Raw genomic sequence first — 54587 nt, 5'->3', positions numbered from 1 at the left:
AGCGCACCAGCATCATGACGAAGCGGGCGTCGTCCACCTGCGCGTCGTAGTACTCGAGTGCGCCGACGGCCTTCTCGCCGTCGAGAGCCGGGAACACCTCGAGCATCTTCTGGTGCAGGAGGTGGCGGTGGAAGGGGACAGCGCGCTTGCGGCCCACGGACTGCATGGCGTCGTAGAGCATCACGCCGGAGCCGATGAAGCCGCGGTCGATGACCTTCTTGAAGAAGGGGAAGACGAACTTGATGGGCCTGACCAGGTGCGGGGCGGTGTGCTCGAGCAGCAGGTCGCGCTCGCGCAGCGCTTCGGCGACGAGCTTGAAGTCGAGCATCTGCAGGTAGCGCAGGCCGCCGTGCATGAGCTTCGAGGAGCGGGAGGAGGTGCCGGAGGCCCAGTCGTGGGACTCCACGAGGCCGACGGAGAGGCCGCGGGTCGCGGCGTCGAAGGCGGCGCCCGCCCCGTTCACGCCGCCGCCGACGACGAGCACGTCGAGGGGGCTGTCCGCGGTCGCGCCGCGGAGGCGGTCGAGATGGGCTGCGCGGCCCTCGGGGGTGAGGGCGGATCGCTGCTGATCGGGCACGGGCTGCTCCTTCGCATCGGCTCCTGACGTCCCCGCCGGCTGGGCGGGGACCCGTCGCACGCTCCACGGCGGGGTCTGGGCCATCCTGGGACGGGCGTGCAGAGCGACGCAAGCTGGCTGCACGAACGTGCAACACTGGCAGCATGTCGCGCGATTCCCGGCTCGAGGAGCTCTTCACCGCTGCACGGATGTACTACGACCAGGGCCGCACGATGGAGGCGATCGCTGGGGAGCTCGATGTGTCGCGCTCGACGGTCTCGCGCATGCTCCGCGATGCCCGCGCCGAGGGGCTCGTGGACATCACGCTGCGACCGCCGGAGGCGCACCGGGTCGGCGAGCTCGCCCGACGCATCACCCGCCAGCACGGGGTGCGGGTCCGTGTGGTGCCTGGACCGCCCGACGGCGACCAGCGCGACCGCCTCGCCTCCGTCGTCGGCACCGCCGCGGAGCTGCTCGACGACATGCTCGAGCCGGGCGGCACCCTCGGCGTCGCCTGGGGCACGACCGTCGCCGCACTGCTCGGGGCGGTACGCCCGCGTCCGGTGCCCGGGCTGCGCATCGTCCAGCTGAACGGCGCGATCAACGTCGAGGGCACGGGACTGACCTACATCTCCACCGTGCTGGCCCGCGCCGCCGAGCGCTGGGACGCCACCGTGCACCAGTTCCCGGTCCCGGCCTTCTTCGACTACCCCGCGACCCGGGAGGCGATGTGGCGCGAGCGCTCCGTGCAGCGCGTGCTCGAGACGCAGGCGCAGGCCACGGTCGCGGTGTTCAGCGTGGGCGCCTTCGACGCCGAGGTCCCGAGCCACGTCTACACCCACAACTACCTCACCGCCGCCGACCTGCGCTCGCTGCGGGCCGACGGCGCGGTAGGCGACGTGTGCACCGTCTTCCTGCGGTCCGACGGCACCTTCCGGGACATCGCCATGAACGCCCGCGGCTCGGGCACCGCCCCGGACCGTCTCGCGCGCATCCCGCGCCGGCTGCTGGTCGCCTCCGGCTCCCGCAAGGCCCTCCCGCTGCGCGCCGCCCTGCGCGCGGGCGTGGCCACCGACCTGGTCCTCGACGAGGTCACCGCCGCAGCCCTCCTCGCGCTCGGCTGAGCCGGGCGGGGGCGGCAGCCTCGCGCCCCAGCCCGCCCCGCCGGCCACCCGCCGGCAATGGCCCGTTTCTCAGCCACTTCTGGCCCTGATCTGGTTGAGAATCAGGCCATCGTCGACGACACCGCTGCGCATGCGGCGCTCGGGCCGTCCATGCCGCGCCGGTCACCCGTGCCGGCGGGCGATCCTCGTCGAGAGCCCCAGCTCGCCGACCTCCGCGACCGCCCGCCGCACGGCCGACTCCTCGGGCACGTCCACGCCTCGCTCGGCCATGGTGCGCCGCAGCCGCAGCAGGATGCGGATCGGGCGATACAGGTCGCGACCGTTGGCCCGACTGAGCGTCCACCCGCGAGACGCGAGCTCGTCGCGGCGCTGCTCGTCGTCACCCCATGCATCCTTGGTCAGACGATGCTGGTCCCCGTCGTATTCGAGGCCGAGACCGATGTCTTCCCAGGCCAGGTCGATCTCCCTCATGCTTCCGGTCAGCGGATCCAGCACGGGGAGGTTCACGGCGGGTTCGGGGAGACCGGCCCGCTCCAGCAGCAGACGGAAGATCGTCTCGCCCGGCGACCGCACCCTCTCACGGGCGAGGGACAGCGCCTCCGCAACCCGGGCCGAGCCCCGTTGGCCCTTCGCGTCAGCCACGGCGGTAGCAAGGGAGGAGGGCGTCTCACCCAGGCCGCGCAGCGCCGGTCCGAGCACTCCGTCCACGGCGGCGACGAGGTCCCAGAGGGGGATCAGGAGGGCGACCTCGCGCAATACCTCGGCCGGTGCGGATATCGTGAGCCGGCCATGGGTCACCGTCGGGCCGACCTGCATCCGATGCACCATCGCTCCCCGTGCGACGGCCGAGCTCCCGCCCCGCTCGACCCGTGCACGGATGATCGGAAGCTGGGCCCCGTTGCCGAGAGACGCTCCCGGGCGCAGCGACGGTATCCGCTCCACGCCGTCGGGGCCTAGGAACGCTCCGGTGCGGAGCGCGTCGACGCCGCCATCGAGTGCGAGGGGCATCGGGACGCCGAGCAGCAGGGCCGCGGTCGAGTGGCTGATCACGGCGCCGGGGATCACCATGTTCTGGAGCACCCAGCACATGGCGTTGACCAGCGCCGGATGCTCCGTCGGGGTCTGGTACCCGGGGAAGACCGTGGTGAAGCTCGGGGATGCCAGGTCCCGCGAGTGGAAACCCAGAGCGGCCCAGCTGCTGTGATGCAGCAGGTGCCTGGCGTACTCCTCGATCGGCTTCCTCATGACGCCGACGGTAGGCACCGGACGTGGGCCCCACGCGGCCAGAGCCTCTGATGTGGATGGACGGCGTTGGGGAGGACTCGTCGCGACGCCGGGCCCCGACGCGGCAGGGCTGGGTGAGCTGGGTCGAGCTGGGCTGGGCTGGGCTGGGCCATATCTGCTGCCCCGAGCTGGGCTGGGCGCTCGTGGCCCGTTTCTCAACCAGTTTCGACGCAGAACTGGTTGAGAAACAGGCCATCCGGGGGCGGGAGGGGAGCAGCACCGAGGGACGGGCGCAGCACGGCGGGAGGGGAGCAGCACCGGGGGACGGGCGCCAGCCGGGTCCGCGGCCCTACCGCCAGGCCCGATCAGCCCTCCGCGGCCGCGAGGTCGAGGCGGTGCTCGCCGGTGTAGACGTTCATCCGGCCGTCGCCGTCCTCACCGGCGCGGGTGAAGCCCACCAAGGTCATGCCGACCTCGGCGGCGGTGTCGACGGCGAGGGAGCTCGCGGCGGAGACGCAGGCCAGGAGCGGGATCCCGGCCATGTACGCCTTCTGCGCGATCTCGAAGCTGGCGCGCGAGGAGACGAGCAGGAACACGTCCCGCAACGGCAGGCGGTCCTCGAGCAGCGCCCAGCCGATCACCTTGTCGACGGCGTTGTGCCGGCCCACGTCCTCGCGGACCACCAGCAGGTTCCCCTCGAGGTCCACGAGCGCCGCGGCATGCACCCCGCCGGTGCGGGCGAAGACGGCCTGCTGGTCATCGAGGGAGCGGGCGGCGGCGAGGATCGTGCGCGGGTCGACCTGCCACTCGTCGGACAGCTCGAAGCGACCCTTCCGGCGCACCGCCTCGATGCTCTCCGCCCCGCACACCCCGCATGCGGACGTGGTCGTGAAGTTCTTCGTGACCAGGGGCAGGAGCTGTGGCCGGGTCGTGGTGAAGTCCATGACGTTGTAGGTGTTCTGCGCGAACCCGCTCGCGTCGTCGACCACCGCGCCGTCGCAGTAGCGGGCCTCGGCCACGTCCTCGCAGGAGCGGATCAGGCCCTCGGCGTGCAGGAAGCCGTGGATCAGCTCGACATCGTGGCCGGGGGTGCGCATGGTCAGCGACAGCTGTTGCCCGTTGAGCCGGATGTCCAGGGGCTCCTCGACGGCGACGTGGTCGCCCTTGCGCCCGGCGTACAGCCTGCCGTCGCGCACCCGGACGGTGCGGATCCGCGCGGTATCGGTGACCCTGCCCATGGTCCGAGGGTAGTCGGCCGACGGCGCTGCTACCGCGCGCTGCGGCGCCGCTCCGCGCGCTGCACCGCCGCTACCGCCCGCCCTCGGCGAGCCGCTTGGCGAGGTCGAGCTCCTCCTGCCAGCCGCTCAGGTTCTCCTCGTAGTTGCGCCGGCGCAGCGCTTCGTCCACCCCGAGCGCCGCGAACCCGCGCTCGCGCACGGTGAGCACCACTCCCTCGGCCCCCGGGCCCGGCGCCGTGGTGATGCGGAACTCGACGGTGTTGTGCGGGGCGTCGGCCAGCTCGCCGAGACCTCCGCCGAGCCAGCGGAAGACCACGCGGTCCGGCGGCTCGAGCGCGTCGATCGCGATCTGGAAGGCGCCGTGGACGGGGTCGATGACGCGCACCACGTCCCGGTCCCCGCTGATCTCATGCTCCCGGTACTCGCCGTCGTTGATGAACCAGCCGGGTTCGCGCACGATGCCGTACACCCTCTCGGCGCTCGCCCGGATGGGGACGCTGTGCATGATCTCGTCGGGCACCGGGGCGTCGGCGGGGAGGGTGGGCTGTTCGGAGGTCATGGCGCTCCTCGGGTCACGGCGGCCTCGTCGCCGCCTGTTGGGAAGCCTGGCAGAGATCAGCGTCGGGCGCGAGTGCCTCGGCCGACGGCGGCAGGTCCGCCGACGCCGGTTCGCCCGCCGACGCCGGTGCCCCCACCGACATGGGTCGGCCCACCCGCGGGCGGACCCCGCTCGTCGGACGCGCACGGACCGCCCCTACAGCGGGTCCGCGACCGCCTCTCCGATCGGGCGCGGCGCCCGGCCCAGCACCTCGCGCACCCCGTCGCCGACCACGTCGAGCTCCCCGTCCCGGATCGCCGTATAGGTGCTGATCCACGCCTCGACCTGCCAGTCCGGCGCGCCGTACGGCGCGCGGGAGGCGCGGGCCTCCGCCATCGTCTCGTCGACGTACTCGTACTCCTCGCCGCGGGCGCGGGTGAGCAGCAGCGCCGCCTCGCCGAGGCTGACGGCCGTCGGCCCCGTCAGGTCGAGCGTGCGCCCGGCCCACGGGGCGGGGTCGCGGAGGATCGCGGCGGCGACCTCGGCGACGTCCCGCCTCGCGACGAAGGCGCAGCGCCCGGTGCCGCCCGGGCCGCGTATCACCCGCTCCTCGCCGGCGAAGTCGAGCAGGACGTCGGCGTAGAAGCTGTCCCGCAGGAACGTCCAGTTCAGGCCCGACTCCCGCAGCATCCGCTCGGTCGCCCCGTGATCGCGGGCGAGCGTGAAGCCGGCCGACTCCGACGCGCCGAGGAAGGACGTGTACACCACGTGACGCACCCCGGCGGCGACGGCCGCGTCGATCGCGGTGCGGTGCTGGTCCAGGCGGTCCGCGGCCTCCCCGGCGGAGACGAGCAGCAGCGCGTCGGCCCCGGTGAAGGCGGCGCGGCAGGCCTCGACGTCGGCGAAGGAGGCGAGGGCCCGCTCGGCCCCGGCGAGCTCCGGGAGCCGGCGCATGGTCCGACCGACGAGGCGCAACTCCACCCCGGGCCGGCCGTGCAGCAGGCGGGCGACCTCGCCGCCCACCTTCCCGCTCGCGCCGGTGACGACGATCCGCATCAGACCAGGCCCTTCTCGGCCAGCCAGTCCCCGGCGATGGTGGCCGAGTCGAGCTGCTCGTCGACGCTGCGGGTGTTCAGCGCGATCAGCTCCTCGGTGGTCAGCGCCTCGGTGACGGGGGCGAGGGCCGCCGCGGCGGCCTCGTCGATCTTGGCGGAGACCAGCGGGGCGACGTTCTGCGGGAGGATCATCGCCTCCGGGTCCTCCAGGGTGACCAGGTCGTTCGCGGCGATCGCGGGGTCGGCGGTGTAGATGTCGGCGAGCTGGGTGGTGCCGTCGAGCAGGGCCTGGAGGGTGAGCGGGCCGCCCGAGTCGGAGACGGGCAGCACCGTGACGGTCACGCCGTAGATCTCCTGCGCGCCGGCGGGGCCGTAGGGGCGATCCTCGAACTCGGGGTTCGCGGCGATCTGCAGACCGTCGATCCCGGCGAGGTCCGCGATCGAGGCCAGCGAGTTCTCGGAGGCGAAGGCGGCGGTGGTCGTGTAGGAGTCCTGGTCGGTCGCCTCGGCGTGGTCGAGGACCCGCAGCCCCTCGGGCAGGGCCTCGCCGAGCGCGGTGGAGAGCTCGTCGGCGGTGCCGCCGGCGGCCTCGGGGTCGACGTACTGGAGCAGGTTGCCGAGGTACTCGGGCAGCAGGTCGATCGCGCCGGACTCGAGCTCGGGCATGTACACCTCGCGCGGGCCGATCTGGTACTGACGGTCGACGGTGAGCCCGGCCGCCTCGAGGACCTGCGCGTACAGCTCGGCGATGATCTCGTTCGAGTAGTACTGCTGGGAGCCGACGACGATGGTCCCGCCGGCGCCGCCGCCGTCGGAGGCCTCGCCGTCCGGCGCGGCGGTGTCCTCGGCGAGGGGGTCGGCGTTCGAGCAGGCGGCGGCGGTCGCGGCGACCAGGCCGGTGCCGGCGAGGGCGACGGCGCTGCGGCGGCCGACGACGGGAGTGCGGGGGCGGCGTGCGGTCATGGTGTCCTCCTGGGACGGGCTCGAGCGGTCTGATGGGTGGTGCGGTGGTCGGTCGGCGGGGATCTTGCGGTGGTGCGGCGGGGTCCGGCGGTGGGTCGGCGGATGGTCGGGGCTGACGACGGGGCGGGGGCGACGGGTCGGGGGCCGACGGGCGCCGCCACCCTCAGGCGCGGGCGGCGCCGCGCGGGGCGGTGAGCCGTTCGACGAGGCGGAGCGTGAGGTCCAGGACGAGGGCGAGGGCGACGACGAGCAGGCTGCCGGCGAGCATCTGCGGGTAGTCGCGCAGGTTCAGGCCGAGGAAGATGAAGCGCCCCAGCCCGCCGTTGCCGATGTACGAGGCGAGCATGACCGTCGCGACGACCTGCACCGCGGCGAGGCGCACCCCGCCGATGAGGAGCGGCAACCCGATCGGCACCTCGACCCGGGTGAGGATCTGCCACTCGGTCATGCCCTGGGCCCGGGCGGCGTCGACGGCGCGGGGGTCGACGGCCTCGCAGGCCGAGTAGGCCCCCGCGAGCAGGGACGGGATCGCGAGGATGACGAAGGCGAGCATCGGCGCGGTGAGCCCCACCCCGAGCCACAGGCCGAACAGGGTCACGAGACCGAGGGTCGGCAGCGCGCGGGCGGCACCGCTGAGCGCCACGGCGAGACCGCGGCCGCGACGGGTGTGCCCCACGTACAGGCCGATCGGGAGGGCGATGAGCGCGGCGATGCCGACGCCCAGCAGCGTGTAGAGCAGATGCTCGCCCAGCCGGACGAGGATGCCCGAGGGACCGGGCCAGCGCGCGGGGTCGGCGATCCAGGCGAGGGCCTCGAGCAGCTGGATCATGCGGCACCTCCCGTCGTACGGCGGCGCACGGGCCGCTGGTGCGCCCAGGGCAGCGCGATCCGGGCGAGGACCACGATGAGCGCGTCGAGCAGCAGGGCGAGGGCGGCGGTGAGCACCACCCCGGCGAGGATCTCGGCGATGATGCCGCGCTGGAACCCGTCGATGAACAGCATGCCGAGGCTGGGCACGCCGAGCACCCCGCCGACGGTCACGAGGGAGACAGTGCTGACCGCGACCACCCGCAGCCCGGCCACGAGGGCGGGACCCGCGAGAGGGAGCTCGACGGTCAGGAAGCGGGCGAGCGGCGCGTACCCCTGTGCGGTCGCGGAGCGAAGGGTCTCCCCCGGCACGGCGCGCAGGGCCTCGGAGGCGCTCGGCACCATGAGGGCGAGGCCGTAGATCGTCAGCGCGATGACCACGTTCCCCTGGCTGCGGATCGAGGTGCCGAGCACGAGCGGCAGCACGATGAACAACGGCAACGAGGGCACCGCGTAGAGCAGACCCGCCCCCGCGGTGAGCGGAGTGCGCAGCCAGCCGCGCACGGCGATTAGCTTCGCGATCGGCACCGCGAGCAGGAAGGACAGCACGATCGCGGGGAGCGCCTGGGCGAGGTGCGCGAGCAGCTGCTCGCCGATGAGGCCGAGGTTCGCCCCGATCCAGGTCATGCGCCGGGCCCGTCGGCCGTGAGCACCCCGGCGGCCCGCCCGTCGGCGTCCACCACGATCCGCCGCCCCTCGACCTCCTCGACGTGGAGGGTGCGCGTCCCGCGGTCGGCGCCGACGAAGCTGCGCACGAAGTCGTCGGCCGGGGCGGCGAGGATCTCCTGCGGTGTGCCCACCTGAGCGATCACCCCGCCGGGGCGGAGGATGACGACGCGGTCGCCGAGCAGGAAGGCCTCGTCGATGTCGTGGGTGACGAAGACGGTGGTCTTGCGCAGGTCTTGCTGCAGGCGCCGCATCTCGTGCTGCAGCTCGGCGCGCACGATCGGGTCGACGGCGCCGAAGGGCTCGTCCATGAGCAGGATGTTCGGGTCCGCGGCGAGCGCCCGGGCGACGCCGACGCGCTGCTGCTGCCCGCCGGAGAGCTGCGAGGGGTAGCGGACGGCGAGCGCGGGGTCGAGGCCGACCGTTTCCATCAGCTCGAGCGCCCGCGGGCGGGCGGCCCGGCGGCTGGACCCGGTGAGGACCGGGACCGTGGTGATGTTGTCGAGCACGCTGCGGTGCGGGAGCAGTCCGCTCGCCTGCATGACGTACCCGATCGAGCGGCGCAGGCGCACGGGATCGAGGCCCGCGACGTCGTCCCCGTCGATCGCGACCCGGCCGCGCGAGGGGTCGACCATGCGGTTGACCATGCGCAGCAGCGTCGTCTTGCCGGAGCCCGAGGTGCCCACCAGCACGATCGTCTCGTGGGAGGCGATCTCGAGGCTGAACTCCTCGACGGCGGTGGTGCCGTCGGGGTACGTCTTGCCGACCTTCTCGAAAGCGATCACGGGGCCTCCCCACTCGGGGTTCGTCGTACAGGTGTTCGAGAGCGTGCCCAATCGACACTACTGCATGCACGGGGCCGACGGGAGCATCCCGGTCCGGCGGGTGCCGACGGGTCAGTCCGTCCCGCCCACGGCCGACGGGTCAGCCCGCGAGCGGCGGATGCTCCTCGACCCGGAGACTGCCGCGGTGCACGGTGAGGGCCGCCCCCTGCGCGAGGGTCGCGAAGCCGGGCTGCGGGTATCCGGTCGAGGAGATCAGCACCCGGTCGTGATCGGCCCGCCATCGCAGGTCGTACACCTCGGTCGGCTGGTCCGTCGGCGCCTGCGCGGGATCGTGCTGGGCGTAGGCGAGGAGAGTGCCGGGCGTGGTGAGCAGGCAGTTCAGCGACTCCGGCGGCCGGCCGAACAGCTCCGTCGTCAGCGCCGTGAGCTCCCGCGCGGCGTGCTGGAGCGCGAGCGCCCAGTCGGGCCGTCCGTCATGCCGCGGACGCTCCGCGGCCCACGCCGTGATCAGGGAGAACAGCAGCTCGGAATCGGTGGTGCCCTGCGGCGGCCGTCCCCCACGGGCGAGGATCCGCTCCCGCAGCTCCCGGGACAGGTCGAACTGCCCGTTGTGGCAGAAGGTCACCTCCCCCTCGACGAAGGGGTGCGTGTTCGCGAGCTCGAGGGCGAGGCCCACGCTCGCCCGCCGCAGATGGGCGACGACCACCTCGCCGTGCGCGGCCTGCACGGCGTCCCCGTAGCCGGTGGACTCCCGCGCGGTGTCGGTGCCGCGGCGCACCACGGGCCGCAGCGGAGCGGGATCGTCGGCCCCGTCGGCCCCGGCTCCCCCGGCGTACCAGGCCACGCCCCAGCCGTCCTTGTGCCGCTCGGACAGCGCCGTGAACAGCGGCAGCTCCTCCGGGACGACCTCGTGGAGACTCCGCCCGCCGTGGGCGACGACGCCGAGCAGTCGGCACATGACGCTCTCCTCCCCGACGGTTCAGGACGCCGCCGCGCGGGCCTTCATCCGGGCGTCCAGCAGCAGGGCGATCCGGGTGAGAACGAAGTTGATGACGATGTAGATCGCGGAGACCACCACGTAGGTCTGCACCAGGTAGCGGGTGATGGAGACCATGGTCTTGCCCTGGAACTGCAGCTCGTTGACGGAGACGACGTACCCGAGCGTGGAGTCCTTGAGCAGGGAGACGAGGGCCAGGATCAGGCTCGGCAGCACGAGGCGCACCGCCTGCGGCAGCACCACCGAGCGCATCGCCTGGCCGTGGTCCAGGCCGATCGCCGCGGCCGCCTCGTGCTGGCCGCGGTCCACGGCCTGGATGCCGGCGCGAAACACCTCGGCGGTGCTCGCGGAGGACACCAGGATCATCGGGATGACCAGCATCCAGAAGCGCGGGAAGGTCACCCCGAAGGCGGGCAGCGCGAGCAGGAAGGCGTAGACCACGAGCAGCATCGGGATCCCGCGGAAGAACTCGATCCACGCCGTCGCGGCCCCGCTCAGCAGGCGGCTCCGGGAGAGCCGCGCGAGGGCGAGCAGCAGGCCGAGCGGGAAGGCGACCACGGCGCCGACGGCGGTGGCCTGCAGCGTGCCGACGAGTCCGCGTCCGAGGAAGGCCAGGTAGTCCACGCGCAGGTAGACGATCCACTTGCCCGGGTCGAGCTCACCGTTGCGCTGGAACTGCCACAGACCCAGCCCGATCAGGGTCGCGAAGACGGCGATGCTGAGGATCGACAGCAGCAGGATGCGGCGGCGGCCGCGGGGACCGGGGGCGTCGAAGAGGACCCGGGTCGAGGCGGCGTTGCCGGCGCTCATGCCTGCGCTCCCGCGGTCACGTCGAGGGTGCGCCGGGCCCGGTCGGTGCGCCCCCGGCCACCGGGGGCGACCGCCCGCTGCAGCGCCCCGCCGAGCGCCGCGCCGCCGAGCGACATGCCGAGGTACACGGCACCCGCCACGAGGAACATGACGACCGCCTGGCCGGAGCGGATGTTGAGAGTCTGGGTGACCCAGGTGATCTCCTGGACCGCGATCGCCGAGCACAGCGCCGAGCCGATCACGGTGCCGATGAACACGTTGACCAGCGGCTGGATCATGGCGCGGAAGGCCTGCGGCAGCACCACGAAGCGGAGGGTGCCGAAGAAGCCGAGGCCGATCGAGCGGGCCGCTTCGGCGTGGCCGACGGGCACCGTGTTGATCCCGGAGCGGACGTTCTCGGCGACGAACGCCGCGGAGGAGAGGGTCAGCCCCAGCACGCCGCACCAGAAGTACGGCAAGCGGAGCCCGACGTCAGGCAGGCCGAAGGCGATCAGGATCAGCAGGCTCAGCAGCGGGATGTTGCGGAAGATCTCGACGTACACCGCCCCGGCCCAGCGCAGCGGCGGCACAGGGCTGACCCGGCACACGGCCACGACCGTGCCGAGCACGAGCGCGAAGGCGTACCCGAGCAGGGTCAGGGCGATGGTGAACCCCACGCCCTGCAGCAGCAGGGGCAGGTTCTCGAGGATCACTCTCATCGGCGGGGGCCTCTCGCGGGGACGGGACGGCCGACGGGACACCGCGCAGGGCGCCCCGTCGGCGGCGGATCAAGCGGGGAGATCGCCGGGGGTGGGCGGCTCGGGAGCCTCACCGTCGATGACCTGGCCGACCGTCGCGGTCCACAGCTGCTCCCACACGCCGGCGTCGATGATCTCCTGCAGGAAGCCGTTGACGAGGTCGAGCGCGCCCTCGGCGTCCTGGGCGAGGCCGATGCCGTAGGGGTCGTCGACGAAGGGCTCGCCCACCACGGTGACCTCGGGGTCGGCGGCGGAGTTGCCGAGCAGCACGCCCTGGTCGAGCACGTAGGCGTCGGAGCGGCCCTGCTTGAGCGCCGCGACGCAGGACTCGTTGTCGGGGAGGGTCTGCACCTCGCCCGGGTCGGTCACGAACTCCTCGATGGCCTGCACGCCGGTGGAGTTGGACTGGGTGACCAGGTTCAGGCCGGTGAGGTCCTCCGGGCCGGAGATGGTCTCGGCGTCCTCGGTGCGGACCTGGATCGCGGTGCCGGAGAGGTAGTAGGGGCCGGCGAAGTCGATGACCTCGAGGCGCTCCGGGGTGATGGAGTAGGTCGCGACCACGCAGTCGACGGTGCCGTTCTGCACCATGGTCTCGCGGGTCTCGACCGTGGTGTCGAGATACTCGACCTTCTCCTCGCCGCCCTCGCCGAGGAGGTAACGGGCCAGAAGCTGGGTCACCCCGGCGTCGAAGCCGGTGGGCTGGCCGCCCGTGGTGCTGGCGAGGGAGAAGACCTGGTTGGCGAGGGTGCCGCCGCGGATCAGCTGGCCCCGCTCGCGGATGGCGGTGGCCCAGGGGCTCGCGGCGATCACGTCGTCGGAGGCGACGGGGCCGGAGGCGATCACGTCGGCGAAGGCGTCGCCGCCCGCGCCGCCGCCGTCGGAGGCGCCGCCCTCGCCGCCTCCGCCGAGGGAGGGGCCGTCGCCGGTGTCCGTGCTGCAGGCGGCGAGGCCGAGGAGGGGCAGGGCGGTCGCGGCGGCGACCACGGCGCGGCGGCCGGGTCGGAAGCTGGTGCTGGTCATGGGACTCTCCGGTCTGTCGGGTCGGCCCGGGCGGGTCGACGGTGGGGTGGCTGGGTCGGGACTCCGGCTGGGGCTTCGGCTCGGAGGGGTCGGGCGTCGAGGGAGGGGATCTCAGTGGGCGAGGATCTTGGACAGGAAGGCCTTCGCCCGGTCGGTGCGCGGGGCGTTGAAGAACTCCTCGGGATCGCCCTCCTCCACGATCTCGCCCTGGTCCATGTAGACCACGCGATCACAGACGTGCCGGGCGAAGCCCATCTCATGGGTGACCACGAGCATGGTCATCCCCGCCTCGGCGAGCTCGGTCATCACGTCGAGGACCTCGTTGATCACCTCGGGGTCGAGGGCGGAGGTCGGCTCGTCGAAGAGCATCGCCTTGGGCTTCATGGCCAGGGCACGGGCGATCGCCACGCGCTGCTGCTGGCCACCGGAGAGCGCCGTGGGCAGGGAGTGCGCCTTGTCGGCGAGGCCCACCCGCTCGAGCAGCTCGAGCGCCTGGGCGTCCGCCTCCGTCTTGGACACGCCGCGGACCTTGCGCGGGCCCAGGGTCACGTTGTCGATCGCCTTGAGGTGGGGGAAGAGGTTGAAGCTCTGGAACACCATGCCGACGTCGGCGCGCAGCCGCGTGAGCTCCTTGCCCTCCTCGGGCAGCAGCTCGCCGTCGATGCGGATCTCCCCCGCGGAGAGGGTCTCGAGCCGGTTCAGGCAGCGGCACAGCGTGGACTTCCCGGAGCCGGAGGCCCCGATAAGCGCGACCACTTCGCCGCGGTGGATGTCCAGGTCGATGCCGTTCAGCGCCTGGAAGTCGCCGAAGAACTTGTCGACGCCGCGCACGGAGATCAGGGGCTCGGCGGGCGACGCGGCGGAGGGCGCGGCGGAGAGCGCCGAGGGGTGCACGGAGGCGTCGGGGCGGGCGGGGTCCATGCCCTGATCCTTCGGAGTTCCCGGCCTCCTGTCCACTTACGTGACGGCGATGTCGCGATTCGGGACGGTTCCGTGACCTGCGGCCGGCGTTGCGAGGCGGGGCGGGGGACGGCTGGCGGGGCGGCGGGCGCTGCGGGGCGCCGACCCTGCCACGATCACCGAGTGCTGCATTCGGACCGCCACCCGGTCCCCTTAGCGGTCCAGACGCAACACTCGGCGCCGTCCGGTGGGACCAGCCCGGCCGGCTCAGCCCTGGTATGCGCCCTGGTAGACGGCCTCGAAGGGCGCATGACCGCCCTGGCGGTGCTCGATCGAGCTGGTGACCACGTCCTTCGCGACCCGGGCGGCCTCGAGCTCGGTCGCGCCCTTGGCGAGCTCCGCGGTGACCGCGGCGGCGAGAGTGCAGCCGGCGCCGGAAACCCGCTCCTGGCCGATCTTGGGGCTGCGCAGCTCGACGACCTGCTCGCCGCCATAGAAGACGTCCACGGCGTCCTCGCCCGGGAGCACCACGCCGCCCTTGGCCAGCACGGTCACGTCGTACGTGTCGTGGATGCGCTTCGCGGCCTCGGTGAGCTCCTCGACGGTCTCGATCGAGTCCATGCCGGACAGCGAGAGGGTCTCGAAGTGGTTGGGGGTCACGAAGGTCGCGAGCGGGAGGATCTTCTCCTTGAGCGCGTTGTCGGTGTCGAGCGCGGCGCCGGGCTCCTGGCCCTTGCAGATCAGCACCGGGTCGAGCACGACGTGCCGGAACGCGCGCTCGGAGACGGAGGCAGCGACGGCGTCGATGGTCGCGGGGGTGCCGAGCATGCCGATCTTGACCGTGTCGATGTCGTGGACGGCGGTGGTCGCCTCGATCTGGTCGCGGATCACCTGCGGGTCCACCGGCACGAAGCGATGCGCCCAGTCATTCTGCGGATCGAAAGAGACGATGCAGGTCAGCGCCGCGGTGCCGAAGGTGCCGAGCTGGTGGAACGTCTTCAGGTCGGTCTGGGCACCGGCTCCGCCGGTGGTCTCGGAGCCGGCGATGGCGAGGGCGACGTGGGTCATGGGGGCCTTCCTGGGGTCGTTCGGGCGGGGCCGCGCAGGGCGGCCGACGGGGGCGGCCGCGCGCTCCCAGGGTCGACATGCACCGTCGGACCCGTCGCAGCGGCCCGGCCGTGCGCTCCCAGGGCCCCGATCCCGCCGGGGCACGAGGTGCCCTGCGTGACCGGCCCGTCACAACGGCCGAGGATCCAGGGTAGACCCTCCGGTACAGTGCCTGCGTGCTGACCCCTGACCGCCCCGCCGGGCGCACCCGCGCGCGCGTCCGGGCGGGCGGGCCCGCCGACGCCCCGCCGGCGGAGGCCCGGTCCGCCGGAACCCCGTTCGCCGGCACCCCGTCGGCCGACTCCGCAGCGGCCCACGCCGCGTCGGCCCCCGAGGCCCCCGCCGCCGCACCTCGCGGCCGGCTCGCCGCCCTCGTCGACGGGCATCTCACCTCGACGATGCGCTTCCTGCTGGTGGGCGGGGTGGTGTTCCTGCTGGACGCCGCGATGTACAACCTGCTGGTGTTCTGGAGCCCCTCCGAGGGCTGGGGTCACGGGATCATGCACGGCAGCCCGCTCGTGGCGAAGGTGCTCACGATCGCCGCCGCCTCCTGCCTCACCTATCTCGGCAACCGGCTGTGGACCTTCGGGGACCGCCCGCGCCCGGACACGGCCCGCTCGATCCTGCTGTTCGTGCTGATCAACCTGATCGCGAGCGGACTGCAGCTCTCCTGCCTGGGCATCTCCCGCTACGTGCTGGGCCTGGACTCCCCGCTCGCGGACAACATCTCCGGCACCTTCATCGGGCAGATCGTCTCCACCTCCTTCCGCTACGTCACCTACGGCCGGTACGTCTTCCCGCGCCGCTGACCGTTCCCGCGCCGGGCACTGCCGAGGACGCCCCGGAACCTCCCCGCACGTCTCTGACAGACTTCCGGCCATGGACTTCTCCGGCCCCTGGACCCGTGCCTCCTCCGCCGCCGGCCTGCTCGTGGACGGTCAGGCGCGCCCCACCGTGTTCGCCCGCATGTCGGCCCGTGCCGCCGAGCTCGGTGCGCTGAACCTCGGGCAGGGCTTCCCCGACGACCAGCCCCCTTCGGTGGTCGCCGAGGCGGCGGTCTCCGCGATCCGCGCGGGCCGCAACCAATACCCGCCCGGTGCGGGCGAGGCCGAGCTTCGCGAGGCGATCACCCGCCACCAGGCCGACTGGTACGGCCTGCACTGGGACCCCGCGCACGAGGTGCTCGTGACCACCGGCGCCACCGAGGCGCTCGCCGCGACCCTGCTGGCGCTGGTCCGCCCGGGCGACGAGGTGATCACCCTCGAGCCCTTCTACGACCAGTACGCGGCCCTGATCGCGCTGGCCGGCGGCGTGCACCGCACGGTCCCCGTCACCTCCCGCACCGACGATCGGGGCGATCTGGTCCTCGACGTCGACGAGGCGGAGCTGCGCGGTGCCTTCTCCGAGCGCACCCGGATGGTGCTCGTGAACTCCCCGCACAACCCCACCGGGCTCATGCTGTGGGTGGGCGCGCTGCAGGCCATCCTCGAGGAGGCGGAGCGGCACGACGCGCTCATCGTCACCGACGAGGTGTACGAGCACCTCACCTTCGGCCCCGCGCACCTGCCGATCGCGACGCTGCCCGGGGCGCAGGAGCGCACCGTGTCGATCTCCTCGGCGGGCAAGACCTTCTCCGTCACCGGTTGGAAGATCGGCTGGATCACCGCGCGCCGCGAGCTGATCACGGCGATCACCGGGGCGAAGCAGTGGCTCACCTACACCTCGGGCGCTCCCTTCCAGCCCGCCGTCGCGGCGGGCCTCGCCCTGCCCCCCTCGGCCTTCCACGACATCGCCTCGGACCTCCGCGAGCGGCGTGACCTGCTCACGAAAGGACTGCGCGAGATCGGGTTCCGGGTGAGCGTGCCCGAGGCCGGGTACTTCGCGGTCGCCGATGCGGCACCCTTCGGGGAGGCCGACGCGGCGGCGCTCTGCGAGCGGCTGCCCGAGGAGGCGGGGGTCGTGGCGATCCCGCTGTCCGCTTTCTACCGGGGCGGGCGCGCGGGCGACGCCGCCTCCTACCTGCGGCTCGCGTTCTGCAAGAGCCGGGACACGATCGAGCAGTCCCTCGAGCGGCTCGAGGCCTGGGCGGCGCCGCGGCGCTGACGGCCGCGCCGTGCGCTCAGACGGCGCTGACGGTCGCGGGCTCGGCGAGGAAGTCGGCGAAGGTCACGAAGGTGAACTGGCCCGAGTTGGCGTCAGCGTCGGGGATCTCGAAGACGACCTCGAAGGAGACCGTGTCACCGTCGTTGACGGTGGCGATGTAGCCCTCGTAGTCGGGCGCGATCGCGGTGGCGGTCTGGATCTCCGCGCCGCCACCGGTGACGTAGGTGGGGAGCACCAGCAGGCCGCCGATCGTCTCCTCGGCGCCGTGATAGGTCAGGGTCAGCGGCACGGTGATGTACCGGTTGCCCGCGGCGGGCTCGGGGTTCTCCATGTAGGGCACGGTGAGGACCGCCTCGGTCGCGTCCCAGTTCACCTCGCCGACGGTGACGTCGACCGTGGTGCCGTCGCTGCCGACGGTGAAGGTCTCGCCGATCGCGTACTGCCCGCCGGAGGACGCCGCGGAGGTCGCCTCCTCGGTCGTCGCCTCCTCGGAGGTGGCCTCCTCCGTCGTCGGCTCCTCCTCGGTGACCGGGTCCTCGGCGGTCCCCTCCTGGGTGGTCTCCTCGGCGCTCGTCTCCTCCGCGGAGGTGGTCTCCGCGGCCTCGTCATCGCCCCGGCCGGAGAACCAGAAGATGCCGCCGCCGACGACCACCAGCAGCAGCGCGAGCACCGCGCAGCCGGCGCAGACGAAGATCGCGATCCTGCCGCCGCCCCCGGACTTCTGGGGCGCCGGGGCCGCGGCCGTCTGACCGTCGCCGAAGGAGGGGGCGAAGGAGGGGCTCTGCCCGAAGGAACCGTCGGCCCCCGAGCCGCCCGGCTGCTGGCCGTAGCCACCCTGCTGGTCGTAGGAGCCCTGCTGGCCGTACCCGCCCTGCTGGTCGAACGAGTTCTGCTGGTCGTATCCCGGCTGCTGGCCGTACCCGCTCTGCTGGTCGTACGCACCCTGCTGGCCGTAGGGCTCGTTGCCGGAGGGCTGGCCCCATCCGTTCTGCGGCGGCTGTGACATCTCTCGTCCGGCGCTCGGTGCGCGCCGACCCCTCTCTCCCGGACACCCCGATCGACGCCGGTCCTCGGTGAGCCGACGCACACATCGTGCGGTGCCGGGGGCGGCATCCCGCCCCCGGCTCCGTCCCGATCAGGTCACGCCGTCAGCGTGGCTCCCCGTCCGGTGCGCGCCTCCGCGGCCTCACTCGGCCGTGCGCGCGAACCGCTCGCCGTGGAAGCTGCCTCCTGCGGCCCGATGGGAGGCACCGCTCGCATCGAGGTACGGGGTGATGCCGCCGCGATGGCGGGGGAAGCCCGCGCCGAGGATCAGCGCCAGGTCGATCTGCTCGGGTCGCTCGACCACGCCCTCCTCGAGCATCAGCCCGATCTCCTCGGCGAGGCCGTCGCGGACCCGCTCGAGCAGCGCCTCCCCGACCAGCGGCTCATCGGCCGGCCTGCTCTCCGCGGAGGTCTGCCCGAAGACCTCGGCGACGGTCGGCGAGACGGGCGGGTGGACCTGGGTGCGGCTGCGCTCGGTGAAGTGCGCGCCGCCCTGGGCCATGAGGCTCAGCCCTGCCGAGGCATGGAAGCGGTCGCCGAGCTGCTCGCGGAGCACCTGGCCGACGTGGTCGGCGACGCCGAGGCCCACGAGGTCCAGCAGCGCGAAGGTTCGCATCGGCAGGCCCAGCGGGTCGAGGGAGGCGTCGACATCGGCCGGGTCGGCGCCCGCGTCGAGCGAGGCGAGCACCCCGCCGAGCACCCGGAACAGGAGCCGGTTGACGATGAAGCCGGGGGCGTCGGCGCTGCGCACCGCGAACTTCCGCAGCCGGCGCACCACCTCGAGCCCGGTGGCGAGGGTCGCGGCGTCGGTGGCCTCGGTGTGGATCACCTCGACCAGCGGCATCTTCGCGACGGGGTTGAAGAAGTGCAGGCCCACCACGCGCTCCGGGTGGGCGAGGCCCTCGGCCATCGCCGCGACGGAGAGCGAGGAGGTGTTCGTGACGAGCAGGGCGTCCGGGGAGAGCACGCCCTCGAGCTCGGCGAAGACGGAGCGCTTGATGGCGAGCACCTCGGGCACCGCCTCGAGCACGAGGTCGCAGCCGGCGAGCTCCTGCAGGTCGGTGGTGGCCGAGAGCCCGGCGGAGACGGCCTCGGCGGTCGCCGCGTCGATCCGGCCGTGCGCGGCGGTCTGGGCGACGACCTTGCGGGCGGCGGCGAGGCCCTTCTCCGCGATCGCCTCGTCGAGGTCGCGCATCACGACCGGGACCTGCAGGCCGAGGGCGAGCTGGGCGGCGATCTGCGAGGCCATCAGGCCCGCCCCGGCCACGCCCACGCGGCGCAGCTCGCGGGCGCCCTCGACGGGGGTGCGGCCGGGCTTGCCGCGGCGCAGCAGCTCGGCGGCGTAGAGCGAGGCGGAGGCGGCGTCGGAGCGGACCAGCTCGGCGAGCGCCTCGGCCTCGCGGTCGAGGGCCTCGCGGAGGGTGCTGCCGGGCAGGGTCTGGAGGAGGGCGAGGGCGCGGCCGACGGCGGGGGCGCCCTGCGCCTCGAGCCGGGCGGCCCGGGCGCGGCGCGATTCGACCGGCGAGTGCGCAGCGTCGAGGGCGTCGAGCAGGGCCTCGGCCTCGGGGCTGCCGGTCGCGGGCAGCGGCGCGGTGCGGCCGGGCCAGGCGCCCCGGGCGGCGGGGCCCGCCGAGCCGTCGGCGGCGGGACCCGGCTCGTCGGCCGTCTCCTCGTCCCGGTGCGCGGCGGCGAGGGCGGCGAACTGCTCGAGCGCCTCGTCGAGATCGGCGGCGAGCGCGTCGACCAGTCCGATCTCGAGGGCCGCCGGCGCGCTCAGCTGCAGGTCGCGCGCGGGATCCTCGAGGATCATGCGGACCGCGATCTCGGGGTCGACGACGCTCTGCAGGAGGGTGGTGCCGCCCCAGCCGGGCAGGATCCCGAGGCCCGTCTCGGGCAGGCCGAGGGCGCGCACGCCGGGGGCGGCGGTGCGCACGTCGGCCATCAGCGCGACCTCGAGGCCGCCGCCGAGCGCGGTGCCGTTGAGGTGCGCGAGGATCGGGACGGGGCTCTGCCGCACGCGGATCTGGAGGTCGTGCGCGGCGCGGGTCATCGTCTCGACGTTCGCGGCCGCGGTGGGGTCGGCGAACATCGACAGGTCGGCACCGGCGAGGAAGGTGCGGCCGGTGCCGGTGAGGGCGATCGCGGCGATCTCACCGGCCTCCGCCCGGTCCAGCGCCTCGGAGATCGCGCCGGTCACGGCCTCGATGGAGCGGGGGCCGAGAGTCGCCGGGCGCGACTCCTCCCCCTCCGGCGGGGCGATGGTGAGGACGGCGACGGTGCCCAGCCCGGGATGGTCGCGGTCCTCGCGCAGGACGCGGGTGACGTGCTCGGTGTAGCTGCTCATGCGGGAAGCCTTTCGCGGACTCGTCGTCGAGATCTCGGGCGTCGCGGACAGTGTCTGGTACCGCGAGTTGCAGATAGATCATGCCTCAGTCCGCGGCGGGGTGTCCACCGGGCGCCGGGCGCCGCGCGGCGCTCCCCCGCTCAGGGGGCGGCGTAGTAGAGCATCTCCCCGTCGAAGGTCTGGGCGCCGAGACGGAGTTCCTCCAGCTCGTCCTCGGCGACGATGAACAGACTGGTGAAGCGGGCACTCTCGCCGTCGCGCAGCTTGGGGGCGGAGCGCATCGGATCGGCGACGAGTCCCACCGCGACGTCCTGGTAATAGGTGCGGTCGGTCTCCGCGGTCAGCCACAGCTCCTCGACCGGGGCGAAGGCGCCCGGGCCCTCATAGTGCGCCTCGTAGGTGACCGAGACGAGGCGGTAGCCCTCCTGGATCACGTCCTCGCCGGCGGCCGCGGGGAGGGTCGCCTCGGGGTCCACCTCGAGCGCGGTCACGGAGAGCGTGCCATCGGTCCAGGTGGGCCAGCTGAAGGTGTGCTCGCCGACCTCGCCCGGGGAGTCGTACCCCCCGGTGCCGTCGGTGAGCTCGCGCTCCTGCGCATCGGTCACCGTCCCCGCGTCAGGGGGTCCGGCCTGGCCCGTGGGGGTGGCGGGGGTCGTGCGGGGCGCGGCGGGGCCTGTGGGCGCGGCACCCGGATCCGCGGCGACCGGGTCGGAGTCCGGTCCGACGAGGTCGAGCGCCCCGCGCAGGGCGAGGCCGCCGATGATCAGCACGGCGGCGGCCTGCAGGGCGACAATCCCGATCAGTGTGGCGCGGCGGGATCGGCGGGCGCGGCGCTCGGGGTCGTCCTCCGGATCGCCCGCGTCGTCCCAGCCGAAGAGCGGGGCGTCGCGGGGCTCGCTCGGGAGCTCGCGCGGCAGGGCGTCGGGGTCGGGGCGGCCGAGAGCGGAGGGATCGAAGCCCTCCTCGGTCCCCGAGCGGGCGGAGGCCACAGGTGCCAGGGGAACCGCCGGTTCCGGCGCCGGGTCGGGAGCCGGGACGGGTGCCCAGGGCGCGGGGTCCGACGGCGTGGTGATCGGGACCGGGCCTTCGGCGCGTCGGTCCGGGAGCGAGATCGGCACCGGGTCCGACGGGGTCGAGGACTCGGCCCAGTCGTACCCGGAGGAGCGGTCCCGCGGCGATGACATGGTCACGAGGATAGGGGGCGGCGATAACGATCGCCGCCCCCTGTCCTGCGCGGGTCACTGGTCCGGGAAGCGGGAGAAGTGGTACCAGCGACCGTCGTAGGCGTCGCTCGAGGGGCCCGGCTGCGCGGTCGCGGACCAGAAGCCCTCGATCTCCTCGGTGGTGATCTCGGTGATGTCGTACAGCGGGGTCAGGACGAGGTAGGCGATGCCTCAGGAGAGCTCGAGCGGCTCCGAGGAGATGGTCCTCGACCAGCTCGACCGGAGGCGGGCGGGCCAGCGGGCGCCGCCGTCTGAGGCGGTGGTCGGATCGTCCCCGCCGCCGTCGCTGACCTGCTCGGCAGCGGTGGGATCACCACCCGCCGCCGTGCTCACCGAGCAGGAGGGGCGCACGCACGCGGTCTACACCACGGTCTACCCGACCGCGGAGGGGCTGCAGCAGGTGCTCGACATGGGCGTCGAGGAGGCGCGCGGTCCTCGATCGACCAGATCGACGACGCGCTCGGCTGAGTCGCAGCTCAGGCCCCGCCGCTCAGGCGGCCTCGACCCACTGGCCGTCCTCGAGCTCGGGGGCGAAGTTCGAGAGGACGAAGTACCCGCCCTCGGCGGCATCCTCGGGCACGAGGTACGCCCACTGCCACTGGAGGCTGCCGCCCGCAGGCACCTCGTCGGAGTCCTCATAGATCGGGACCACCACGGGCTCGGCTTCATGGACGGTGCCGTCCTCCTCGACGTAGTGCACCGCGATCCCCCCGGCGATACCGAGGTCCTCCTCAGCATGGTTCTCGAGGGTGGCCGTGACCATGATGTACCGGCTGCCAGCGGGGGCCGGCTCGTTGTACATGTTGGCGGCGGCGATCTCGTCCCCGGCATCCCAGTCCACCGCGTCCAGCGTCACCACGACCTCGCCCGAGACGTCGCGGGGCGTGAACAGCAGCGGGGTGCCGAAGGGCTGAGCCTCGTCCTCACCGAAGGCCTCGACCGGACCGGCGGGCGTCGCGCTCGTCTCCTCGCCGTCCCCCTGGTCGCCGCGGGACATCACGGCCCCGATGCCGAAGTATCCGCCGACCCCCACCACCAGGATGATCATGAGCATCAGGCAGCCGAAGGCGGCGAGGCGACCGGCGTTCCCGCCGGGACTCGGGGAGCCGCCGGGAGCGGCGGGGGCGGTGGACGGAACGGGGTGGGTCATGAGCGGTGACGGCGCGGGGCCGGCTCCCTTCGCAGCGGCGGAGGCGTCGGCCGACGGAGTGCGGGCGACACGGCGCCCCATCCCATCACACGCTCGCGCCCGCGACGGGCGCGAGGGAGCGTGCGGGAGTAAGTTGCCCGTCGGCCCTCATCGCACGCACCCCGGGAGCAGACCATGACCGACCCCTCCGCCCCGCTCGTCGATCCGCCCGGCGCCGCCGTGCTCGACTCCCCCGCCTGGTCCTCCCTGACCGGGGCGCATGCGCATCTCGCGGAGGGCAACGAGCTGGTCCTGCGGTATCCGGAGGACGTCTCCCCGATGGTGGGCGTGCGGGACTGGGAGCACCCGGAGGTCTGGGACGCGCTGATCGACGTGTTCGGGCACGACGCGCGAGTGATGGTCTCCCATGCCGACCCGCTGCTGCCGACGGGCTGGTTGCCCGTGTTCTCGATCCCCGGCGTGCAGCTGGTGGAGACCGACGCGCTGGCCACCCGCCCCTTCGAGGAGGCCGAGGAGCTCGGCGCGGAGGACGCCGAGGAGATGCTCGCCCTGGTGCGGCGCACCGAGCCGGGCCCCTTCCTGCCGCGCACCCACGAGATGGGCCGCTACCTCGGGGTGCGCCGCGAGGGGCGGCTCGTGGCGATGGCTGGCGAGCGCCTGCACCCGGCGGGCTGGACGGAGATCAGCGCGGTCGCGGTCGACGCCGAACACCGTCGGCAGGGCCTCGCCTCGCGCCTGGTGCTTGACGTGGCGCACGGGATCCGCGCACGGGGCGATCGGGCGATGCTGCACGCCTCGGCCTCGAACACGGGAGCGATCGCGGCGTATCAGCATCTGGGCTTCGCCCTGCGGCGGACCCTCTCCTTCGGAGCCGTCCGCACCCCCTGACCTGCGCACTTCCCGAACGACTCGCGTGATTCGCCTCACGTGGGCCGACGCGGCTCGACTAATTAGTTCCACTCCACTAATAATCTCCTCCAGCAGTCGCCGCCGGGACCCAGGGCCGGAGTCGACAGCAGGGACCGCAGACGGCGGCCCCGGGGCCGCGCGCCCTGCGACGAAGGAGTCCCATGACCACCCAGACCCCGCCCCCGGCCTTCACGGACGACGGCACGATCGACTACGCGGGCAGCCCGAACCTCATCGGCCCGACGCTGCCCATCCCCCACCTCGGCATCAAGCCCGACGCCAAGAAGCCGGCCTGGTTCATCGGCTCGGTGGCCCTGGGCCAGTTCGGCCTGTTCCTCGCCCTGCTGGCGCCGGTGATGGTGTCGCTGCAGCTCAAGGTCGCGACCCTCACCGACAACCCCGCCGAGCAGGCCGCGATGCTCGGCCTCGTCATCCCGCCGGGGGCGCTCGCCGCGGTCATCTTCAACGCCGTCGGCGGCCGGATCTCCGACCGCACCATCGGCCGCTTCGGCCGTCGTCGGCCGTGGATGATCATCGGCGTGCTGGGCCTGGTGGCCTCGCTGCTGGTGATCGCGCTCGGCACGAACGCCCTGGTGCTCGCGATCGGCTGGTTCCTCGCCCAGGCCTTCGCCAACACGGGCTTCTCGGCTTACACCGCCTCCCTCGCCGACCAGCTCTCCGAGGAGCAGTACGGCAAGACCTCGGGCATCGTCGGCATCGCGCAGAACGTCGCCGTCATGGCCGCGACCTGGATGGGCTCCTTCTTCACCACGAACATGCTGCTGCTGTTCATGGTCCCGGCGGTGCTCGGCGCGCTCGCCTTCATCATCTACGCGCTGTCGGTCCCCGAGCCGACGCTCAAGAAGAACAAGTACCCCTTCAACCTGCGCGAGCTGCTCTCTACTTTCTGGACCAACCCGATCCGCTACCCGGACTTCGGGCTGGCCTGGTGGGGCCGCTTCATGATCATCTTCGCGTCCTACCTGTTCACGACCTTCCGCCTGCTCTACATGGAGAATCACCTCGGGCTCACCACGGCGGACGCCGCCGCGGCGGTCGCGATCGGCGTGACCCTCTACACCGTCGCCTCGATGGTCTCGAGCCTCGCCGCGGGCTGGCTCTCGGACCGCCTCGGGCGCCGCAAGGTGATCGTCGCCGCGGCGATCCTGATCTTCGGCATCGGCACCTACCTGCTGCTGCACGCGGACACCGTGGGCATGTTCTACCTGGTCGAGATCGTCCTGGGCCTCTCCTACGGCGCGTACATCGCGGTGGACCTCGCGCTCGTCTTCGAGGTGCTCCCCGACCGCATGAACACCGGCAAGGACCTGGGCGTGTTCAACATGGCCAACGCCCTCCCGCAGTCCCTCGCCCCGGGCGTCGGCGGCTTCCTGCTGGCCTCGCTGGGAGGCGGCACGGACTTCACGGCCCTGCTCGTGGTCGCCCTCGTGGCGGCCGTGCTGGGCGCCGTGCTCACGATGTTCATCCGCGGCGTGAAATAGTGGGTCCACATCATTGATGCGACACCGGGTCGACCTCATGGTCGGCCCGGCGTCGCCGCAGAGCCGGGGGCGAGGACGCCCCGACGGACGAGGAGAGACCGATGAGCCAGGGGACAGCGCTGTCGCCGCCGCGGCGGGGCCGCGGCCGGCCCAAGGGGCAGGACTCGACGGTCGTGCGCAACGCGGTGCTGCATGCCGCGGTCGAGCTGATCGGCACGCAGGGGTACGCCGCCACCTCGATGGCGCAGATCGCCGAGGCGGCGGGCATCTCCCCCTCGGGACTCGCCCATCACTTCCCCTCCAAGCGGGCACTGCTGGGGGCGGTGCTCGCCCGTCGCGACGAGGTCGACGCCGATCCCGCGGACCACCTCGGGGAGATCCCCTGGCGCGCCTTCGACCACCTCGTCGAGGTGGCCGGGATGAACATGCAGCGCCGCCAGATGGTGGCCCTGTACATGACCATGGTGAGCGAGGCGGTACCGCCCGAGCATCCGGCGCACGAGTGGATGCGCCGGCACTACCGCTCGGTGGTCGAGAACCTCATGGAGGGCCTCCGACTGGACCAGGAGAACGGGGCGGTGCGCGAGGACGCCCCGCGCGAGGTGATCGCCCGGCAGATGGTCGCGCTGATGGACGGACTCCAGGTGCAGTGGCTGATCGACGAGTCCCTCGACATGCAGGTGCTGCTGCGCGAGCAGGTCGACTCGCTCAAGGCGCGCTGGGGCACGAGAAGCTGCGGAGTCGGCCCACATCCCGTCTCGAGAGTTAGGCAAGCCTTGCCTGAGTAGCTCGGTCGCGTCTACGGTGTCGGACACCCCGCCGGGCCCGTCCCGGCTCCCGCCGTCCGAGGAGCACCGTGGACACCCTCACCCCTCGCCATCTCCTGATCGGGGACGAGCAGGACCTCCCCCTGCTGCGCCTGCTGCTGAGCGGCTTCCCCTGGGACTCCGTCGGCGAGCTGGTGATCGAGCTGCCCGCCCGGCGTCACCCGCTCATCGCGGTTCCGCCCGGCATCGCCCAGCACGTCGTGGTCACCGCCCCGCACGAGCCCCGCGGCCTGCGGGCCTGCACGGCGCTCGACGCCTGGGTCTCCGAATGGGTGCTCGGGGAGCGCGCGAGCGCCGAGGGCCACGCGATCTTCCTCGGCATGGCGGGGAATGCGCTGGTCGAGAGCCGCTGCGACGCGCTGCTCGCCCGGCATCCGCGCCTGCACATGCACCGGCCGAGCCCCGCCGGCGCGCTCCCCTGAGAGCGCGGTCTCCGCACCGACGGGGCCGACGCGCCTGCCGGCTCGGTCCCGATCCGGCGCCGGCGCTCAGGCGCGGTGGGTCGGGCCGAGCCGCCAGGCCGCCTCGAGCGCGCCGCTGACCCGCACCCGCTCCCCGGCCGACGGGTAGAGCCGATGGGTGCGCGGCACGGCGGCGTCCGGGATCAGCTCGAGCAGGCTGCCGTCGAGCAGCACCGTGGCCGGGCCGTCGTCGACCGCGAGCACCTCCCGGGCCGAGCCGTCGGCCGCGAGGATCTCCACCCGCAGCGCCCCGCCCGTGCGCACCTCGAGCCGGACCGGCGCCTCCCGGACGACCGCGCCGATCGACGTGCCGTCGTCGGCCGGGCCCGCACCATCGGCTGGACCCGCACCGTCGGCCGGGCCGGCACCGTCGGTCACGCCGGCGATCGCGAGCTCCTCGCGGCGCAGCGCCTCGAGCTCGGCGGGGACCCGGGCGAGGAGCCGGTCCCCGTCGAGCCGAAGCTCGCGCGGGAAGGTCAGCGCACCGGCCCAGCCCTGCGCGTCGGCCTGCTCGGCGGTGCGCTCCCCGCCCTCCCACGACCAGCCCCACAGCAGCACACGGTCGCCGTCGACGACGGCCTGCGGGGCGTAGACGTCGGGGCCGAGGTCGACGCGACCGCCGCTGCGGGCGGTGAACACGGGGTGCCCCTCGGGGCCGATCTCGAGCGCACCCACGACGTGGTCGACGCGGTGCGCGGGCCCGGAAGCCTCGGGCCCGGCCCAGGTCGAGAGCATCAGCACCCACTCCTCCCCCAGACGCACCAGCTGCGGGCACTCCCACAGCACCGCGGGGGCGTGCGCCGCCGCGACGGGGTCGCGGCCGGTGAGGAGCAGGCCCAGGTACTCCCAGTGCTCGAGGTCGTCGGCGGCGAAGAGGAAGACGACGGGGATCTGCTCCTCCCCCTCGCGGACCGCGCCGCTCTGGATCGCCCAGCGCCGGCCGCCGAGCTCGACCAGGAACGGGTCGCGGATCGCGACGAGCCCCGCGACCGGCGGCACGTCGGCCGCGAGGACCGAGCGGGTGACGGCCTGGAGATCCGCGTCGGTACGGGCGACGATCACACGGGAGTGGTCGTCCCTCTCGCCGTCGACCCCGGAATAGACGAGGGTGGGGACACCCGACGGGTCGGTGCTGCGGTCCACGAGGCCGACGCCGCTCCAGCAGCCGCCGCGGTCCGCCTCCCCGGGGCGCGGCACGGGCCCGTGCGGCTCGACCTGCCAGGTGACGAGGTCCGGGGAGGACATGTGGCCCCAGAGGATCTGGCCGTGGCGGGCGGAGTGCGGGTTGTGCTGGAAGTAGACGTGCCAGCGGCCGTCGTGGCGGAGGATCCCGTTGGGGTCGTTGAGCCAGCCGCGCTCGTGCACGCGGTGCAGGGCGGGGAAGTGCGGATCGGAGCCGTACAGATCGGAGCCGTGCGGGGCGGGCTGATCCGGGGCGTGCGGGGCGGGGTGCGCGGTCATCATCGTCCTTCGCGGGGCCGGGTCGGCGGCATACGGTCCGGCCGACGGGGGTCCGCTCCAGTCTGGGGGCGGGTTTCCCACGTGGCAAGAGTGAGGGGCGATGGGCAGTCCTCCCCGTGGGCAGGGCGGCGTGACCGCCCTACAGTGGGAGCAGGCCGCAGGTCAGGGGTTGGCGCGGCACGCTCACGGGGGACGGGGGACGATCATGGTCCAGGCGGAAGGCGCCCCCGAGGGATGGGGCGCGGATCTCGCCCCCGGGCCCGAGGAGGGGCAGCGGGTGCTCGAGGCGCCCGAGGTCGCCGCGGCGCTCCAGGGGATCAACGGCGTGCTGCTCGACCAGGACCGGATCGGCTGCGGCGGCGCGACCGCGGAGCTCACGCTGACCCGCGGCGGCGAGCCCTCCACAGTCCGGGAGTTCCCGGTCTGCCCCGGCCAGAGCACGGAGGAACTGGTCGAGGCGCTGCGGGGGCTGTGAGCGGGGGCCGGATTACGCGAAAGTCGCGTCGGAGTGCGGAGCCGCTCGGGAGGTGCCAGGCACGCACGACGGTGTCGTAGACGGCATGCCGAGAGCATCAGAGTCGACCTGCCCCGCGGGGAGGTCTCGTGAGGGCCTCGTGAAGCGTCGTTCGGCCGGCTCAGTCGCACAGGTATCTTCCCTGGTAGGAGCGACGAACCGTGATCAGCGCTCATGACCTCAGGGGGCCTGATTCATGGATTTCGACGGCGGACGTCTGAGCACCGGCTGGAAGGTCGCGTTCGCTCTCGCGGCAACCCTGACGGTCGTCGCCGTGGTAGCCGTGGCGCTCGGCGCGCGATGGTACTTCTGGGGGCCCGGGCTGACCGTTGAAGATCTGGTGGCGGGTCCCCCGGCCTTCAGCGAGACGACCGACGTCACCTCGGAGTACTGCGCCCAGGAGATCAGCTGCGTGGAGGCCTGGGAAACCCCGTACGGCACCTACATGCGCTTTGACTCCATGGCGGAAGCCACGCACTGGGCGACGATCTTCGGCGGCGACGGCGCGCAATGGAAGAAGTTCGTCCTGGATACGCGCGGTCATGACCTCAGCGATGACGAACGCATGACCGCAGTGCAGATCCTCCTGCTGTACGACGGCGTCTGACGGCGCGGCGACTGAGCACCCGCTCCGCCGCCGCGCCGCAGTCGGCTGCTGGCCGCCGACAGCCAACCCGTCGGCCGCCCCGCGGCCCACGGGCTCACGCGAACGCGCTGGCCCCCGTGATCGCTCGACCCACGATGAGGGACTGCATGGTGTCGGTGCCCTCGTAGGTGTGGAGGGCCTCGAGGTCGCTGCGGTGGCGTACCACGCGGTTCTCGAGCAGGATCCCGGAGCCGCCGAGGAGGTCGCGGGCGTTCGCGGCGATCTCGCGGGCGGCGCGGGTGTTGTGCACCTTGGCGAGCGAGGCCTGCTCCGGCCGGATGGTGCCCGCGGCCTCGAGGTCCGCGAGGCGGCGGCAGTGCAGCTGCATCGAGGTGAGGGTCTGCAGCATGTCGGCGAGCCGCACCTGGACGTGCTGGGCCTTGGCGAGCGGACGGCCGAACTGGATCCGGGTCGTCGCGTGCTCGAGCGCCGCCTCGTAACAGGCGGTCGCGTGGCCGAGCGCGCCCCAGGCCACACCCGCGCGGGTCGCGAACAGCACACGGGAGGTGTCCTTGAAGGAGCGGGCTCCGGGCAGGCGCTGATCCAGCGGCACCCGCACATCCGTGAGGGTGATGTGGGCCTGATGGATGGCGCGCAGCGCGACCTTGCCGCGGATCACCTCCGCCTCGTAGCCGGGCAGGGACTGGTCCACCAGGAATCCGCTGACCTGGCCGTGGAGGGCGGGGTCATCTGCGTCATCGATGCGCGCCCACACCACGGAGAGGTGGCAGCCGGCGCCGTTGCCGATCCAGCGCTTCTCCCCGGAGAGCACCCAGCTGTCGCCGTCGCGGCGGGCGACGGTCTCGAGCGAGACCGAGTCCGACCCGTGGTCGGGCTCGGTGAGGGCGAAGGCGGCGTGCTCGGTGCCGCGGGCGAGGGAGTCGCCCCAGCGCTCCTTCTGCTCCTCGGAGCCGAGCAGCATGATCGAGCGCAGCGCGAGCCCGCCCTGCACGCCCACCATGGTGCCGACGCTGCCGTCGATCCGGGACAGCTCCATGTTCACCAGGCCCGTCGCGAGCGGACTGAGCACCCGGTGACCGGGGACGTCGAGGCCGTCGGTGAGCAGGTCGAGCGCGCCGAGGCGGGCGATCAGCTCGATCGGGTACTCGCCGCGGTCCCACCAGTCGTTGATGCGCGGCAGGATCTCACCGGCGAGCGAGCGGGCATCCGCCCAGGCCCGCAGGTCCTCGCCCGCGACGTCCTGGAACAGGCCGTAGTGGTCGGCGGTGGTGGGCAGGAGCTCCGCGGGGGTCGCGGCCGACGCATCGGGCGCGGAGACCACGGCGCGACCGGTGACCACGGACTCGTGATGGTCCTGCTCGGGAGCGCCGGGGTTGCCGCCGAGGGAGATGTGGCCGGGCGCCGGGGCGTCCCAGCCGCTCGAGCCGGGACCGGTGGAGGTGTCGTTGCTGGTCATCACTTGATCCTCTCGAGGATGAGGGCCATGCCCTGACCGCCGCCGACGCACAGGGTGACGAGGCCGTAGCGGCCGTCGCGCTCCTGCAGCCCGTGGATCAGGGTCGTGGTCAGGCGGGCGCCGGTGGAGCCCCAGGGGTGGCCGAGGGCGATCGCGCCCCCATGGACGTTGAGCCTCTCGTGGTCGATGCCGAGGTCCTCCGCGGCGGGCAGGACCTGCGCGGCGAAGGCTTCGTTGAACTCGACGAGGTCGATGTCGTCGATCGTGAGGTCGGCGAGCGCGAGCGCCTTCCGGGTCGCCTCGACGGGGCCGAGGCCCATGATCTCGGGACTGAGCCCGGAGACTCCGGTCGCGACGACGCGGGCGAGCGGGGTGATGCCGAGCTCCTCCGCGTACCCACGCTCCAGGACGATCAGCGCGGCGGCGCCGTCGTTGAGCGGGCAGCAGTTGCCGGCGGTGACGGTGCCGCCCGGGCGGAACACCGGATCGAGGGCGGAGACCGCCTCGAGGGTGACTCCCGCACGCGGAGAGTCGTCCGCGTCGACGATGGTGCCGTCAGCGAGGGTGACCGGAGTGATGTCGCGGGCGAAGAAGCCCGCCTCCCGCGCGGCCTCGGCGCGGTTCTGGGAGCGGACGGCGAACTCGTCCTGCGCCGCGCGGGTCACGCCGCGCAGCTCGGCGACGTTCTCCGCGGTCTGGCCCATGGTGATGTACGCGTCGGGCAGCTCGCCGTCCTCGCGCGGATCGTGCCAGGGGGCGGGGATCTCGCGGGTGGCGCGCTTCTCGGTCCGCTCCCAGGCCTGCCGGAACAGCGGGTCGCGGGCGTCCTCCTCCATCAGCTTGCCGGTGCTGGACGAGATCGACTCGACGCCCGCGGAGATCACGGCGCGCGCCTCGCCGGAGACGATCGCGTGGAAGGCGGAGCGGGTGGTCTCGACCGAGGAGGCGCAGAAGCGGGTGACGGTCGCGCCGGGCACGGTGTCCAGGCCGAGGCGGACGGCGACGGTGCGGGCGAGGTTCCCGCCCTGGTACCCCTCGGGGATCGCGCAGCCGAGCTGCAGGTCGTCGATCGTGGCGGGATCGAGCTGGGGCACCTGGTCGAGCGCGGCGCGGATCATCTGGGCGGCGAGGTCGTCCGGTCGGACGTCCTTCAGCGACCCCTTGCGGGCCCGCCCGATCGGGGAGCGGGCGACGGCGACGATGACGGCTTCGGGCACGAGTCCTCCTGTGACGACGGTGTCTGCGGGCGGGTGCGGGAGCGTGGCGCGACCGCGGCGTCGGGCCCCGTGGGGTCCCCCGGTCGACGCCGGCTCCCGGCCAGCGTAAGTGATACTACGGGTTGCAGATACCTCGTGGGAAGCTCGGCCGACGGGTTCCCGTCGGTCGCACGACCGTCGTCGCCCGTCGGCCCCCGGCTCATCCGGGCGTATCCCGCCGCCGTGTCCGGCCCTCAGCCCCCGAGCAGGACGGAGTCCGCGGTCAACGCTCGGCACCGCTCGGACAGCGTGATGCCCAGCCCCGGACGGTCCGGGACCAGCATCCGGCCGCCCGTCGTCTCGAGCCGCTCCTCGAACAGCGGGTCGAGCCAGTCGAAGTGCTCGACCCAGGGCTCGCGCGGGTAGGCGGCGGCGAGGTGCAGGTGGATCTCCATCGCGAAGTGCGGGGCGAGCTGCAGGCCGGCGTGGTCGGCGAGGGTCGCGAGCTTCAGGAACTGCGTGATGCCACCGACGCGCGGCGCGTCCGGCTGGATGATGTCGCAGGCTCGGGCGTCGATCAGCCGCACGTGTTCGGCGACGGAGGCGAGCATCTCGCCGGTCGCGATCGGAGTGTCGAGGGCGTCGGCGAGCTGCCGATGACCTTCGACGTCGTAGGCGTCCAGCGGCTCCTCGATCCACACCAGATCGAACTGCTCGAGCCAGCGGCCCATCCGCAGGGCCGTCGGCCGATCCCACTGCTGATTGGCATCGACCATCAGCGGGGCGTCCGCGCCGATGGTCTCGCGGACCGCCTCGACCCGAGCGCGGTCCACGGCGGCGTCGGGGTGGCCGACCTTGATCTTGATGCCGCCGATGCCGGAGGCCAGTGAGCGTGCGGCGTTCTCGCGCACCTCCTCGAGCGGCGCGGAGAGGAAGCCGCCGGAAGTGTTGTAGGTGCGGACCGAGTCGCGGTGGGCACCGATCAGCTTCGCGAGCGGGAGGTCAGCACGCTTGGCCTTCAGGTCCCACAGCGCGACGTCGAGGGCGGCGAGCGCCTGGGTCGCGAGCCCCGAGCGGCCGACGCTCGCCCCGGCCCACAGCAGCCGCTCGTACAGGCGCGGGATGTCCGCGGGGTCCTCGCCGATCAGCAGGCCGGCGACCTCCTTCGCGTGCGCGTACTGGGCGGGTCCGCCGGCACGCTTGGAGTAGGAGAAGCCGATCCCCTCGAGGCCCAGCGCGGTGGCGATCTCGGCGAACAGCAGCACCACCTCGGTCATCGGCTTCTGCCGACCGGTGAGGACCTTCGCATCGCTGATCGCGGTGGGCAGCGGCAGCACCACGCTCGAGAGGCGGACGGAACGGATGGTGTCGGCGCTCATGCGCGCTCCTCCTCGGCGGTGGCGGTGGTCGGGGTGGCGGGCGAGCCGTCGACGGCGTCGGCGGTGCCCGCGAGGGTGACACCGGCGAGCCGCTCGTGATGGGTGACCAGCACGGAGTGGTCGTCGCGACCGTGGCCGGCGGCGGTGAGGGCGGTCATCATCTCGCGCACCGCGGCGGTCAGCGGCAGGGCCGCGCCCGACCCGTGCCCGGTGGCGAGCGCGTTGTCGAGGTCCTTGATGTGCAGGTCGATGCGGAAGCCGGGCGCGAAGTCGGCACCGAGCATCTTCTGCGCCTTCTGCTCGAGCACGGCGGAGCCGGCGAGCCCGCCGCGGATCGCGTCGAGGACGGCCTCCGGGTCGACCCCAGCGGTGCGGGCGAGGACGGCGGCCTCGCCGAGCACCGCGATGTTGACCGCGACGATCGCCTGGTTGGCGAGCTTCGCGATGTTGCCGGCGCCGACGGGGCCGACGTGCGTGATCGAGCGACTCACCGCCTCGAGCACGGGGCGAGCCCGCTCGAGGTCGCTCTCGGCACCGCCGACCATCACGGCGAGCGTGCCGGCGATCGCCGCGGGCTCCCCACCGGAGACGGGGGCGTCGAGCAGCGTCGCGCCGCGGTCGGCGAGGGCCTCGGCGACAGCCCGGCTGGTCGCGGGGGCGATCGAGCTCATGTCCACGAGCAGGGCGCCCTCGCGGATCCCGCGGAGCAGGCCGTCCTCGCCGTGCACGACGGTCTCGACGTCGGGTCCGTCGGGCAGCATCGTGAGGATCAGGTCGGCGCGGGCGGCGATCTCGGCGGGGCTCGCGGCGGCGGTCGCGCCGTCGGCGACGAGCTCGTCGACCGCGGCGCGGGAGCGGTTGTGGACCACGAGCTCGTGGCCGGCGGCGAGCAGGTTGCGGGCCATGGGCTTGCCCATGATGCCCAGGCCGATGAATCCGATGGTCATGGTGGGGGTCCTTCCGGGTCAGAGGTCGTGCGGGGACAGGGGTCGCTGAGGATCAGAGGGCGTCGAGCGCGGTGACCACGCGCTCGAGGTCGGCGCGCAGGTCGGGGTCGATCTCGCGGGCGGGGGCGACGGCGAACCCGGCCTCGACCCCCAGGATCCGCAGGCCCTCCTTGAGGACCAGCGGGAAGGTCGCCCGGGGCACCAGCTCGCGCAGCGGGACGAGCGCCTCCTGCAGGCGGCGGGCGGTCTCGAGGTCCCCGGCGCGGAAAGCGTCGTAGATCCCGGCGACGACGCGGGGGGCGACGTTCGCGGTGGTCGCGATGGCGCCGTCGGCTCCCGCCTCGAGCGCGGGCAGGATCAGGGTGTCCCGGCCCATCAGCACCGAGAAGCCCTCGGGCCGTTCGGCGAGGATCGTGCGGACGCGGTCCAGGTCGCCCGCGGAATCCTTGAGCCCGACGATGCCGTCGATGCCGGCGAGCTCGAGCACGGTCGGGATCTCGAGCTGCACGTGGGTGCGCGGCGGGTTGTCGTAGAGCAGGACGGGCAGGGTGGTGCTCCCGGCGATCTCGCGGAAGTGCTCGATCAGCTCGGTCTGCGTGGGGGTCATGAAGTACGGCGTGAGCACGGAGAGTCCCGCGACCCCGCCCACCTCCTCGACCATCCGGGCGGTGCGCACGCATTCGCGGGTGGAGATCTCGCCGGCCCCGGCGAGGACGGGCACGCGCCCGGCCGTGTGCTCGACGGCGATCTCGACCACGCGACGCTTCTGCGCGGCGTCGAGGCCGTAGATCTCCCCGCTGCTGCCGAGCACGAAGACGCCGTGCACGCCGCGGTCGATGGTGTGGTCGAGGACCTGGCGCAGGCCGTCCTCGAGCAGCTCGCCGTCACGGTCGAGGGGCGTGACGAGGGCGGGGATGATGCCGTGGACGGGGGACGCGGGGCCGGCGGGGCTCGTGCCGTCGGTGGGTGTCATGGCTGCTCCGATGCAGGAAGGCGACCGCCCAAGATTCACATATGTGGACACGCGAGCACAAGAGTGTCTCGGAATCCGCTTGCCCGAACGTCGTCCTCCCACCGGACGCCGTCTATCCTCAGCCCATGACCAGCACCGAGCCGGGCCCCTCCCCCGCCGCCGGGGCGCGCGAGGTGAAGTCCGCTGCCCGCACCATCGAGCTGCTCGAGCACCTCGCGGCCCGGCAGGGCACCCTCACGCGGCTGCGCGAGATCGCCGACGCCCTCGGCTGGCCCCGCTCCTCGACCCACGCTCTGCTCCAGACCCTCGTGACCAGCGGCTGGGTGCAGACCGACCCCACCGGCACCTTCTACTCGGTCGGGATCCGGGCCCTGCTCGCCGGCACCAGCTACCTCGACCGGGACCCGCGGGTGCGCCTGGTCCACCCGATCCTCGCCGACCTCTCCGCCATCCTCGGGGAGACGGTGCACCTCGCCCGGCTCGACCGCGACCAGGTGGTCTACCTCGACACCGTCGAGTCGCACGAGTATGCGCGGGTCATGCCGCGCGTCGGCCGACGCCTGCCCGCCGTGCACACCGCGCTGGGACGGGCGATCCTCGCCGCCAACCCGTCGGCCGTGCCGGAGCGGATGCCGCCGCCGCTGACCCGCTTCTCCCTCACCGACCACGCCGCGCTCGCGGCGGAGCTCGCCGCGACCGCCGAGCGCGGCTACGCCGTCGAGGAGCAGGAGAACACCGTGGGTCTGCGCTGCTACGGGTTCGCGCTGCGCTACGACCGTGAGGTGATCGACGCGATCAGCTGCTCGGTGCCGCTGCCGCGCCACTCCGCCGAGCACGAGGCGGAGATCCTCGCGGCGATGTCGGCGGCGCGGGCACGCATCGAGGAGTCCGCGCCCGTCGCCGCCCCGCCCGCGCCGTGACCAGGGAGAGGAACGTGCTGGTCACCACACGTTCCGTGCGCAACACCGGTGCCCAGCGGCGACCTCGGCGGCGCTACGCTCCGGCACCATGAACGATGCTTCCGCCGAACCGGTCATGTCCTTCCGCACCCGCAAGTGGGTGCGCCCCGAGGACCTCAACGCGAACGGCACGCTGTTCGGCGGCAGCCTGCTGCGCTGGATCGACGAGGAGGCCGCCGTGTACGCGATCATCCAGCTCGGGCAGCAGCGCGTCGTCACGAAGTACATGTCCGAGATCGTCTTCGTCTCCTCCGCCCGCGAAGGCGACATCGTGGAGATCGGCCTCGTCGCCACCGCCTTCGGCCGCTCCTCGCTCACGATGCGCGCGGAGGCCCGCAACCTGTTCACGCAGAAGAGCATCCTCACGATCGAGGAGATGGTGTTCGTGCACGTCGACGAGCAGGGCCGCCCCGCTCCCCACGGCTTCACCGAGATCACCTACGACCGGGACCGGGTCCCGGCCAGTCACCGCGCCTCCGAGGCGGAGGGGACGTCGGCCCGGTCGTGAGCGCCTTCCGGCACCCCTTCCACCGCACCGCTCATCGTCGGTAGTTTCAGGTGATGGCACCGATGAGCACAGCCAGTCACCCCGAGGACCTCCGCGCCGTACTCCGTTCCGCACTCGAGGCCGGGGAGAACAGCGGCGAGGCGGAGCACTTCGACGTCGATGCCTTCATCGCCGGCAAGATCGCCGAGACCGACTCGGACCCGGGCGGAGGGCGGAAACCCTCGCTCCACCTGTGAGCAGGCAGGCGACAGCCGCGAGGGCTCACCCCGCCTCTCCGCCGCCGTCGCGGAAGGTCGCGCGGTAGGCCGTCGGGGAGGTCCCGACGATCACGCCGAAGTGCCGCCGCAGGTTCGTGTCCGTGCCCAGCCCCGTGGCCTGCGCGATCCGGGTGACGGTGAGGTCGGTGGCCTCGAGGAGCTCGCGGGCGCGGTCGATGCGGGCACGCAGCACCCACTGCAGCGGGGTGAGGCCGGCGTCGGCCGTGAAGCGCCGCGAGAAGGTGCGCGGGGAGACGTTCGCGCGCCGGGCGAGGGCCGCGAGGGTGAGGTCGCCGTCAAGGTGCTCGAGGGCCCAGGCTCGGGTGCGGGCGAAGTCGTCGCCGAGGGGCTCGGGGATGGAGCGGGGGACGTACTGCGCCTGCCCGCCGCTGCGATACGGGGCGCTGACCAGGCGCCGCGCGACCTGGTTGGCGAGGGCGACGCCGTGGTCGCGCCGGACGAGGTGCAGGCACAGGTCGATGCCGCTCGCGGCGCCCGCGCTCGTGAGCACCTGGCCGGCGTCGACGAAGAGTACGTCGCCGTCGACCTCGACCTGCGGGTACCGCTCCTGGAGCACGTGCGTGTAGTGCCAGTGGGTGGTGGCGCGCCGGCCGTCCAGCAGCCCGGCGGCGGCGAGGGTGAAGGCTCCGGTGGAGATCGCGGCGATGCGGGTGCCGCGGTCGTGGGCGGCGCGGAGGGCCGCGATCACGGCGGGCGGGGTGGTGACCGCGGCGGGGTCACGGAACCCGGGGACGAGGATCGTCCCGGCCCGCTCGAGGACGTCGAGCCCGTGGCCGACGGCGTAGGCGAGGCCGTTCCAGCCCTCGACGGTGCCGGGCCGCTCCGCGCAGACCTGCACCTCGTAGGGCATGCCGGGCCGCTTCGCGAAGACGTGCGCGGCGATGCCGACGTCGAGCGCCTTCGCGCCGTCCAGCACGAGCACCGCCACCCGGTGGTCGGCACCGGTCACGGGCGGCCGACGATCAGGCGCAGGGACCCGGCGAAGGCGGGGAGGGTGCGCAGGTCCCCGTGCCGGGCGTCCCAGGTCCCGGAGTCGAGGTCCGCGCGCAGGGTGCGCACGAAGCGCTCCTCGACCTCCGCGCCGACGAAGCTCCACGCGGAGTTCGCGCGCCGCGCCCCGGGATCCAGCAGCATCTCCGGGCGCCCGTAGTACGCCTCGGAGAAGCCGTCGACGCAGGCGAGCGGGATGGGCAGCTCGTGCACCTCGACGCTCCCGCCGAGGCCGTCCCGCAGCGCGGAAATCGCGGGATAGCGGCCGGCCTCCGTGGCGATCACCTCGGGGGCGTACTCGGCGATCCACGAGCGGTCCAGGGCCGCGGGATCGCAGGTGAGGATCACGACGGGGCCGCGGGCCACGCGCCGTAGCTCCGCGAGGCCGCCGCGCAGGTCCTGCCACTGGTGCACGGTGAACGAGGCGAGGGCGGCGTCGACGGTGAGGTCCTCGAAGGGGAGCTGCTCGGCGACCGCGTCGATCACCGGGGCGGAGCCCGCGGGCCGCTGCGCGCGCATCGCGGCACTCGGCTCGACAGCGGTGACCTCGAGATGGTCCGGCTCGTACGACCCGGCGCCCGCGCCGACGTTGACGAGGGTGCGCGCCGGCCCGAGCGCCTCCCGGATCGCCGCGGCGAAGGCCGGCTCGGGGCGGCGGTAGCGGGAGTAGCCGGGGCCGATCCGTCCGTAGTCCGCGTCTCCGGCGCTGCCGTCGAGGGTCGGGCCGGGGGTCGCGCTGCGTTCGAGGTCCATGACGCCATCCCACTACGGCTCCCCGCCATGCACCATGTGCCGCGCGGACGTCGGTCGCACGGATCGCGCCAGTGCTCGGCCGGGAGCGGCAGAGGTCACGCCACGTCCCGGCGGTCCGCCCGCCACGGCAGGAACAGCCTGGAGGGGATCAGTCCGTCGGCGCGTCGGGCGGGAGCATCCGCCAGGATCCCTCCGCGTGGTCGAGGCGGAACGACGCTCCGCCGACGAGATCGCTCTCGAGCCGGTACGGGTCGCCGTCGCTCGGCAGCCCGGTGCGGCCGGGGGCCACGCCGCCGAGGGTCGCGATGATCGCGCCGCCGTGGATGACGACGAGCACGGTCTCCCCTCCGTGCGAGCGGGCGAGGTCCTCGAGGACGGGCATGACCCGCTGCACGATCTCGCGGCCGCTCTCACCGCCGAGGATCCTCGCGTCGAGGTCACCGGCCAGCCAGCCGAGCAGCGTCCGGCCGACGGAGAGGACGTCGAACGGCTCGTCCCCCTGCTCGTACTCGTGCAGTCCGGGGCGCGTCCCCGGCTCGAGCCCGAGCGCGTGCGCGACGATCCCTGCTGTCTCCCGTGCGCGGGAGAGCTCCGAGCTGACGACGGCGGTGACGCGCTCGTCCCGTATCCGCGCCGCCAGTGCGCGCGCCTGCTCCTGCCCGAGCTCGGTGAGGACCCCTCCACGGGTCTCCTCCGTCGCAGGGATCGGATAGGCGGCCTCGCCGTGCCGGGCGAGGATGATCCGGGTCCGCCGCTGGTCGCCGTCCATCACGTCAGCGTACTGACGGGTGCCCGGTTCCTGTTCCCGTCGGGGCGGTCTCCGGCTCCAGATCTACGCTCGGAGCTCCCTGACGTGGACGCGCAGGACCTCCGGCACCGCGTCCGCGCCCGCCACCGACGCGATGCGGATGTCGCGGAGATGCGTGAAGCCGGTCTTCTCGGCCACGCGGGAGGAGGCCGGATTGCGGGTGTCCGCCCGGATCACGGCGCGGTGGCCGACGCCGGCCTCGAGGTTCTCCGCGCTGAGGTGCTCGACCGCGCGCACGGCCACGCCACGACCGCGCACCTCGGCGGCGACGCCGTACGCCACGTTGACGTCACCGGGCTCGAGGCCGTCGGTCGCGTCGGGGTCGTAGTCGACCGTCCCCACGCAGCGGCCGTCGAGCCAGATCGCGGCGACGGCGCCCCCCGAGGTGGACGCGTCTCCGTCCGGGATCAGACCGCGGTGCCACGCCCTCGCCCCGCCAGGCGGACGCGGCGCCCGCACCCCGCGGCGGAGGGTGGGGTCCATGAGCACCTCACGCATCGCCACCAGCCGCACCGGCACCCGCGACCCGGGCGCCCCGATCCTCTACCGCCCCCTCCCCGACGCCTACGGCGAGGCCGAGCTGCTGCGCGCCGTGCGCCGAGCCCGTCGCCGGGCCGAGGCCGCGGGAGCGGACCCCTCGCTCGTCGAGATCGACGTCGACGCGGTCCGCCCACCGCAGCGCTCCGGCCGGAGCCATCGCCCCGCGGCGCGGCGCACCCCGGGGCTCGGCCCCCTCCTGCGGCCCCGCCACCGGCACGCCTAGGATCGCAGGCATGACCAGCGCCTCGGATCGCCTCGCGGGAGACCGCCTCGACTACCTCGCCGGTGCCCTCGCCGACGACGCCCCCGCCGATCCTTTCGCCCTGTTCTCCCGCTGGATGGACGAGGCCCTCGCCCGCCGCGACGCTCACGGCGACCTCCACGACCCGACCGCCGCCGTCCTCTCCACGGTGGCGCTGGACGCGGACGGCGCCCCGCGGCCCCGCTCCCGCACCGTGCTGCTCAAGGGCCTCGACGCGCGCGGCGCGGTGGTCTACACGAACCTCGACTCGGACAAAGGCCGCGAGATGGCCGCGACCCCGCGGGCCGCTCTGCTGCTGCCCTGGTACGCGCTGCAACGGCAGGTGCGGATCGAGGGCCCCGTCGGCCCGGTCCCCGCAGAGGAGTCCGATGCCTACTGGGCGAGCCGACCGCGCGGCTCCCAGCTCGGCGCCTGGGCCTCCCGGCAGTCCCGCGAGATCGACTCCCGCGAGCGGCTCGAGGCGCAGTACGCCGAGGCCGAGACGCGGTTCGCGGGGCAGGAGGTGCCGCGCCCGGAGTTCTGGGGCGGGCTGCGCCTGCGCCCCGAGCGGATCGAGTTCTGGCAGGGTCGCGCGCACCGGGTCCATGACCGGCTGGTCTACGAGGCGGCGGCCGACGGCGCCTGGCGGCGCAGCCGGCTGCAGCCCTGACCGCGGACCGCACCGAGCGGTCCCGACGGGCGGGGACCTCCGCCCGAGGCGGTGACTGAACGTCCGGCTACGCTGACCGGGACCCCGCCGACCGACCCCCGAGGACCCCATGGCCGACACCGGCTCCCGCCGCCCGCTCATCATCGCCGCGATCGTCGGCGCCGCCTGCCTGGTGCTCGTGCTCCTCGCCGCGGTCGCCGGCATCGTCGGATTCATGGTCCTCCGCGGCGGGGACGACGAGGTGGCGCCCGCCCCGACCGGGATCCTCGCCCCGCCCGGCGTCGCCGAGGACCAGCCGTACCTCGAACTGTCCTCGAGCGAGGACGGCCCCGTCGTCGACCTCTACCTGGACTTCCTCTGCCCCCACTGCGCGACCTTCCACGAGACCCACGGCGTGGACCTCGAGACCCTCGCCGGCTCCGGGGAGATCACGCTGCGAGTCCACCCCCGGCCGATGCTGGATCCGAACTCGTCCCCCGCGGGCTACTCGGGCCGGGCCGCGAACGCCGCCCTCGCCGCCTACGCCGCGACGGAGGACCCGCAGACCTGGTTCGACGCCGAGCGGGCGCTGTTCGGGAACCAGCCCGGCGAGGAAGGGCTCACCGACGAGGAGCTCGTCGGGCGGATCCAGGAGGCCACCGGCGTGGACGTGAGCGAGGACGTCGCCGCCGGCACCTACCTGCCGTGGCTGCTGGACGTCGTCGAGCCGGAGGCGCTGCAGAGCGTCCAGGGCACCCCCGTGGTGATGATCGACGGCGAGATCTTCGCCGGCGACATCGCCGCCGCGGGTTCCGTGCGCGAGGCGATCGAGGCGGCCTGACCGACCCCGGGTGACCGTCCGGCGACGGGCAGTCGAACACCTGAGGACGCCTCCGGTGCGTCGGCACCAACCGGGCGGAGCGCCCCTACGCTGGCCGTATGCAGACCGAGATCTCCCCCACGCCCGTCGGCCTCACCCGCGACGCCGGGTGGCAGCTCGGCGTCAGCCGCACCGTCGCCGCCCCCGCCTCGGACGTCTGGCGACGCCTGCTCGGCGAGTGGCTCCCCCAGTGGCTCGGCGTCGAGTCCGTGCCGCAGATGGTCGGCGCCCCGGTGCGCGACGGGGCTCGGATCCGAGGGCGCGTCGTCGGCTGCCACGTGGGCCGACGGGTGCGGCTGCGTTGGACCCCCGCGACCCTCGATCACGAGACCGTGTTCCAGGTGACGTTGCACGGGGCCGCCACCGGCACCACGATCGGCATCCACCAGGAACGCCTGCTCGGCGCCGCCGAACGCCAGGGACTCCTCGAGCACTGGACCACCACCCTCGACGTCCTCGTCGAGAGCATCGGGCGGGAGCACGTCATCCGCCACGACCTGCCGAACTGACCGCGGGGGCGGACTGGGCGCGGCCGGTCGGCCAGGCGGCCCGGGCCGGGCGGACAGGTCACGTCCCCCGGGCCAGGCTGGGCCGCGGGCCAGCTGCTGAAACTCCGCGCCGGGCGTGACCTCAAGCCCTGTGGAGCGTTGAGGTCACGCCACACGCAGCTTTTCAGCAGGCCCCCCGCCAGGACCGGGGACTGGGCGACCTGCCGCCCCTCCCACACCAGCCCTACCCCGCCGAGACCTCGTGCCCGAGCGCGCCCTCGCCGTCGGGGATCGTGGCGTGCTCCCGGAGCAGCTCGATCCGGGCGACGTCCACGTCCACTCCTCCCTCGATCCCGGCGACCGTGCCGTCGAAGCGCAGCTGCCACACCGCCCAGTCCTCCTGCTGCGGGCGATCCCGCTCGGCGAAGAGCCAGTCGGGCCGGGAGTCGGTGACGGGCAGACCGTACTGGGTGCGCCAGTCGGAGGAGGAGTAGATCACCAGTCGACGCCCCCACGCCTCCTCGACCGCCGCGGTGAAGGCGTCGATCTCGGCCTGCACGGCGACCACATCGGGCAGAGCCTCGCAGGCGCCGTCGAACTCGAGGTCGAGGGCGGGCGGCAGGGCCGTGTCGTCGGGCGGGGCGGCGGCGAGGAAGTCCGCCGCCTGGGCCGCGCCCGGCGAGCAGAGCGTGAAGTAGTGGTAGGCGCCGGGGGTGATGCCCTCGGCGACCGCGCCGTCCCAGTTCTCGCGGAAGCGGGTATCGGTGTGCCCCACCCCCTCGGTCGCCTTGATGTAGGCGAAGGAGACCCCGTCGGACGCGACGAGCGACCAGTCGATCTGCTGCTGGTGGCCCGAGACGTCGATGCCCATCGTCTCGTCGGCGGCGAGCTCGACGCCGTCGGGGAGCTGGGAGCGGATCGGCGCCTCCGCGGGGGTCGTCGCGACGGCCATCGCCGCGTCGTCGGCGGCGAAGGGGGTCCGGGCCGCCGGGTCCCGACGTTCCGGGTCGCCGCGCAGGGCGCCGATCACCGCGGCGGTGCAGCCGCCGACCACCAGGAGCAGCACCACGGCGAGCGCCGCCGCGACCAGCTGTCGTCGGCGGACCTGCGCGCGCGTGTATCGGGGCACTCGGGGAGGCTACCCGAGGCGCCCCGCTCCATCCGGGACGCTGCGCCCGGTCAGCGGGCGAAGAGCGTGGCGAAGGCGCGCAGCAGGCGGCGCGGCTCGTCGACCGTGAGCGGTTCGAGGGAGGAGAAGATCTCCTCCATCTGGTCGGGCGAGAAGTAGCCGTTGTCGCGGTAGGCGCGGGCCCGCTCGATGATCGAGGGGACGTCCAGCTCGGGATGGAACTGGGTCGCGTACTGGCGGGTGCCGACGCGGAACATCTGCACCGGGGCGGTGGGCGAGCTGGCGAGCGCCGTCGCATGCGGCGGCAGGGTGTGCACCGCCTCCTTGTGCCCGACCAGGCCCAGGAAGGTGTCGGAGAGCCCGGCCTCGCGGACCAGCGGGTCCTCGCGGCCGGCGTCGGTGAGGGTGACCTCGACGGCGCCGAGGGGCTCGCCGTAGGTGTGGTCGATGCGGGCGCCCTGGTGGGTGCCGAGGGTGCCGATGCCGTAGCAGGCGCCGAGGAAGGGGATGTCCTCGGCGATCACCCGGTCCAGCACGCGGAAGATCTCCGCCTCGGCGGTGCGCTCGACCTCGGACTTCGTCTCCTCCGGCTCGGAGACGGTGAAGGGGCTGCCGCCGAGGATGATCCCCGAGAGGTCCTCGTCGCCGAGGTCGGGGAAGGGCTCGCGGTCGACCCGCACCCACAGCAGGTCGGCCTCGTCGAGCCCGGTGAAGTCCAGGACGGACTCCCTCTCGGCCTGGGCGACGGAGTCCTCGGGGCGGGCGGCGATGAGCACGAACGGTTTCACCCCTGAAGGCTAACGCCGCGCGCCGTCGCCGTAGTCTCGACATCGCCCCCGCCGACGCCGCCGCAGGAGATCACATGGCCCCCGTCCCGCCCCGCGCGCCCGAGATCGCCGGGCATCCGGTGCCGCCGCGTCTGCTCGAGAGCGACGATTCCGGCCTGGTCGCCTGGCGGGAGCGGCTCCCCGGCGTGGTCGACGAGCTTCTCGAGTGCTGGGGGCTGCGCGCCGCGGCTCCGTTCCTGCCGGGCGGGTCGAGCGCCTGGGTGGCGCCGGTGGTCACGGCCGACGGCGCGGAGCGCGTGCTCAAGGTCGCGTGGGCTCATGACGAGTCGCGCGACGAGGCGGCCGGGATGGCGGCCTGGCAGGGGCACGGCGCGGCGGGCGTGCACCGGGCCGAGCGTGAGGGGGACACCGCGATGCTGCTGCTGGATCGGGTGCGTCCGGGGACCCCGCTCGCCGAGTGGGGGACCTGGCCGGAGCGGGACGAGGTGGCGGCGGCGGTGATGCGCCGGCTGTGGGTGGCGCCGGAGCGGCTGGTCGGGGCGGAGGAGGCGGCGCGCTTCCGCCCGCTCGCGCAGATGTGCGCCTGGTGGGCCGACGAGGCGGCGGCGCGGGCCGGGCTGGGTCCGACGGGATCGGCCGACGGGCCCGATGCGGCACCGGAGCGGAGCGACCCGTCGGCCGGAGGGCTGCCGCGCGACCTGGTCGACCACGCGCTCGAGCGGTTCCGCCGCCTGCCGGAGGAGTGGGACGGGGAGCACGTGCTGCTCGCGACCGACCTCAACCCCGGGAACATCCTCGCCTCCGCCGACGGCCCCGATCCCTGGGTGCTCATCGACCCGAAGCCGTACGTCGGCGATCCCCACTACGACGTGCTGCAGCACATGCTCAACGACCCGGAGCGGATGCGGGCGGATCCCGGTGCCTTCGCCGACCGGATGGCGCGGCTGACGGACCTCGACCCGGGGCGGGTGCGGGAGTGGCTGCTGGCCCGCTGCGTGCAGGAGTCGGCGTGGATGGACGGGGCGGTGGAGGCGGCGCTGCTCCTGGCGCGGGACATCTGAGCGGGACGGGCGAGCAGGACGTCTGAGCGGGACGGGCGAGCAGGACATGCGAGCGGAGCAGGGGCACCTGCCGGCGGCGGGGACGGCCTGCCGCTGCCGGCGCGGGAGGTCCACAATGGGATCCATGAGCACCCTCGCCGATTTCACCGCGACCACCCTCTCCGGGACCGAGCAGGACCTCTCCGAGTACGTCGGCGAGGTGGTGCTGATCGTCAACACCGCCTCGAAGTGCGGCTTCACGCCGCAGTACGCGGGCCTGCAGGACCTCTACGCCCGGCTCCACGAGCGGGGCCTGGCGGTGCTCGGCTTCCCCTGCGACCAGTTCATGCACCAGGAGCCGGGTTCGGCCGACGAGATCGCCGAGTTCTGTTCGGTCAACTACGGCGTCGACTTCCCGATGTTCGCGAAGATCGAGGTCAACGGCGAGGACGCCCACCCGCTGTACCAGTGGCTGACCGGAGCGCACGAGGGCGTCGAGGCCGGGGAGATCCCCTGGAACTTCACCAAGTTCCTGCTGGACCGGGACGGGCGGGTCATCGCCCGCTTCGCCCCGGACGTGACCCCGGCCGATCTCGCCCCCGAGATCGAGAAGGCCCTCGCCGCCACGGCGTGAGGGCGGGCCGCGGCGCGTGACGTCGGCTGCTCGTCGGAGGAGCTGTCGACCCGTCCCCTGAACGCGGCGGATCGTCGCCTGGGGACCGGGCTCAGCGCCGCGCCGTGCCGGCGGAGGGCAGGGCCCGCAGTCCCGCGAGCAGGAGCAGGATCCCGGCGATCCGGAGCACCGCCGTCAGCAGGCCGACCCCGACCTCGAGGGAGGTGACCACGACCTGTACCGACTGCGGGACCATGTCCAGATTCCCGCTCAGCTCGACCCCGAGCAGGCTGCCCGCGAACCCCGCGAGCATCAGGACGATGCCGCCCTCGCGCAGCCTGCCCCTGCCCCTGCTGGTCACGATGATCGCCAGGACCAGGCCCGCGATCCACGCGGCGACGGAGATCGGGGCCGCGAGGAGGGCCACGAGGGCGACGCCCAGATCCACCAGCTCCTCGCGCAGGAGGGAGACGTCGAGGGCGTACAGGAGCTGGAGCAGCAGGCCGCCGACCCCGAGCACCAGCGACACGGCCGTCACGAGGATCAGCCACCGGGCAGGGCTCCGTGCGGAGCGGACCGGCGGCGCCGCTCCCCCCGTCGGCTGCACCGGGGGCTGCTGACCGGTGTCCGGGATCCCAGACTGCTGCTGACCCGGTGACGGATGCCCGGGATGGGCGCCGTAGGCCCCCTGACCGGCCGGACCGTTCACCTGCGGATACGTCATGTGTTCCCCCTCCGTCTCTTCCCCGCTCACGAGGGTACGGGAGATCGAGGAGGCGCGAACCGTCATCCACATCGGCGAGGTCCGGGGCGACGAGCCCGGTCCCCGGCCCGGCCCCCGAGTTCCCGCACCGAGGCTCCGAGCCTCAGGCCCGAGTCGCCCGCGCCCCTCAGCCGCGGTCGAGCGGCAGCACCGGCACGCAGGCCGGGCTGAAGCCGAGCACCTGCCCGTAGAAGGACAGCCCCGCCTCGAGCGCCGCGATGATGCTCTCCGCCTTCCGGAAGCCGTGCTGCTCCCCCTCGAACAGCAGGTAGGCGTGGGGGATGCCCTTGGCGGCGAGCGCATCGCGCACCCGCTCCGACTGGCTCGGCGGGACGATCCGGTCCTCGTCGCCCTGCAGGAGCAGCACCGGGCACTCGAGCTCGTCGACGTGGTTCAGCGGGGCCCGGTCGACGTACAGGTCGCGACGCTCCGGATAGGGGCCGACGAGCCCGTCGAGGTAGCGCGACTCGAAGTCGTGGGTCTCCAGCCGGAAGCTCTCCAGCTCCGCGACGCCGAAGCTCGAGATCCCGGCGGCGAAGGTCGTGGTGCGGGTGAGGCAGGCCAGCGTGGTCCAGCCGCCCGCGCTGCCGCCCTCGATCGCGAGCCGGGTCCCGTCGGCGATGCCCTCGGCGACCAGGTGCTCCATGACGGCGACGGTGTCGGTCACATCGACCACGCCCCACTGGCCGCGCAGGCGGTCCCGGTACGCGCGGCCGTAGCCGCTGGAGCCGCCGTAGTTGACCGCCACCACGCCGAGCCCGCGGGAGGTGTAGTACGCGACCGGCAGGGACAGCACCGGGGGGACGTGCGAGGTCGGGCCGCCGTGCACCTGGGCGATGACGGGCGGTAGCTCGCCCTCGCGGCCGGCAATGCCCTCCTGCCGGGGGCGGTAGAGGATCGCGTGGACCACGCCACCGCCGGGCAGCGGCACCTCGATGCTCTCGCCGACCGGGAGCAGGGAGGGGTCCGGGGCGTCGTCGCGGGAGGAGCGGAGCACCCTCCGCGGGGACAGCGCCGGGGCCGACGCGCCGGGGCCGGCGGCGGAGCCGAGGTCCAGGTGCGCCGCCTGGATCGCGACGAACTCGGTCGGGGAGGCGCCGGCGAGCACCAGCAGGCCGTCCTCGCGCAGCAGCGCGGTGCTGATCTGCGTGAGCGGGCAGTCCAGCGGGGTGAGCTCGCCAGTGCTCGGTCGCAGCAGGCCCAGCGCGGTGGCGGCGCGACCGTACCGGACCAGCAGGAGGTCGGGGCTCAGCACCTGGTACCAGGTGGTGCCGAGCGCCCACATCGACCCGGCGAACTCCTGGTCGAGCTCGAGCACCTGACGGGTGCCGTCGGCCGCGGACCACACCCACGGGTTCCACCAGCCGCTCTCGTCGGAGACGAACAGCAGTCGCTCGTCGTCGAGCCACTCGGGCTGCAGCACCGAGACGTCGGTGCCGCCGGCGATCGCCTCCCCCTCCCCCGTGGAGCCGCCGAGCAGCGGCGCGACGTGCAGGGTCGTCCCGTCCCACGGCATCTGCGGGTGCTCCCAGGACAGCCAGGCGAGGCGGCTGCCGTCGGGGCTGAGCCGCGGATGGGCGACGAAGCGGCTGGCCGGGGTGACGCGGCGGATCGCCGCGGGGTCCTCGGCGGCGGAGCCGTCCAGCGGGACCGCGGCGATGTACCGCTCGATGTGCGGGGCGCCGTCGGCGTCGGTGCGCGGCCCCTCCGCACCGCCGGTGTGGTCCTCGCACACCCACCACACCTCGACGGCGCCGTCGGCGAGGGTCACGGGGGTGGGGTCGGCCCAGCGCAGCGAGGGTCCGCCGGCGGTCCGGACCTCGGGGCCGACGGGGGTGAGCGGGCGCGGCGCCCCGCCCTCCCGGAGCGCGTGGACGCGCTGGTCCTCGAAGTTCACGTAGACGACCAGGGGCGCCGCGGCCGACGGGGCGGTCGGGTCGGCCGACGGATCGGCGGGGTCGGCCGACGGGCCCGCCGGCTCGGGCACCACGGCCCAGCTCGCACCGCCGTACTCGTGCACCCGGGAGCGGGCGTTGTACGGGGCGGGCAGCACCGTGACGGCCTCGTGGTCGCCGGAGCCGTCGGCGGCGAGGGGCCCGACGGTGCGGCGGATCGCCTGGCGTCCACCCTCGGTCGCGATGCCCTCCGTCCACCACACGTGGTCCCCGACGAGCGCGGGCGCCCCGAGCCGGGTGCCGCCCGTGGCGAGCAGCTCGGCGGTGATCGGGGAGGGCCAGGAACCGTACGGAAGGGTCGTCACCATGGGGGACACCCTAGGCAGGTCGGCGGTGATGTGCGGGGGAATCAGCGCTCGGACTGCAATCGCGCGAGCACGTCGCGCCGATAGGACTCGACGTCCAGGTCTCCGAGCGCGAACTCGACGAGGCGGACCACGTCCTCGTCCGACGGGTTCCACCCATCGTGGATCGTGTTGGCGAGAGCGTTGACGACCGCTCGGCGAGCGTGCTCGTCCAGTGGGGCGAGCTGCTCAGCCCAGCGCGTCGAGATCGGATCTGAGGTCATGGGGCTCCTTCCCCTCCGGGCCGACGCTGGCTATCGCGACCCGTCGACATCACATCACACCAGGATCGTCCCCTCCACGGTGGGCACGGTCGCGCCGCCCACCCAGAGGGTGCCGTCCTCGTCCTGCTCGAGCGAGATGCGGCCCTCGCGGCCGAGCACCGTGCCCTGCGCTGCGGTCCATCGCTGCGGTGCCTCGCCGCGGGCGACGAGCCATTGGCCGATCCCCGCGTTGAGACTGCCGGTGACCGGATCCTCCCCGCCGCCGGGGAGGAAGGCGCGGACCTCGTAGAGCGGGGCATCGCCCGCGCCATCCCGTGCTCCGCTCCCCCACCGGCCGAGGACGCCGACCTTCCGGTCGCCGAGCCGCACCGGGTCCGGCCGCAGCTCGAGCACCTGCTCGGCGTCCTCGAGCTCGAGGACCTGCCAGCCCGGGCCGTTGTCCGCCCAGGCATGGCCGCGCACCGCGCGGCGGTCCACGCCGAGCGCGGCCGCGATCGCCGCCACCTCGTCCTCCTCGATCGGACCCTCGCGGAGCAGCGGCGGCGCCGCGAAGGCGAGCGAGGCCCCGTCGGCCGCGAGGGCGTCCGCGTCGGCCCTGAGGGCAGCGCCGTCAGCCCCTGTGCGGCGCACCGTGATCAGACCGGCCGCGCACTCCTGCACGATCCGCTCCCCCGCGGGGACGCCGCCCGCGAGCAGCCACGCCCGCGCCGTGCCGAGCGTGGGATGACCGGCGAAGGGCAGCTCCCCCGTCGGCGTCCAGATTCGCACCCGGTAGTCGGCGCCGGGGACGGTCGGGGCGAGCAGGAAGGTCGTCTCGGAGAGGTTCGTCCACCGCGCGATGCGGGCCATGTCCTCCGCGGACAGGTCATCCGCCTCGAGCACCACGGCGAGCGGGTTGCCGCGCTGGGGCCGATCGGCGAAGACGTCGAGCTGGAGGAACGGGCGGCGGCAGGGCGCAAGGGAGGACGGAGCCATGGCCCCATCCTCCCTCGCCCCGTCGGCCCTCGGACCCGCTCCTCAGCGGCCCGCGGCGTCCATGGCCTCGTCCTCGGCCTGGATCGCCTCGATCCCGAAGTCCTCCGGCTCCGACTCGGGGATGTCGGTGCCGTGCAGGGACGCGCCCGCCGTCTCCTTGAGGAAGAGCAGGGCGACCATGCCCACCAGAGAGCCCGCCATCACGTACACCGCCGGGAACTCGAGGAACCCGGTCGACTCCACGACGGCCTCGTTGATCGGCGCCGCCGTCCCGCCGAAGATCGAGGTGAACACGTTGTAAGTAACCGCGAAGCCGGCGAAGCGCACGTGGGCGGGGAACATCGCCGGGAAGGTCGCCGAGATCGTCGACAGCTGCGGGATGTACAGCAGGCCCAGCACGGCGAAGCCCAGGATCGCGAGGCCGAAGCTCTGCCCCATCAGCATGTACATCGGTACGGCCATGACGAACAGGCCCACCATCGAGAACCACCACATCCGCTTGCGGCCCACGCGGTCCGAGAGCGCGCCGCAGAAGGGGATCAGCGCCATCATCGCCACCTCGCCGATCAGGATCACCATCAGCGACTCGTTCGCGGACAGATGGATCTTGGTCTCGAGATAGCCGGGCATGTAGGTCAGCAGGGTGTAGTTGGCGATGTTCAGCGGGATCACCAGCCCGGCCATCACCAGGATCGGCTTCCAGTACTGGACGACCAGGTCACGCAGACCGCCGGTGGCGCTGTCGACCGACTCGTCGGCCTCCTCCAGATCCTGGAAGACCGGCGTCTCGTCGAGCCGGGACCGCAGGTAGAGCCCGATCAGGCCCAGGGGCGCGGCGACGAAGAACGGCAGGCGCCAGCCCCAGGCCGCCATCGCGTCCTCCCCCAGCACCAGCTGCAGCACGAGCACCACCACGGTGCCGAGCGCGAAGCCGCCCAGCGTGCCGAACTCGAGGAAGCTGCCGTAGAGGCCGCGGCGCTTGTCCGGCGCGTACTCGGCCATGAACGTGGCCGCACCGCCGTACTCGCCGCCGGTCGAGAAGCCCTGCACCAGCCGCAGCACGGCCAGCAGGATCGGGGCGAGGATGCCGACCTGTTCATAGGTGGGCAGCACGCCGATCAGGAAGGTCGCGGCCGACATCAGGATGATCGTCATCGCGAGCACCTGCTTGCGGCCCAGACGGTCGCCGAGCGGGCCCCACACGAAGCCGCCGAAGGGGCGGGCCAGGAAGGAGATCGCGAGGAACGCGTAGGTCCACAGCAGGCCCTGCGAGCCCTCCGGGAAGAAGTGGACCGCGATGTAGGTCGCGACCACCGCATAGGCGCCGTAGTCGTACCACTCGGTCGCATTGCCGAGTGCGGAGGCCGCGACCGCCTGGCGGATCGTCCGCCGTGGCGGGAGGTCCTCGAAGGCGGTGACGGTGCCGCCGGGCCCGCCGGTGGCGGGGTCCGGCTGCCCGGGGTCGGGCGTCGTGGGATCAGAGGTCGAAGAGGTCACAGACCGGTCGTCCGTTTCTCGCGCACGTGCCGCAGCACGCTGTGGCGGCGCTCCCCGTCGGCCACCGACGGGCCGGGTCGCGAGGAGCGGCCGATGACAGGTGGCCATCGGACGGTCGGGCACGCGCACCCGGTGCGAGGTCGGTGCGCGGTGGACGCGCGCTGCGCATCCTCCCGACGAGCCCGTCCACCGTAGCGATCTCTTGCGCTCCTGGCCAGGCGGGCGGCCGACGGGGCGACCGACGCGGCCGTCCGACGGAGGGCGAGCGGCCGACGGGGGGCGTCCTGGCCGCGCCAGCCCTCCCGATCGCCGGAAGGCGCCGACCCGCTCGGAGGTCGTTGTGCGACACTGGCCGCGGAGAGCCGGGAAGTCTGGTCGGCACGGGAGGTCCCTCCCGTCCTCACGTCGTCGATGCCGCAAGGACCCCAGCCCATGGCTCTCCCGTCCCTGTCCGTGCATACCGATGTGCGTCTCGGCCCCTCCTCACCTCGGCCTTCCGGCGCGAGCGCGACCGATTCCCACCGGTCCGCTCCTGAAGGCGAGGTGGTCCTCGGTGACCTTCCCCGTGTGGACCCTGATCCCGTTCGTGCTGATGCTGCTCGGCATCGCGATCTTCCCCCTGGTCCCGGCGATCGCGCACCACTGGGAGCGGCCCCGCAACCAGCTGATCTACGCGCTCGTGCTCGGTGTGCCGGTCGCGATCGGGCTGCTGCTGGCCGCGCATCCGGAGCTGCTCGCCCATGCGCTGATCGAGTACGTGCAGTTCATCGTGCTGCTGCTGGCGTTGTTCACGGTCTCCGGCGCCGTGGTGCTGCGCGGCGACCTCCCGGCCACGCCCCGGGTCAACACCACCTTCCTCGCCGTCGGCGGTGTGCTGGCGAGCTTCATCGGCACCACCGGCGCGGCGATGCTGCTGATCCGGCCGATCCTCGCCACGAACGCGGAGCGCCGCTACCGCGCGCACACCGTGGTGTTCACGATCTTCGTCGTCGCCAACTGCGGCGGGCTCCTCACCCCGCTCGGCGATCCGCCCCTGTTCCTGGGGATGCTCCGCGGCGTGCCCTTCACCTGGACCTTCTCGCTGTTCCCGCAGTGGCTGTTCGTGCTCGCGCTGCTGCTCGTGACCTACTGGGCGCTCGACCGCCGCTACTACTCCCGCGAGACCCCCGAGGCGATCGCCCAGGACAACGCCCAGCGCCGCCCGCTCAGCCTCGGCGGCGCCCCGAACCTGATCTGGTTCGCGGTGATTATCCTGTCCGTGGCCTTCGTGCCCTCCCTCGACATCGACGCCGTCGCCCACGGGCACCTCGAGGGCACCAACTGGGTGCCCTGGCGCGAGCTGGTCATGCTCGCCGCCGCCGCCGGCTCCTACGTGATGGGCTCGAAGCAGGTGCGCTTCACGGAGAACGAGTTCAGCTGGTCGCCGATCGCCGAGGTGGGCGCCCTGTTCATCGGCATCTTCCTGACCATGGTGCCGGCGCTGCAGGTGCTGCGCGCCGCCGCCCCGAACTTCCCGCTCAACGAGATCACGATCTTCTTCTTCACCGGCGGCCTCTCCGCGGTGCTCGACAACGCCCCCACCTACGCGACCTTCTTCGAGATGGCCACGCAGGTCGCCGGGGAGCCGCGGGTGGCCGACGTCCCCGAGGCGCTGCTGGTGTCGATCTCCCTCGGCGCCGTGCTGTGCGGGGCGATGACCTACATCGGCAACGGCCCGAACTTCATGGTGAAGTCCGTGGCGGAGGACCAGGGCGTGCGCATGCCCGCCTTCTTCGGGTACGTGAAGGCGGCCTTCGAGTTCCTCGCCCCGGTGCTGCTGGCCATGGTGCTGCTGTTCCTCGCCGATCCGTGGTGGGCGAAGGCCCTCGGCGGCGTGGTGGTGGTGCTGGTGCTGCTGCGGGCCGTCCGCGATGCCACCGCCCCGCCGCCCCAGGTGATCAGCCGCGGCGCCCGCCGACGCGCCGAGGCCGCCCCGGCCGCCGACGCGACCGACGATCCCCGGACCCCTGACGTCGGCCCCACCGCGCCCACCTCCCCCTGAGCCGCCCCGCCGGGCGGCTCGACTCCGACCCACCGCCGCCCACCGCAGGAGGCTCCTCCGTGACCACTCCCCCCGCCCAGCCGTCCCGGCTCGGCACCTACCGCACCTACACCCGGTTCGAGGCGGTGATCACCCGCGCCATCCCCGGCGGGGCGCTGCTCCTCGCCGCGACGGTGCTCGCGCTGCTGCTCGCGAACTCGCCGGCCTCCGGCGCCTACCTCGCCCTGCGCGATGTCCACCTGGGATTCGAGATCGGCCCGATGAACCTCGACCTCTCCCTCGCGCATTGGGCGGCCGACGGGCTGCTCGCGATCTTCTTCTTCCTCGCCGGGCTCGAGCTCAAGCAGGAGTTCACCGTCGGCGACCTGCGCAGCCCGAAGAAGGCCTTCGTGCCGATCGCCGCGGCCTTCGGCGGCGTCGCCGTGCCCGCGATCCTGTACACAGTGATCAACCTCGGCGGCCCCGAGGGAGCCGCGGGCGGCTGGGCGATTCCCGCCGCGACCGACATCGCCTTCGCCGTCGCGATCCTCGCGCTCGTCGGCTCCTCGCTGCCGGCCGCGCTGCGCACCTTCCTGCTCACCCTCGCGATCGTCGACGACCTCATCGCCATCACCATCATCGCGATCTTCTACACGAGCGACCTGCGGCTGTGGTTCCTCGCCCTCGCCATCGTGCCGATCGCCCTGTACCGGTGGCTGGTGACGAAGCACGAGGCCCTCTTCGCCCGGAAATACTGGAGCGCGTGGGTGATCCTGCTGCCGCTCGCGCTGATCACCTGGGCGCTGTTCCTGAACTCCGGCGTGCACGCGACCATCGCCGGCGTGGTGCTCGCCTTCCTGGTCCCGACGAAGAGCCTCTCCGCGCACACGCGCGAGCACTCCCTCTCCCACACCCTCGAGCACCGGCTGCGCCCGCTCTCCTCCGCCTTCGCGGTGCCGGTCTTCGCGTTCTTCAGCGCCGGCGTCGCCGTGGGCGGGCTCAGCGGCCTGGTCGAGTCGTGGCAGTCCACGGTGGCGCTCGGGATCATCGTCGGGCTCGTGGGCGGCAAGATCCTGGGCATCATCGGCACCACCTTCCTGGTCACCAAGCTGACCAGCGCGCGCCTCGACACCGACCTGCGCTGGCCGGACATGCTCGGCATGGCCTCGATCGCGGGCATCGGCTTCACGGTCTCGCTGCTGGTCTCGGAGCTGAGCTTCTCCGCCGAGGACCCGCTGCAGGACGTCGCCAAGGTGGGCGTGCTGACCGCCTCGGCGCTCGCCGCGGTGCTCGGCGCCGCGATCCTCCTGCCCCGCAACCGGATGTACGCGAGGCAGCAGCGGGAGTCCGGCGCGGCGCCCGACGGCTACGACCGCGGGGCGGACTGGGGCGCCGACGCCTGAGCCCCGGGCACGGCCGACGTCCGGGCCGGACGTCCCATGACGAGGGCGACCCCGTAGCA

General features: G+C 73.3%; 57 protein-coding genes (1 of these 57 running past the window's edge). 20 read left to right on the top strand and 37 right to left on the bottom strand.

Annotation, left to right across the window (positions count from 1 at the left end):
* Positions 1–577, bottom strand: partial view of a glycerol-3-phosphate dehydrogenase/oxidase gene (locus ACZCAH_RS09110; protein ID WP_464340765.1) — the 5' end (the start) only. 1166 nt of this gene lie to the left of the window's left edge; 577 of the gene's 1743 nt are visible here — the first part of the coding sequence; the start codon lies at positions 575–577; its stop codon lies off the left edge, out of view.
* A gap of 143 nt (positions 578–720) precedes the next feature.
* Between ACZCAH_RS09110 and ACZCAH_RS09105 the strand changes: the two genes are divergently transcribed.
* A complete protein-coding gene (locus ACZCAH_RS09105; protein WP_464340764.1) occupies positions 721–1680 on the top strand; it encodes a sugar-binding transcriptional regulator in 960 nt (319 codons plus the stop codon).
* A gap of 162 nt (positions 1681–1842) precedes the next feature.
* Here ACZCAH_RS09105 and ACZCAH_RS09100 read toward each other — a convergent pair whose 3' ends face one another.
* From ACZCAH_RS09100 to ACZCAH_RS09035, 14 genes are all read right to left on the bottom strand, one after another.
* Positions 1843–2925 carry a hypothetical protein gene (locus ACZCAH_RS09100; protein ID WP_464340763.1) on the bottom strand — a complete coding sequence of 361 codons (1083 nt, stop codon included), beginning with the start codon at positions 2923–2925 and terminating at the stop codon, positions 1843–1845.
* A gap of 344 nt (positions 2926–3269) precedes the next feature.
* Entirely contained in the window at positions 3270–4142 is an 873-nt protein-coding gene (gene fdhD, locus ACZCAH_RS09095; RefSeq protein ID WP_464340762.1) for a formate dehydrogenase accessory sulfurtransferase FdhD, read from the bottom strand.
* Positions 4143–4212: 70 nt separating this feature from the next.
* Complete coding sequence (locus ACZCAH_RS09090; protein ID WP_464340761.1) at positions 4213–4701, bottom strand: SRPBCC family protein; 489 nt, start codon at positions 4699–4701, stop codon at positions 4213–4215.
* A gap of 195 nt (positions 4702–4896) precedes the next feature.
* Entirely contained in the window at positions 4897–5736 is an 840-nt protein-coding gene (locus ACZCAH_RS09085) for an SDR family oxidoreductase (protein ID WP_464340760.1), read from the bottom strand.
* Complete coding sequence (locus ACZCAH_RS09080; protein WP_464340759.1) at positions 5736–6698, bottom strand: ABC transporter substrate-binding protein; 963 nt, start codon at positions 6696–6698, stop codon at positions 5736–5738. The genes ACZCAH_RS09085 and ACZCAH_RS09080 overlap by 1 nt, the downstream gene beginning before the upstream one ends.
* A gap of 163 nt (positions 6699–6861) precedes the next feature.
* On the bottom strand, positions 6862–7527 hold the full coding sequence (locus tag ACZCAH_RS09075) for an ABC transporter permease (protein WP_464340758.1): 666 nt from the start codon (positions 7525–7527) through the stop codon (positions 6862–6864).
* Complete coding sequence (locus ACZCAH_RS09070; RefSeq protein WP_464340757.1) at positions 7524–8192, bottom strand: ABC transporter permease; 669 nt, start codon at positions 8190–8192, stop codon at positions 7524–7526. Before ACZCAH_RS09070 ends, ACZCAH_RS09075 begins: the two co-directional genes overlap by 4 nt.
* Positions 8189–9016, bottom strand: a complete 828-nt coding sequence (locus tag ACZCAH_RS09065) for an ABC transporter ATP-binding protein (protein WP_464340756.1) — start codon at positions 9014–9016, stop codon at positions 8189–8191. The genes ACZCAH_RS09070 and ACZCAH_RS09065 overlap by 4 nt, the downstream gene beginning before the upstream one ends.
* 139 nt (positions 9017–9155) lie before the next feature.
* Positions 9156–9974, bottom strand: coding sequence for a class II glutamine amidotransferase (locus ACZCAH_RS09060; RefSeq protein WP_464340755.1), 819 nt, complete (start codon positions 9972–9974; stop codon positions 9156–9158).
* 21 nt (positions 9975–9995) lie between these two features.
* Positions 9996–10823 carry an amino acid ABC transporter permease gene (locus ACZCAH_RS09055; protein ID WP_464340754.1) on the bottom strand — a complete coding sequence of 276 codons (828 nt, stop codon included), beginning with the start codon at positions 10821–10823 and terminating at the stop codon, positions 9996–9998.
* Positions 10820–11521, bottom strand: a complete 702-nt coding sequence (locus ACZCAH_RS09050) for an amino acid ABC transporter permease (protein ID WP_329746100.1) — start codon at positions 11519–11521, stop codon at positions 10820–10822. Before ACZCAH_RS09050 ends, ACZCAH_RS09055 begins: the two co-directional genes overlap by 4 nt.
* Positions 11522–11590: 69 nt before the next feature.
* Positions 11591–12580: a glutamate ABC transporter substrate-binding protein gene (locus ACZCAH_RS09045; RefSeq protein ID WP_464340753.1), complete on the bottom strand. Its 990-nt coding sequence runs from the start codon at positions 12578–12580 to the stop codon at positions 11591–11593.
* Positions 12581–12691: 111 nt separating this feature from the next.
* Positions 12692–13501, bottom strand: coding sequence for an amino acid ABC transporter ATP-binding protein (locus tag ACZCAH_RS09040; RefSeq protein WP_464340752.1), 810 nt, complete (start codon positions 13499–13501; stop codon positions 12692–12694).
* A gap of 246 nt (positions 13502–13747) precedes the next feature.
* Complete coding sequence (locus tag ACZCAH_RS09035) at positions 13748–14548, bottom strand: hydroxymethylpyrimidine/phosphomethylpyrimidine kinase (RefSeq protein ID WP_464340751.1); 801 nt, start codon at positions 14546–14548, stop codon at positions 13748–13750.
* 215 nt (positions 14549–14763) lie between these two features.
* Between ACZCAH_RS09035 and ACZCAH_RS09030 the strand changes: the two genes are divergently transcribed.
* Together ACZCAH_RS09030 and ACZCAH_RS09025 are read left to right on the top strand one after the other, a co-directional pair.
* Positions 14764–15396, top strand: coding sequence for a GtrA family protein (locus ACZCAH_RS09030; protein ID WP_464340750.1), 633 nt, complete (start codon positions 14764–14766; stop codon positions 15394–15396).
* 70 nt (positions 15397–15466) lie between these two features.
* Positions 15467–16690 (top strand): aminotransferase class I/II-fold pyridoxal phosphate-dependent enzyme, encoded by a 1224-nt coding sequence (locus ACZCAH_RS09025; RefSeq protein ID WP_464340749.1) that lies wholly within the window; start codon positions 15467–15469, stop codon positions 16688–16690.
* Positions 16691–16706: 16 nt separating this feature from the next.
* Here ACZCAH_RS09025 and ACZCAH_RS09020 read toward each other — a convergent pair whose 3' ends face one another.
* The 5 genes from ACZCAH_RS09020 to ACZCAH_RS09000 form a co-directional block, all read right to left on the bottom strand.
* Complete coding sequence (locus tag ACZCAH_RS09020; protein WP_464340748.1) at positions 16707–17696, bottom strand: hypothetical protein; 990 nt, start codon at positions 17694–17696, stop codon at positions 16707–16709.
* A gap of 180 nt (positions 17697–17876) precedes the next feature.
* Entirely contained in the window at positions 17877–20078 is a 2202-nt protein-coding gene (locus ACZCAH_RS09015) for a 3-hydroxyacyl-CoA dehydrogenase NAD-binding domain-containing protein (RefSeq protein WP_464340747.1), read from the bottom strand.
* 140 nt (positions 20079–20218) lie between these two features.
* Positions 20219–21262: a hypothetical protein gene (locus ACZCAH_RS09010; protein WP_464340746.1), complete on the bottom strand. Its 1044-nt coding sequence runs from the start codon at positions 21260–21262 to the stop codon at positions 20219–20221.
* 210 nt (positions 21263–21472) lie between these two features.
* A complete protein-coding gene (locus ACZCAH_RS09005; RefSeq protein WP_464340745.1) occupies positions 21473–21652 on the bottom strand; it encodes a hypothetical protein in 180 nt (59 codons plus the stop codon).
* A gap of 139 nt (positions 21653–21791) precedes the next feature.
* Positions 21792–22451 (bottom strand): hypothetical protein, encoded by a 660-nt coding sequence (locus ACZCAH_RS09000; RefSeq protein ID WP_464340744.1) that lies wholly within the window; start codon positions 22449–22451, stop codon positions 21792–21794.
* A gap of 174 nt (positions 22452–22625) precedes the next feature.
* Between ACZCAH_RS09000 and ACZCAH_RS08995 the strand changes: the two genes are divergently transcribed.
* The 4 genes from ACZCAH_RS08995 to ACZCAH_RS08980 all read left to right on the top strand — a co-directional run bounded on the left by ACZCAH_RS08995 (position 22626) and on the right by ACZCAH_RS08980 (position 26111).
* On the top strand, positions 22626–23339 hold the full coding sequence (locus ACZCAH_RS08995) for a GNAT family N-acetyltransferase (protein WP_464340743.1): 714 nt from the start codon (positions 22626–22628) through the stop codon (positions 23337–23339).
* A 182-nt stretch (positions 23340–23521) separates the two neighbouring features.
* Entirely contained in the window at positions 23522–24862 is a 1341-nt protein-coding gene (locus tag ACZCAH_RS08990) for an MFS transporter (protein WP_464340742.1), read from the top strand.
* Positions 24863–24963: 101 nt separating this feature from the next.
* Positions 24964–25650 carry a TetR/AcrR family transcriptional regulator gene (locus ACZCAH_RS08985; RefSeq protein ID WP_464340741.1) on the top strand — a complete coding sequence of 229 codons (687 nt, stop codon included), beginning with the start codon at positions 24964–24966 and terminating at the stop codon, positions 25648–25650.
* Positions 25651–25718: 68 nt separating this feature from the next.
* Positions 25719–26111 carry a hypothetical protein gene (locus ACZCAH_RS08980; RefSeq protein ID WP_464340740.1) on the top strand — a complete coding sequence of 131 codons (393 nt, stop codon included), beginning with the start codon at positions 25719–25721 and terminating at the stop codon, positions 26109–26111.
* A gap of 66 nt (positions 26112–26177) precedes the next feature.
* Here ACZCAH_RS08980 and ACZCAH_RS08975 read toward each other — a convergent pair whose 3' ends face one another.
* Complete coding sequence (locus tag ACZCAH_RS08975) at positions 26178–27611, bottom strand: glycoside hydrolase family 32 protein (RefSeq protein ID WP_464340739.1); 1434 nt, start codon at positions 27609–27611, stop codon at positions 26178–26180.
* A 205-nt stretch (positions 27612–27816) separates the two neighbouring features.
* On the opposite strand from ACZCAH_RS08975, the gene ACZCAH_RS08970 reads away from it, so the two are divergent.
* Positions 27817–28086: a hypothetical protein gene (locus ACZCAH_RS08970; protein WP_464340738.1), complete on the top strand. Its 270-nt coding sequence runs from the start codon at positions 27817–27819 to the stop codon at positions 28084–28086.
* 235 nt (positions 28087–28321) lie between these two features.
* Positions 28322–28732, top strand: a complete 411-nt coding sequence (locus ACZCAH_RS08965; RefSeq protein ID WP_464340737.1) for a hypothetical protein — start codon at positions 28322–28324, stop codon at positions 28730–28732.
* Positions 28733–28826: 94 nt separating this feature from the next.
* On the opposite strand, the gene ACZCAH_RS08960 is transcribed toward ACZCAH_RS08965, so the two are convergent.
* The 5 genes from ACZCAH_RS08960 to ACZCAH_RS08940 all read right to left on the bottom strand — a co-directional run bounded on the left by ACZCAH_RS08960 (position 28827) and on the right by ACZCAH_RS08940 (position 34683).
* A complete protein-coding gene (locus ACZCAH_RS08960; protein ID WP_464340736.1) occupies positions 28827–30188 on the bottom strand; it encodes an acyl-CoA dehydrogenase family protein in 1362 nt (453 codons plus the stop codon).
* Positions 30188–31405 (bottom strand): acetyl-CoA C-acetyltransferase, encoded by a 1218-nt coding sequence (locus ACZCAH_RS08955; protein ID WP_464340735.1) that lies wholly within the window; start codon positions 31403–31405, stop codon positions 30188–30190. The genes ACZCAH_RS08960 and ACZCAH_RS08955 overlap by 1 nt, the downstream gene beginning before the upstream one ends.
* 233 nt (positions 31406–31638) lie before the next feature.
* Positions 31639–32763, bottom strand: coding sequence for an L-talarate/galactarate dehydratase (locus tag ACZCAH_RS08950; RefSeq protein WP_464340734.1), 1125 nt, complete (start codon positions 32761–32763; stop codon positions 31639–31641).
* Positions 32760–33710, bottom strand: a complete 951-nt coding sequence (gene garR / locus ACZCAH_RS08945; protein WP_464340733.1) for a 2-hydroxy-3-oxopropionate reductase — start codon at positions 33708–33710, stop codon at positions 32760–32762. The genes ACZCAH_RS08950 and garR overlap by 4 nt, the downstream gene beginning before the upstream one ends.
* A gap of 52 nt (positions 33711–33762) precedes the next feature.
* Positions 33763–34683, bottom strand: coding sequence for a dihydrodipicolinate synthase family protein (locus ACZCAH_RS08940; protein WP_464340732.1), 921 nt, complete (start codon positions 34681–34683; stop codon positions 33763–33765).
* A gap of 125 nt (positions 34684–34808) precedes the next feature.
* On the opposite strand from ACZCAH_RS08940, the gene ACZCAH_RS08935 reads away from it, so the two are divergent.
* The 3 genes from ACZCAH_RS08935 to ACZCAH_RS08925 all read left to right on the top strand — a co-directional run bounded on the left by ACZCAH_RS08935 (position 34809) and on the right by ACZCAH_RS08925 (position 36386).
* Positions 34809–35603 carry an IclR family transcriptional regulator gene (locus ACZCAH_RS08935; RefSeq protein WP_464340731.1) on the top strand — a complete coding sequence of 265 codons (795 nt, stop codon included), beginning with the start codon at positions 34809–34811 and terminating at the stop codon, positions 35601–35603.
* 88 nt (positions 35604–35691) lie between these two features.
* Positions 35692–36150 carry an acyl-CoA thioesterase gene (locus tag ACZCAH_RS08930; RefSeq protein WP_464340730.1) on the top strand — a complete coding sequence of 153 codons (459 nt, stop codon included), beginning with the start codon at positions 35692–35694 and terminating at the stop codon, positions 36148–36150.
* 62 nt (positions 36151–36212) lie between these two features.
* Positions 36213–36386: a type II toxin-antitoxin system ParD family antitoxin gene (locus ACZCAH_RS08925; protein WP_464340729.1), complete on the top strand. Its 174-nt coding sequence runs from the start codon at positions 36213–36215 to the stop codon at positions 36384–36386.
* 25 nt (positions 36387–36411) lie between these two features.
* On the opposite strand, the gene ACZCAH_RS08920 is transcribed toward ACZCAH_RS08925, so the two are convergent.
* The 4 genes from ACZCAH_RS08920 to ACZCAH_RS08905 form a co-directional block, all read right to left on the bottom strand.
* Positions 36412–37377, bottom strand: coding sequence for a DJ-1/PfpI family protein (locus ACZCAH_RS08920; RefSeq protein WP_464340728.1), 966 nt, complete (start codon positions 37375–37377; stop codon positions 36412–36414).
* Positions 37374–38171, bottom strand: a complete 798-nt coding sequence (locus tag ACZCAH_RS08915; protein ID WP_464340727.1) for a class I SAM-dependent methyltransferase — start codon at positions 38169–38171, stop codon at positions 37374–37376. The genes ACZCAH_RS08920 and ACZCAH_RS08915 overlap by 4 nt, the downstream gene beginning before the upstream one ends.
* Positions 38172–38319: 148 nt before the next feature.
* Positions 38320–38940: a histidine phosphatase family protein gene (locus ACZCAH_RS08910; RefSeq protein WP_464340726.1), complete on the bottom strand. Its 621-nt coding sequence runs from the start codon at positions 38938–38940 to the stop codon at positions 38320–38322.
* 63 nt (positions 38941–39003) lie between these two features.
* Positions 39004–39462, bottom strand: coding sequence for a GNAT family N-acetyltransferase (locus tag ACZCAH_RS08905; RefSeq protein ID WP_464340725.1), 459 nt, complete (start codon positions 39460–39462; stop codon positions 39004–39006).
* Here ACZCAH_RS08905 and ACZCAH_RS08900 point away from each other — a divergent pair.
* The 4 genes from ACZCAH_RS08900 (at position 39461) to ACZCAH_RS08885 (ending at position 41798) form a co-directional block, all read left to right on the top strand.
* A complete protein-coding gene (locus ACZCAH_RS08900; RefSeq protein WP_464340724.1) occupies positions 39461–39742 on the top strand; it encodes a hypothetical protein in 282 nt (93 codons plus the stop codon). The genes ACZCAH_RS08905 and ACZCAH_RS08900 overlap by 2 nt on opposite strands.
* A gap of 10 nt (positions 39743–39752) precedes the next feature.
* Entirely contained in the window at positions 39753–40430 is a 678-nt protein-coding gene (gene pdxH, locus ACZCAH_RS08895) for a pyridoxamine 5'-phosphate oxidase (protein ID WP_464340723.1), read from the top strand.
* Positions 40431–40539: 109 nt separating this feature from the next.
* Entirely contained in the window at positions 40540–41250 is a 711-nt protein-coding gene (locus ACZCAH_RS08890; protein ID WP_464340722.1) for a DsbA family protein, read from the top strand.
* Positions 41251–41348: 98 nt separating this feature from the next.
* Positions 41349–41798, top strand: a complete 450-nt coding sequence (locus ACZCAH_RS08885; protein WP_464340721.1) for an SRPBCC family protein — start codon at positions 41349–41351, stop codon at positions 41796–41798.
* A gap of 223 nt (positions 41799–42021) precedes the next feature.
* Here the strand turns inward: ACZCAH_RS08885 and ACZCAH_RS08880 are convergent, their stop codons facing one another.
* A complete protein-coding gene (locus ACZCAH_RS08880; RefSeq protein WP_464340720.1) occupies positions 42022–42906 on the bottom strand; it encodes a GH25 family lysozyme in 885 nt (294 codons plus the stop codon).
* A gap of 50 nt (positions 42907–42956) precedes the next feature.
* On the bottom strand, positions 42957–43694 hold the full coding sequence (locus tag ACZCAH_RS08875) for a glutamine amidotransferase (protein WP_464340719.1): 738 nt from the start codon (positions 43692–43694) through the stop codon (positions 42957–42959).
* 74 nt (positions 43695–43768) lie between these two features.
* On the opposite strand from ACZCAH_RS08875, the gene ACZCAH_RS08870 reads away from it, so the two are divergent.
* Both ACZCAH_RS08870 and ACZCAH_RS08865 read left to right on the top strand, forming a co-directional pair.
* Entirely contained in the window at positions 43769–44755 is a 987-nt protein-coding gene (locus ACZCAH_RS08870; protein ID WP_464340718.1) for an aminoglycoside phosphotransferase family protein, read from the top strand.
* Positions 44756–44879: 124 nt separating this feature from the next.
* The gene (locus tag ACZCAH_RS08865) at positions 44880–45368 is read left to right on the top strand and encodes a glutathione peroxidase (RefSeq protein WP_464340717.1); all 489 of its coding nucleotides are present in this window, start codon (positions 44880–44882) and stop codon (positions 45366–45368) included.
* A gap of 91 nt (positions 45369–45459) precedes the next feature.
* Here the strand turns inward: ACZCAH_RS08865 and ACZCAH_RS08860 are convergent, their stop codons facing one another.
* The 5 genes from ACZCAH_RS08860 to ACZCAH_RS08840 all read right to left on the bottom strand — a co-directional run bounded on the left by ACZCAH_RS08860 (position 45460) and on the right by ACZCAH_RS08840 (position 51105).
* The gene (locus tag ACZCAH_RS08860; RefSeq protein WP_464340716.1) at positions 45460–46071 is read right to left on the bottom strand and encodes a hypothetical protein; all 612 of its coding nucleotides are present in this window, start codon (positions 46069–46071) and stop codon (positions 45460–45462) included.
* A gap of 166 nt (positions 46072–46237) precedes the next feature.
* Entirely contained in the window at positions 46238–48373 is a 2136-nt protein-coding gene (locus ACZCAH_RS08855) for a dipeptidyl-peptidase 5 (protein ID WP_464340715.1), read from the bottom strand.
* A gap of 41 nt (positions 48374–48414) precedes the next feature.
* Positions 48415–48633: an antitoxin VbhA family protein gene (locus tag ACZCAH_RS08850; protein WP_464340714.1), complete on the bottom strand. Its 219-nt coding sequence runs from the start codon at positions 48631–48633 to the stop codon at positions 48415–48417.
* Positions 48634–48687: 54 nt separating this feature from the next.
* Positions 48688–49608, bottom strand: a complete 921-nt coding sequence (locus ACZCAH_RS08845) for a PhzF family phenazine biosynthesis protein (RefSeq protein ID WP_464340713.1) — start codon at positions 49606–49608, stop codon at positions 48688–48690.
* Between the two features lie 42 nt (positions 49609–49650).
* Positions 49651–51105, bottom strand: a complete 1455-nt coding sequence (locus ACZCAH_RS08840; RefSeq protein ID WP_464340712.1) for an MFS transporter — start codon at positions 51103–51105, stop codon at positions 49651–49653.
* A gap of 553 nt (positions 51106–51658) precedes the next feature.
* On the opposite strand from ACZCAH_RS08840, the gene ACZCAH_RS08835 reads away from it, so the two are divergent.
* Both ACZCAH_RS08835 and nhaA read left to right on the top strand, forming a co-directional pair.
* The gene (locus ACZCAH_RS08835) at positions 51659–53146 is read left to right on the top strand and encodes a sodium:proton antiporter (protein ID WP_464340711.1); all 1488 of its coding nucleotides are present in this window, start codon (positions 51659–51661) and stop codon (positions 53144–53146) included.
* A 59-nt stretch (positions 53147–53205) separates the two neighbouring features.
* Positions 53206–54528 (top strand): Na+/H+ antiporter NhaA, encoded by a 1323-nt coding sequence (nhaA, locus tag ACZCAH_RS08830; RefSeq protein WP_464340710.1) that lies wholly within the window; start codon positions 53206–53208, stop codon positions 54526–54528.
* The last annotated feature ends 59 nt before the right edge of the window (positions 54529–54587 follow it).

The sequence above is a fragment of the Brachybacterium sp. B718/18 genome (assembly GCF_055454375.1).
This window is presented reverse-complemented; position numbering and strand designations above follow the sequence as displayed.

Coding starts and splice junctions, on each gene's coding strand:
- ACZCAH_RS08905 (WP_464340725.1), bottom strand. CDS start 39,462: ATGGACCCCACCCTCCGCCGCGGGGTGCGGGCGCCGCGTCCGCCTGGC.
- ACZCAH_RS08960 (WP_464340736.1), bottom strand. CDS start 30,188: ATGACCAGCAACGACACCTCCACCGGTCCCGGCTCGAGCGGCTGGGAC.
- ACZCAH_RS09020 (WP_464340748.1), bottom strand. CDS start 17,696: ATGTCACAGCCGCCGCAGAACGGATGGGGCCAGCCCTCCGGCAACGAG.
- ACZCAH_RS09070 (WP_464340757.1), bottom strand. CDS start 8,192: ATGACCTGGATCGGGGCGAACCTCGGCCTCATCGGCGAGCAGCTGCTC.
- ACZCAH_RS08855 (WP_464340715.1), bottom strand. CDS start 48,373: ATGGTGACGACCCTTCCGTACGGTTCCTGGCCCTCCCCGATCACCGCC.
- ACZCAH_RS09085 (WP_464340760.1), bottom strand. CDS start 5,736: ATGCGGATCGTCGTCACCGGCGCGAGCGGGAAGGTGGGCGGCGAGGTC.
- fdhD (WP_464340762.1), bottom strand. CDS start 4,142: ATGGGCAGGGTCACCGATACCGCGCGGATCCGCACCGTCCGGGTGCGC.
- ACZCAH_RS09010 (WP_464340746.1), bottom strand. CDS start 21,262: ATGTCATCGCCGCGGGACCGCTCCTCCGGGTACGACTGGGCCGAGTCC.
- ACZCAH_RS08865 (WP_464340717.1), top strand. CDS start 44,880: ATGAGCACCCTCGCCGATTTCACCGCGACCACCCTCTCCGGGACCGAG.
- pdxH (WP_464340723.1), top strand. CDS start 39,753: ATGACCAGCGCCTCGGATCGCCTCGCGGGAGACCGCCTCGACTACCTC.
- ACZCAH_RS08925 (WP_464340729.1), top strand. CDS start 36,213: ATGAGCACAGCCAGTCACCCCGAGGACCTCCGCGCCGTACTCCGTTCC.
- ACZCAH_RS09105 (WP_464340764.1), top strand. CDS start 721: ATGTCGCGCGATTCCCGGCTCGAGGAGCTCTTCACCGCTGCACGGATG.
- ACZCAH_RS08950 (WP_464340734.1), bottom strand. CDS start 32,763: ATGAGCGCCGACACCATCCGTTCCGTCCGCCTCTCGAGCGTGGTGCTG.
- ACZCAH_RS08910 (WP_464340726.1), bottom strand. CDS start 38,940: ATGGACGGCGACCAGCGGCGGACCCGGATCATCCTCGCCCGGCACGGC.
- ACZCAH_RS09040 (WP_464340752.1), bottom strand. CDS start 13,501: ATGGACCCCGCCCGCCCCGACGCCTCCGTGCACCCCTCGGCGCTCTCC.
- ACZCAH_RS08930 (WP_464340730.1), top strand. CDS start 35,692: ATGAACGATGCTTCCGCCGAACCGGTCATGTCCTTCCGCACCCGCAAG.
- ACZCAH_RS09025 (WP_464340749.1), top strand. CDS start 15,467: ATGGACTTCTCCGGCCCCTGGACCCGTGCCTCCTCCGCCGCCGGCCTG.
- ACZCAH_RS08995 (WP_464340743.1), top strand. CDS start 22,626: ATGACCGACCCCTCCGCCCCGCTCGTCGATCCGCCCGGCGCCGCCGTG.
- ACZCAH_RS08990 (WP_464340742.1), top strand. CDS start 23,522: ATGACCACCCAGACCCCGCCCCCGGCCTTCACGGACGACGGCACGATC.
- ACZCAH_RS09000 (WP_464340744.1), bottom strand. CDS start 22,451: ATGACCCACCCCGTTCCGTCCACCGCCCCCGCCGCTCCCGGCGGCTCC.
- ACZCAH_RS09035 (WP_464340751.1), bottom strand. CDS start 14,548: ATGACCCACGTCGCCCTCGCCATCGCCGGCTCCGAGACCACCGGCGGA.
- ACZCAH_RS09080 (WP_464340759.1), bottom strand. CDS start 6,698: ATGACCGCACGCCGCCCCCGCACTCCCGTCGTCGGCCGCCGCAGCGCC.
- ACZCAH_RS08850 (WP_464340714.1), bottom strand. CDS start 48,633: ATGACCTCAGATCCGATCTCGACGCGCTGGGCTGAGCAGCTCGCCCCA.
- ACZCAH_RS09015 (WP_464340747.1), bottom strand. CDS start 20,078: ATGAGCAGCTACACCGAGCACGTCACCCGCGTCCTGCGCGAGGACCGC.
- ACZCAH_RS08965 (WP_464340737.1), top strand. CDS start 28,322: ATGGATTTCGACGGCGGACGTCTGAGCACCGGCTGGAAGGTCGCGTTC.
- ACZCAH_RS08915 (WP_464340727.1), bottom strand. CDS start 38,171: ATGGACCTCGAACGCAGCGCGACCCCCGGCCCGACCCTCGACGGCAGC.
- ACZCAH_RS09050 (WP_329746100.1), bottom strand. CDS start 11,521: ATGAGAGTGATCCTCGAGAACCTGCCCCTGCTGCTGCAGGGCGTGGGG.
- ACZCAH_RS08885 (WP_464340721.1), top strand. CDS start 41,349: ATGCAGACCGAGATCTCCCCCACGCCCGTCGGCCTCACCCGCGACGCC.
- ACZCAH_RS09075 (WP_464340758.1), bottom strand. CDS start 7,527: ATGATCCAGCTGCTCGAGGCCCTCGCCTGGATCGCCGACCCCGCGCGC.
- ACZCAH_RS08940 (WP_464340732.1), bottom strand. CDS start 34,683: ATGACACCCACCGACGGCACGAGCCCCGCCGGCCCCGCGTCCCCCGTC.
- ACZCAH_RS09100 (WP_464340763.1), bottom strand. CDS start 2,925: ATGAGGAAGCCGATCGAGGAGTACGCCAGGCACCTGCTGCATCACAGC.
- ACZCAH_RS09060 (WP_464340755.1), bottom strand. CDS start 9,974: ATGTGCCGACTGCTCGGCGTCGTCGCCCACGGCGGGCGGAGTCTCCAC.
- ACZCAH_RS09055 (WP_464340754.1), bottom strand. CDS start 10,823: ATGAGCGCCGGCAACGCCGCCTCGACCCGGGTCCTCTTCGACGCCCCC.
- ACZCAH_RS09045 (WP_464340753.1), bottom strand. CDS start 12,580: ATGACCAGCACCAGCTTCCGACCCGGCCGCCGCGCCGTGGTCGCCGCC.
- ACZCAH_RS08845 (WP_464340713.1), bottom strand. CDS start 49,608: ATGGCTCCGTCCTCCCTTGCGCCCTGCCGCCGCCCGTTCCTCCAGCTC.
- ACZCAH_RS08890 (WP_464340722.1), top strand. CDS start 40,540: ATGGCCGACACCGGCTCCCGCCGCCCGCTCATCATCGCCGCGATCGTC.
- ACZCAH_RS08900 (WP_464340724.1), top strand. CDS start 39,461: ATGAGCACCTCACGCATCGCCACCAGCCGCACCGGCACCCGCGACCCG.
- ACZCAH_RS09090 (WP_464340761.1), bottom strand. CDS start 4,701: ATGACCTCCGAACAGCCCACCCTCCCCGCCGACGCCCCGGTGCCCGAC.
- garR (WP_464340733.1), bottom strand. CDS start 33,710: ATGACCATCGGATTCATCGGCCTGGGCATCATGGGCAAGCCCATGGCC.
- ACZCAH_RS08860 (WP_464340716.1), bottom strand. CDS start 46,071: ATGACGTATCCGCAGGTGAACGGTCCGGCCGGTCAGGGGGCCTACGGC.
- ACZCAH_RS08985 (WP_464340741.1), top strand. CDS start 24,964: ATGAGCCAGGGGACAGCGCTGTCGCCGCCGCGGCGGGGCCGCGGCCGG.
- ACZCAH_RS08935 (WP_464340731.1), top strand. CDS start 34,809: ATGACCAGCACCGAGCCGGGCCCCTCCCCCGCCGCCGGGGCGCGCGAG.
- ACZCAH_RS08970 (WP_464340738.1), top strand. CDS start 27,817: ATGGTCCAGGCGGAAGGCGCCCCCGAGGGATGGGGCGCGGATCTCGCC.
- ACZCAH_RS08870 (WP_464340718.1), top strand. CDS start 43,769: ATGGCCCCCGTCCCGCCCCGCGCGCCCGAGATCGCCGGGCATCCGGTG.
- ACZCAH_RS08975 (WP_464340739.1), bottom strand. CDS start 27,611: ATGACCGCGCACCCCGCCCCGCACGCCCCGGATCAGCCCGCCCCGCAC.